This is a genomic window from Deltaproteobacteria bacterium, assembly GCA_026712905.1.
Lineage (GTDB): Bacteria > Desulfobacterota > Binatia > UBA9968 > JAJDTQ01 > JAJDTQ01.
The window spans coordinates 1-56,765 of the sequence record JAPOPM010000098.1 but is presented as its reverse complement, the minus strand read 5'-3'; the positions used below and the strand labels follow the sequence as shown (position 1 = coordinate 56,765).

Genomic DNA, 56,765 nt, shown 5'->3' with positions numbered 1-56,765 from the left:
GTCCTTCTCGATGGAGACGCCCTGCTTCCTCATCATGAAGTCGAACAGGTTATAAGCCGACGTGACTTCCCGTGGCACCGCGATGGACTTCCCCTTGAGGTCGTTGATGGACTTGTACGGGGAATCCTTGCGCACCAGGATGTAGTTGTGCATCGTCCTCATGTAGGGCTGCACCAGCTTGAGGGGGATGCCCTTCATGTTCGCGCGCAGCGCGGACTCCACGGTGGCCAGACCCACCGGGATGGCGCCGATGGCGATGAGACGCTCGACGTTGGCCACTCCGCCCCAACGGGGCTTGGCGATGAAGCCGTGCTTGCGGTCCAGCTTCTTGTCGATCATGTACTGGCCCCCCAAGCCGAACACGCCGCCGGAGGGCAGACCGAAATCCACCTCGGGCAGGTCCGCGCCGAGGGCCGGAACCGACAGACCCGGAGCGAACAGGAACAACCCCGCGGCCAAGACCAGTAGACGAAACCGCTTCATTCTTGCAATCATCATGCTCCCTCCTTGACTAGATTGAGTATGGTTTCCAGCACTTCCTTCTTGAACTCGATGAACCGCATGTCGTCGGTGTCCCGCTCCGCGGAGCGGAGGGGGTTCTCGTAAACCGCGGCGATGCGCGCAGGTCGGGCGGAGAAAATCACGATCCGGTCCCCCATGTAGGCGGATTCCTCCACGTCGTGGGTGACCAGCAAGGCGGTCTGCTTCAACCGGGAACAGATCTGGAGGGTGTCCTCCCGCAACTGCCGCGCCGTGAGCTGGTCGAGCTTGCTGTAGGGCTCGTCCATCAACAGCACCTGCGGCTCGATCACGAGCCCGCGGGCAAGACCCACCCGTTGCCGCATACCGCCGGACAGGTAGAGGGGATACTGCTTACGAAAGTCCGTAAGGCCCACCAGCGACAGGTACTTGTCGAGCCGCTCGTCCCACTCCTTGTTCGGCACCTCCATGCCCTTGAGGGCGAACCGCAGATTGTCGTCCACGCGTTTCCAGTTGAGCAGCCTCGGATCCTGGAACACGTAGCCCAACTGCGGGTGTGCCCGCTTTTCGTCCTCGCCGCTGGAGATGATCTCCACCTGGCCGTGGTCGAGGCGCTCAAGGCCGGTGATGATGTTCAACAGCGTCGACTTGCCGCAGCCCGATGGCCCGAGAAGCGCCGTGATGCCGTACTCTTTGGTGTCGAAGGAGATACCGTCCAGCACCTTCAGCGGCGAGCCGTCCTCGCGGGAGAAGAATTTGACAGCTTGGTCAATCCGTACGTACGCCAACCTACCGCCTCCAAGCCTCGACGCGCGGCCGCCAGCGGGTGACGCTGCGCTCCAGCACACCCACCACACCGAACTCAAGGAAGATCATCACGATCAGGAACGTGATGGCCCAGGCCAGCACCCCCTTCACCGAGAAGAGGTCGAATTGGTGCATGACCTGATAGCCGACACCGTTGCTGAAGCCGAACCCTTCGACCAGCACGATCACCTTCCACGCCAGCCCCAGACCGTACCGGATGGCGGCGAGGATATGCGACACCAACTGCGGCAGGATCACGTCCACCAGCTTGGAATACACGCTGGCGCGGAACGCCGTGCTCATGTCGATCAAATCCTTGTCGATGGACTTGGTCCCCTGCCAGATGCTGATGGTGAGCATGGGAGAGATGGTCACGGCCACCGCGAGGTAGGCGCTGATCTCCTTGATGCCGAAGACCATGAGCATCAGCAGCGCCCAGATAAGGCCCGGCATGGTGAGGCCGAGGATCACCGGAGGCTCGAAGAAGCTCTCCTGATTGCGAAAGCTCCCCATGATGATCCCGAGGGGCGTGCTCACCACCATGGCAAGGCCGAAGCCGACGAACACGCGCCAAAGCGTGTTGCCCATGTGGTGATAGAACTCGCCCGTCTTGATGATGACGCCTACCTCGCCGAAGGTTTCCCACGGCCTCGGTATCAGCGCGGGCGGGAAGAAGAGGCCCATCGCCCACCATGCAATGATGAGCGCGAAGATGGAGCCTACGCGGAGAGCGACGTCCCAACCCGCCTCGCTAAAGACGGAGGAGGTTTTCCGCGGCCCCTGGGACGGGTCCGCGTCTGGTGTGGCCACCCCCCCTGTCCCCAGCGCCAAATCCTCCTGTTTCGCCATAAATGAGAATCTCCGGGTTCGATCCGTTTCTCCGCGGCTTCATGAAACCGCGTATGGAGCATCGCATCAGCGATGAAAACTCCGCCAGCCTGACAATTCGAGACAGGCGAGCCGATATTAGTCCGATTACGCCATCCCTGTCAAACAAGGCGAAGTACCCTTGGTCTTCTCCTGGTCCGCCGCGGATTTCGTCCCTCGCCCGCTTTACTCACCCCGCGGCTGTTGATATATCCGCTGCCAAACCGCCTTCCGGAGCCGGCGTGATAGCTCACGTGCCGACGACGAAAAATCCTGCGCAACTTATGCCAGGAATTTACGGGACACGACACTAGCCGGATGCCAGGCCGCCCACACGGGCCAGGAGGAACGTCATGCGCAGCGCCTACGGTCTCAAGATTCCCGACATAGACCCCGAACTCACCCGCGTGGGACCGGGTACGCCCTGCGGCGAGTTGATGCGACGTTACTGGCAACCGGTGTGCCAGTCCGCCGACCTCGGCGACCTGCCCAAACGCATCCGCATCCTGGGCGAAGACCTGGTGGCGTTCCGGGACGGACAAGGGCGCCCGGGGCTGCTCTTCTTCCGCTGCAGCCACAGGGGCACCTCGCTGGAGTACGGGCGGGTGGAACGGGACGGGCTGCGCTGCTGCTACCACGGCTGGCTCTACGACGTGGAGGGCCGCATCCTTGACATGCCGCTGGAGCCGCCCGACAGCACGGTCAAGGACCACATCTGGCACCCCGCCTACCCGGTGCAGGAGTACGGCGGGCTGCTGTTCGCCTATATGGGGCCGCTGGAGAAGATGCCGCTGCTGCCCCGCTACGACGTGCTGGAGGCGGAGGGAGGCACGCTGAAGGCGCGCTTCGGCCCCCGGGTGGGCGGAGCCCAGGACTGCAACTGGCTCCAAAGCGAGGAGAACCTCATGGACGCGCTCCATGCGGTGTGGCTGCACACGGTGCACAGCGGCGCCCAGTTCCCCACCCAGGCCCATTCCACCTTGCCGGAGCGGCTGGTTTACGAGGAGACCGACCTGGGCATCCGCTTCGTCATGACCCGCAGGATGGAAGACGGACGCTGGGCCGACGTCATCTGGGAAAACATCATGCCGCTCAACGTTCACCTGACCTACACGGACGAGCCGGTGACGGAGAAGGTGGACCGGGTGTCCTTCTGCGTCCCCGTGGACGACACCCATCAACTCGGCGCCAGCATCCGCTGGGTGCCGGACGGGACCGACACCTGGGAGCTGTCCGGCCGCGAGAAGCTCGCCCCGGCGGGCCGCGGTCCCCGTAACTACGAGTACAGCCAGCGCTATCCCGACGACAAGGAGGCCCAGGAGAGCCAGGGCGAGATCGTGTTGCACGCCATGGAACGCCACGTCAGCTCGGACGAAGGGGTGCTGCTGTTCCGGAAGATCCTCAAGACCGCCATCGACGACGTCAAGGCCGGGAAGGATCCCAAGGGGATCATCCGCGATCACGAGAAAGCCGCGTGCGTTGCCACCACGTCCGGCGCCATCGTGTACGCGGAGCGGCCCGCGCACGTGGCGTGACCAAACGGGAGGAGACCCTTGAGCCATTCCACTATCGACCCCTCGATTTTGCAGGCTTTGCTCGCTTCGGATGAACCCTACGCCTGCATCGACGTACGCGAACGCGGCGAGTTCGCCCGCGCGCAGATCGCCGGGACCAGTCCCGTAAACCGGGGTACACTGGAGCTGCGGCTGCCCGTGATGGTGCCGGACACACGTGTTCCGGTGGTGGTGTTGTGCGACGACGGGAACCGTAGCGCGCTAGCCGCCGAGACCCTGGAACGCATGGGCTACGGCGACGTCAGGGTACTGGCCGGCGGGGTCGAGGCGTGGCAACGGCAAGGGCTGCCGGTGCGTTCGGGATGGGGCGTGCACGGCAAGGAGTACGGCGAGCGCGTGGCGCACGGCGGCGACGTCACCCACATGAACGCGCCGGAACTGGCCCGCCGGCGCGCGGCCGGGGACGACTTGGTGGTGGTGGACGTGCGCTCGCGCGAAGAGTACCTGCGCGGCCACGTTCCCGACACCTACCACATTCCCGGCGGCAATCTGCTGGTGGACGCGCCGCGTCTGCCGCTCAGGGACGGCACCACGCTGGTGGTGAGTTGCGCCGGCCGCACCCGCGGCATCCTCGGTGCCAAACTGCTGCACGACAACGGCTTCGACAATGTCTACGCCTTGGAGAACGGCGTCATGGGCTGGTTCCTGTCCGGGCACGACATCGCCGAGGGTCCGGGCCGGGAGGTGCCCGCGCCGGCCTCGGCAACACGTGTCGCGCGCATCCAACGGGCAACCGACGCCCTCGCCTCGACCGCGGCGGTGCGCCGGAGCACGCTGGAAACGTTTCGCGGCGTCTACGACTCCGACCAAGCCTTCTATCTCCTGGACGTGCGCTTGCCGGAAGAGTTCCAGGCCGGCCACGTTCCCCGCGCCATCTCGCTCCCGCTGGGGCAGATGGCCCTGGCCCATGAGAACTTCCTCGCCGTGCGCGCCGCCCCGGTGTTCCTGATCTCCGACGACGACCTGCGGCCGGTGTGGGCGGCGTCGCTGCTGCAGCAGCTCGGCTTCCGCGACGTGTCGGTCCTGGAGGGCGGCCTGCAGCGGTGGCGGGACGCCGGCCTGCCCCTTGAACAGGGCGTGCCGGAGCTTGCCGTCTTCGGACTCGATGAAGCGCACGCCCGGACCCGCTTCACCGACGCCGCCGGTCTCCAGGCGCACCTGGACGCATCCGGTCTCGCCCTCGACGTACGCAGCATCGGCGAATACGGATTCGCCCATATTCCCGGAACGCGCTGGCTTCCCCGCGGACGCCTGGAACTCGACATCGAGGCCACCGCGCCGGACAAGGACGCGGCGCTGGTGATGGTGTGCGACAACGCGATCCGTTCCACGCTGGCGGCGGGGACTCTGCGGGAACTCGGGTATGCCAGGGTCCAGGTGCTCGAAGGCGGGACTCGGGCGTGGGAGAGCACGGGCCGCAACCTCGAAGACGGTCTGGAAGGCACGGGCGTGTCCACCGAGGACGCGCAGGCCGACTTCGGTCACAGCGTGTGGACCGGTGCCCTGGGCAAGTCCCGTGAGGACATGGAACGCTACCTGTCGTGGGAGATCGATCTCGTCAAGGACGATCCGGCGGATTCGCCTTCGTAACGCGCGGGTCGGTCACGGTCCGGGAAGCCGGGTCGGCAGGCTGTGGAAGAGATACGATCCCACGAAACCCACCAGCGGCGGCAGCGCCAGGCTCGCCACGAAACGCACCGCCGATATCTCGAAGCCCAGGATGGGTATCTCCCATATCACGACGCGATGGAGCCCGAGCAGGGACCACGCGGTCAGGTAGGCGATGATGGGACCGGAGCCGGCGCCGGAGTGCAGCAGCGACGCGACGATGGGAAAGTGCATCATCGGCCCGCCGGGGGTGAGGGTGCCCGCCACCGTGCCGATCAGGAGCCCTTTGAGTCCGGAGCCCTCGCCGATCCACTCCGAGATCAGGTCGGTAGGGAGGATGACCTGGATCAGGCCCGCCACGGTGAAGGCGAAGATCATCTTGGGAAGCGTGGCCATGAGAAGCTGGCCCCCGCTCGACAGGCCTTCCAGCGCCCTGTGCGCGCCGTAGGAATAGAGCACGAACACGCCGACGACGATGCTGGCCCCGAACATGAACCAAAAGCCGCCGTCCATACCGAGCCTCCCTGCCAAACCGCGCTTTCTTCTGCGAACGCGTTGCATGTCTTCCGGACCTCGAAACCGCCGATCAGCTCAACCGACCTGCCCCCAATAAGCCCCCTATTGGACCCCCATGAACCCCTAATAAAACCCCAAGGGTCGCAAGGAGCCTATTCGCTTTCTCCAGACCGAATTCGCCTCCACCGGGCCGCCAGTCCACGCCCATTTGACCTCGCCAAACCACGATCACGCAACCCCGCCAAGGCTCGCTTAACCTGCCGTTCGGTGGCATCAGATACCAAACCGGCAGCAATGTCGCGCAACGCCAAGCCATCCTCCGCGTCATCCAGCAGTGCCAAAATCGCCTCTCGCCGCCTGATCAGGTCGTCCCCGCTGCGTCTGAGCGGCACATAGCCGGAACGCCGGAAGCGCACCGTCACGCAATCGCCATGTTCCTCGATCTCGGGTCGGGGCAAGCCAGCGGCCGTAGCCAAATCAGCCATCCTGAGCGTACCGCGGCCCCACTCCTCGATGATACCGCGCCGATAGAACGTGCGAGCGATGAGCGGATTCCAAGGCCTCGACTCGTGCGGCCCGAACAGATTATCGGGAGTCAGCCCGAAGTGCAGCGGACCCGTCGACGTCACCTCCAGGCGGTCGTCGTACACTGCGAGACCAAGGGAGCCGCCGCCCATCGCGTAGTCGCAATGACACAGCGCGTTCGCGAGCGCTTCCCGTGTAGCCAAAGGCGGGTAAAGAGGTTCGTCGATGCGCTGGATGCGGCCTGACTCGAACCGGCTAGCGATGGGGAGGGTATCACGCAGAAAGCGTTCCGCGCTTGCCAGGAGCGTGAAGGCGTTGCCATTGAACTGGCGATTGTCCAGGAACTCCGATCGATCGAGCCCTCGGAAACGAGCCACACGGAGCAGGCACTGCGGCATCTCGCTTTCCAGCCGCTCGGCATTCCCGAAGAGCGCTGCTGCCGCCCGAAAGAGGACGCCTTCGCGAATCAGACCCAAACCGCGCAGCAACTCCTCGGGTTCCCGACTGCCGGGTTCGTTCAACCGACCAATCCGCACTGCCTCCGCCACAGTATTGCGGATTTCCACCGTGTCCAGGTCGTCGACAGTCCATCCGGTGGCGGGCTGGTTTTCCCAGCGTCGCTCGTTGTGCATGCGCTCGAAGAGCATCCGGTTGTATTCGTCGACCGACATGGTCCGTGTCGTGTTCCCCACGCGCCGATAGGAGGCTCCACGGTATTGATACGGCGGCGAAGCGCCCCGACTCACGCGGATCGCGACCACCTCCAAGTTCCTGGACACTCGGACTCTCTCGATCTCTGGAAACGCCGGCGGATCTATCCGTTGGATCTCGGCGCTTACCTCCTCCAGCGTCCGTTCGCTCACCTGCTGGCCCACGATGCTGCCTTCTGGCGTGACGCCGAACAACACGTATCCACCGCGCCGATTGAGCATGGCGCACACGGTCGCTGCCGCCTCGCGTCGCGTTCTCGTCGTGGCCTTCAACTCCAGCGTCTCGGATTCGCCGGATGCAACGAGCGCCGAAATCTGCTCAGGGGTCATGCGCGCATCCCTGCCGTTGGCCCGGCCGCCGCCGTCAGGCTTGAAGCACAGCAATCACCCCGCCTGGTGCACTGACAAGCCTCTCCTATTAAAACCACAGGTGGATGATAACGGGATTTCGTGGCCGATGAAACGACTTGATTTTCCTTGCGTAGGAGATTCTCCCCAGCCGAAACGTCCTCGATGTTGAACCGACCCCGTCCCCAGAATGACCAAGCGCCCCGGCATGAACGATATCGCCAAGCTCGCGCTCCACTCGGACGGTCCCGGTCGATCTCGGATGCTACGCGTCGCCTGGTTCGACCTGGGACAATTGCATTACTGCCTCGACCGTGGGCGCTCGGTCGTCGACGGTGTATTCGCCTTGATGCACATCACCTTCAGCACCCGAGTTTTCTGGACCGAGGTAGCGTTCACCGAACGCAGGGGGCTCAGCAAGCGCCTCCGACCCAAGATCTCGACACCCGATTGACCGTTACGCCACCCTTTGTCGTGCCCTATCAGCGCGACGAACGGCAGACTTGACACAAACGTAATACCGATTGTAGTTCTTTAGGCTCCGCGCACTACACTGGCATCGAGGACGAGCATGCTGACCAGAGAAGACAACGACATCCTGACACAAGTCGGCCCAGGCACCCCCATGGGCGCGCTGATGCGGCGCTATTGGGTGCCGGTGGTCCTTTCGAGCGAGCTGGAGGCCGGCGGCCGGACCAAGAGGGTCCGCATACTGGGCGAGAGCATGGTGGCGTTTCGCACCACTCGCGGCGAGGCCGGATTGCTGGGCGAGACGTGCTCGCACCGGCGCGTGTCGCTCTACTACGGGCGCGTGGAGCCGGACGGGTTGCGCTGCTGCTACCACGGCTGGAAGTACGGGCTCGACGGGCGCTGTCTGGAGATGCCCAACGAGTCCCCGGAAACGGACTTCAAGCACGCCGTGCGGCATCCCGCCTATCCCTGCCGCGAGCGCGGCGGCGTGGTGTGGGCGTTCATGGGCGATCCCGCGCACATGACGGACCTGCCGGACTTCGAGTGGCTGGGGCTGGCGGACAACCAGCGCTTCATCTCGAAGTACTACCAGAGCAACAACTACTTTCAGGCGCTGGAAGGCGGCATCGACTCCAGCCACATCTCGTTCCTGCACGCGCCGCTGGATGCCACCGACCGCACATCCCTGGAGAGCCTCGAGAAGGCCGGCTTCGGCGTGGACACCGCCGTGGGGACCACGGACCGGAGCCCGCGCTTCGAGGTCGTGGACACGGACTACGGGGTCATGATCGGAGCCCGGCGGAATGCACCCGACGACCATTACTACTGGCGCATCACGCAGTTCCTCATGCCCTTCTACACCATGCCGCCGCCCCAGGACGAGGATCCGATCCTGCACTCGCACGCGTGGGTGCCGGCGGACGACGAGCACCTCATCAACTGGACCATCACCTGGCACCCCACGCGCCCGCTGCGGGAAGAAGAGCTGGCGTCCCTGGCCGACGGCTTCAGCTCCCACATCACGCGCTTCGGGCCGCCCATCAACGGCCCCTACGGCGACGTCCGCCCCGAGGCGACCCCCGACGACGACTACGGCATGGACTGGGAGGCACACCGCACGCGCATGTTCTGCGGCATTCCCGGTTTCGGCATGCAGGACCGCGCCATGACCGAGAGCCAGGGCCCCATCTTCGACCGCACCCGGGAACGCCTGGGCACCAGCGACACCGCCATCATCAAGGTGCGCAAGTGTCTCATCGACTCCGCCAGGATGCTGCGGGAGGGACAGGCCGACCCGCCGGGACTGGACCCGAAGCTGCACCACGTCCGCGCCACCTCGGTGCGGCTGCCCAACGATGCCGCGTGGGTCGAGGCGGTGCAGGACCGCGTGAACATCGCCTCGTAGGCCGCCGCATTCGTTGCCAAGGTTGCCACGGAGCCAGTCGGCCGCCGGGAAACAGTGACGACAGGAACGTTCGACCGTGACGTTTGAAGAGTACATGGCCGTGCCCTACGTGTTGCGCGTGGCCGCGGTTCGGGGACCCGACGGCCGGTGGCTGCGCCGGGCCGAGTATCCGGAGTTCCCGGGTTGCTTCGGCGAGGGGCTTTCGCCCGAAGAAGCCCTGGACGACCTCGACCGCAACCGCGAGCGCATCGTGCGGGAGCTTCTCGCCGCGGGCGCGGACATCCCGGTGCCTCGCCGCCCGCTGGAGAGGCTCATGAGGGCCGGGAAACAGAGTGTGTGATGACGCCACTTGGCCACGAAACGCCACCGCCAATTCTTGTCCGGGCTTCGTTTTGACACAGCCTGGAAAGCGGGAATGACTTACTCATTACGTCTCCGCGCGGCGAATCTTGACGCACCCTGTTCCGCGGTAACGACGTTGCGAGACGTTGACAAGATGGAGAGAGGAGACTTGCTTTGAGCTTTGGAATGAAACAGGCGCGGGCGCTGGTGGATGCCGGCATCCGCGCGGCAGAGGAAAAGGGCTACCTGGTAACGGTGACCGTGGTGGATGCCAGCGGCAACTTCATGTGGGCCGGGCGCATGGACGGGACCAAATTCGTGGCGCCGGACATCGCCCGGGGCAAGGCCTTCGCGGCCGCGGCCTTCCGGCAGAGCACCGGCGGTCTGGAAGAGAAGGCCAACCCCAAACCGGTGTTCTACGCCGGCGTCCAGATCATACACGACGGCCGCATGGCCATCGGCCAGGGCGGCTTGCCCGTCTGGATGGGCGACGAGCTGGTGGGCGGCATCGGCGTGAGCGGCGCCGCGCCCCACGAAGACGAGGAAGTGGCCGCCGCTGCGCTCGAGGCGGAAGGCTTCTCGTTCCCGGCGGCGGACGTGGCCATGCGCTCGGCGCTGGGCCATTCACGGTAGGCGGCGCGTGGGCCGTCTCCAGGACAAGGTCGCGTTCATCACCGGCGGCGGCGGGGGCATCGGCGGCGCCACCGCCATGCTGTTCGCCGAGGAAGGCGCCGGATTGACCGTCGTCGACCGCGACGGCGCCGCCGCCGAGGCCAAGGCCGCGGAGATCCGCGAGCGGGTGCCTTCGGCGGACGTCCTTCCTCTGGCGGCCGACCTGAGCGACGAGGCCGAGGCGCGCAGGACGATGGCCGCCGCGAGCGCGCACTTCAGCGGCCTGGACGTTCTCGTGAACGTCGCCGGCATCCGGGTATACGGGCCCTTGGCCGACGCCGAGGAGGACTCTTGGGATTCCATCCTGGCGGTCAACCTCATGGCCACGGTCCACTGCTGCAAGACGGCCGTGCCCCTGCTGCGCGCCCGGAGCGGCGGCAGCATCGTCAACGTCTCTTCGGTATTCGGGGTGACCGGGCGCGCGGGAATGGGACAGTACGACGTCACCAAGGCCGCGGTGGTGAGCCTCGGCCGCACCCTGGCCATCGAGGAGGTGGGACACGGCATTCGCGTGAACACCGTCTGTCCCGGCCCAACCATCACACCTTTTCACATCGCGCGCGCCGAGGCACGCGGGATCAGCGAGGAGGAGTTGCGCCGAACGGGCGCGCAGCACACGCTCATGAAGCGCTGGGGTGAGCCGCGGGAGGTGGCCAGCACGATCCTGTTCCTGGCCTCCGACGAATCGTCATTCGTCACCGGCACGACCCTGGTGGTGGACGGCGGCGCGTCCGCCGCCAGCGCGTAAGGAATCCCCTTCTCTTGCTCGGCGCAAGAGTCGGCGCCCTTCGACTTCGTTCGTTCCAACCCGTGAACCGAAGTCGAAGGACGCTGCGAGAACTTCTCCGCTTACTCTCAGTCGGCCAACGGCACCACCGCGAACACGTGCGGCTCATCGCCGACAACGCGGCTCCGATGGCCGCGGCCGGTGAGGTCGTCCGCAAGCATGATATCGCCGGCCTGGAAACGCCGCACCTCTCCCCCGCCGCACTCGATGTCCCACGCTCCCGAGAGAGTGAACAGGTACTGCCGCCGGGGGGCCGGGTGCCAGTCGAGCAGCACGCCCGGCGGAACCCGGCGGACGTTGACGCTCTTGGCCGCGCCCAGGACGACGCTTTCCATCTGCCGGTCCGGCTCGAACTTCAGGTCGATGTCCTCGAAATGGGATTCGCCGTCGTCTCCGGTGTAGAGTCTCAAAGTCTGCATGCGACTTTCCCTTTCCCGTCTGGCGCGGGCGCGCGGCAGCGCGCTAGTTCTTCAATGACTTCTTGACGATCTCGGCGTTGTCCTGGATCAGGCCGTAGAAGCCGTTGAGCATATCCACCCAATCCTGGCCTACCACCGGCTCGATCTTGGCCTTCATCTGGGCGAATCGTGCCAGGACGTCGGGGTCCTTGGTGGCCGCGTTGAACGCGTTCTGGAGGATTTCCAGCCGGTCCTTGGGCATGTTCGGAGGCGCCGTGACCACCCGGTGCGATGCCAGCACCGTGAGTTCCGGGTGCCCCAGCTCGCCCACGGTGGGCACGTTGGGGAATTCCGGAGAACGCTCGTCCAGGTACACCCACAAGGCCCTCATGTCGCCTTCGCGGACGAAGCGCATCTGACCCGGAGAATCCAGGCCCAGCGCACGGCCGTCGCCCTCGCCGCGCACGATCCCCATGTTGGACGCGGGCGCGCTGGGGTAGCCCAGGACGAAACGGTGGTTGAATTTCATGACCGCGGCGGTGAGCACCTCCGTCACCCATGCCGTCCCGCCGACTCCCGTGCCGGTCACCAGCACCTCCTTGGCGTTGCGCAGGTCCTCCGGTTTGTGGAACGGGGTCTTGGCGCCCACGGCGAAGACGTAAGGTCCTGCCGAGATCTGGCCGATCCAGGAGAACTTCTTCAGGCTGTAGTGCGGCTTCGGCTCGTTGAACAATTCGGAGACGATGGCTCCGGGGATGTTGACCGTGGAGATGGTGTAGCCGTCGGGCTTGGATGCCCAGGTGAGGTTCCAGGCGATGTTGCCGCCCGCGCCCGGCTGGTTGCGGATGATGATGTTGACGCCCAGGGCCTTCCTCAGGCCCGGGACCATGGCGCGGCTGTGAAGATCGAAACCGCCGCCCGGACCATACGGGATCAACCAGGTGATGGTCTTGTTCGGGTACTTGTCCTGCGCCAGCACCACGTCCGCCGGCGCGGCAATCCACAAAACAGCCGACAGCAGAGCCCATCCGATCAGTTTACGCAACATGAGTGTCCTCCTTGGGTAATGCGTTGCCTTCGTGTCCGCTGCCGCCGGGGTCCACTCCGGATTTCGTCCGGTAGGGATCAGGCGGCATTGGGGCGGATGCCTAACACAAGCCTCTTTTGCCTGTCAATGCGATGGCCGGAAACAAGAGTGTCCGGGGAACACGGCGCGCCGCGGTGCTCAACCGGCGGCCAACTCGTTCTTGAAGTAGCTCAGGTCCCCCTGCCCTTCACGCAGGATGGCGATGCGGTCATCCACCAGCGAGATCACGCTGGACGCCAGCACCGGAAGAGTGCCGCATTCCATGATGAGATCCACCCGATGCCCGAAGATGGCCTCCAGGTCGGCGGGATTCGTCACCACCTCCTCGTTGCTCTCGTTGGCGCTGGTGCTCACCACGGGGTTGCCGAGCTGTTCCACCAGCGCCAGGGGTACGGGGTGGTCGGGGATGCGGATGCCCACGGTCTTCTGCTTGGACTGGAGCACCTTGGGGGTCTCCTTGGTGGCGGTGAGCACGAAGGTATAGGGCCCCGGGAGGAACCGCTTCAGAATCCGGTGCACGAAGTTGGACACGTGGCCGTAGCGGCTCACCTGCACCAGGTCGGAGCACACGAACGACATCGGCTTGTCGGCGTCGCGGCCCTTGATGCGGCGGATGCGCTCGACCGCAGCCTTGCTGGTGACGTCGCAGCCCAGGCCGTAGATCGTGTCCGTGGGATAGACGATGACGCCGTCGCGCTTGAGGACCTCGACGGCGCGGTCCACGTGCCGTCCCTTGAGGTGTTGGGGATCGATGCCGAGAGTCGTCGCCATGAAACAGTCTCCGGTTTCAATTGCCTTCAGGGTTCAGGGAGAGGACACGTCGGTGCGCCGGGTCATGAACAGGTCCGCCGGCAGCCGCGTGCCGAGGTTGCGCTTCTTCGCCTCTTCCAGCACCAGGTGGCCGATGGCGGCGAACTGAACGCCCATGCCGCAGTTGTTGTTGTGATGGGTGATCTCGGAGGCTGTGGTCCGGCCGGCGATGGTGCCGATGACGAGGTCGCCCAGCTCGTGGATCTGCTCCCAGCCGATGATGCCCTTGCGGATGGGCGACATCAGCTCCGGCTGCTCGTCGATCTCCACCTGCTCCTTGGAGTTCACCACGATGAGGTCGCAGTTCTCGATGGCCGCGTCGTCCAGCTCCCGGCGCTTGTCGAACCAGTCCGGGCCGATCATGGACACCAGATGGGTGCCCGGCTCCAGCAAGTCACCGTCGAACACCGGATCGCCGGAGTTGGTGGCCGTGACCACGATGTCCGAGTCGTGCACCACGTCCTCCGCTCGCCGCACCGCCCGCGCCTTCACGCCGTAGCGCTCGGTCACTTCCTTGGCGAAGCGTTTGCGGTTCTCTTCGCGGAGGGAGAACACCTTGACCTCCTGGATGTCCCGCACGGCGCACAGCGCCGACACCTGCCCATGGGCCTGGGTGCCGCTGCCGAAGATGCCCAGCACGGACGCATCGGGCCGCGCCAGGTACTTCGCCGCCACGCCCGTGGTGGCGCCCACGCGCAGCGCCGACAGGTAGTGGTCGTGGACGATGCCCTTGAGCGCGCGCTCCTTGATGCTGAAGAGCAGGACGAAGCCCGAGAAATCACCGGGGAACTCCATGCGGCTGCCGCCGCCGACGTTGCGGAAGCGGATCTGCGACGAGTCCAGACGCACCGCCGCCGTATCGAACGCAGGCACGGCGCCGGGAATGACGTTCAGCCAGTACCAGGTTCGTTCCAGCCCCTCCAGCGGCATGTGCAGCCGGCGCCGCGGCATCCCCTCCGCGATCTTCCGGCCCAGCTCGACGTAGGCCGTTTCCACGGCCTCGACGATCTCCCCCATTTCGAGGAGACCCTCCATGTCGTCGTTGGTCAGGACCCTTACGTCGTCGTCCGGCATGATGCGGTTCCCCAGGGACAGCCGGTTGCCGTCCCTCGATTCGGTTCTTCCATTGCGCGGTCCGCGCCCCCTTGCGACGGCCGCGCGCCATCGTGCTCAACGTAGACCGGCCGGCGACGAACCGTCAACCTGCGCCGGCCATGCAACACCCGCCGGATCGGCATGAATGCGTCAAGACTCATTACGAACCGAACATTCCCGGCATCGAGAACAAAGGACATTCCGGCTAGTGCGGTGTCGGGTGATTTCGCATTATAATACGCGAGGGTTCATCCGACACCACGGGTTCATGACCTGAAAGGACAAGGATCTTGAAACATACGGGTCTTCGCGCAACGATCGCCGCCATTCTCTGGGTTCTCTGCACCCTTCTCTTCCCCGCCGGTAACGCGGCGGCCCAGAACAACGCCCCGCGGGACGCTGACCTGATCGCGCAACTCAAGGAGAACGCCGCCCGGTTCGAGTACTCCTCAGGCAAACCTGGTGGGACCTTGACCCTGTCGACGATCTCCGGGCCGAAGACGTTCAATCTCGCCATCTCGACCGAGACGTCCTCGACCCAGATCCTCGAATACCTGTTCGAGGGACTCGTCGAGACCTCCTGGCTCACCGCCGAGGTGGAGCCGGCCCTGGCCGAACGCTGGGAATCATCGGAAGACGGGCTCGTGTGGACCTTTTTCCTGCGCAGGGACGTGCAATGGGCCGACGGGAACCCCTTTTCCGCGGACGACGTGGTCTTCACGTTCTCCAGGATCATCTACAACGACGCCATCCCCGCGTCGGCTCGGCCGGGCCTCACCATCCGCTACCGCGATGACACCACGCAGGCGTGGAGAAAAAGCCAGGCCAAGGTCGAGAAGGTCGACGCGCACACGGTGCGCTTCACCCTGCCGGCGCCGTTCGCGCCCTTCCTGCGGGCCATGGCTACGTCCATCTATCCCCGACACATCCTGGCGAAGCACGTGGACGACGGAACGTTCACGTCCACATGGGACGTCGGCACGGAGCCGGGCGACATCGTCGGCACCGGACCCTTCGTCATCGAGCGCTACGACGCCGGGGAGCGCATCGTCCTCAAGAGGAACCCACGGTACCGGCAGCGGGACGCGGCGGGAAACGCCTTGCCGTACCTGGACCGCATCGTTTACCTGGTGGTGCCCAACCTGGCCACCGCGCTGTTGAAGTTTCAGGCCGGTGAAACCGACTTCCTGGAGGTAGCCGGCGAGCATTTCCCGATCCTGAAACCCCAGGAAGCGGCGAAGAACTTCACCCTGTACAAGCGCGGACCGAACTTCGGCACGACCTTTCTGGCCCTGAACATGAACGCCGGCAAGAATCCCAACAACGACGCTCCATTCGTCGATCCCGTCAAGCTCAAGTGGTTCCGGACGCTGGCCTTCCGCAAGGCGTTGGCACACAGCATCGACAAGGACAGTATCATCGACAACGTCATGAACGGACTCGGCTATCCGCAGTGGGCGGCGGTGAGCCCCGCGGCCGGCGACTTCCACAATCCCAGCGTGACCCGCTACCCGTACGACATCCCCACGGCCAATGCGCTGCTCGACGGCCTGGGTTGGTTCGACGTGGACGGCGACGGCATCCGCGAAGACGCCGAAGGCAACAGCCTTGTCTTCAACCTCGCCACCAACTCCGGAAACACCGTGCGGGAACGGGTATGCACGCTCATGAAGCAGGACCTGGAGAGAATCGGCATACGGGTCAATCTCAGGTTCCTGGAATTCAACAAGCTGGTGTCCCAGCTCACCAGCACCTACGATTGGGAAGCCATCGTCATCGGCTTCACGGGGGGCGTGGAGCCTCACCACGGCATCAACTTCTGGCATTCCAGCGAACGGCTGCACCTGTGGTTCCCGAACCAGGAAGAACCGGCCACGGAATGGGAGAAACAGATCGACGAACTCTTCGTCCAGGGCAGCCGCGAGCTGGAGCATCACAAGCGGGTCGCGCTCTACAGGGAGTTCCAGCAGATCGCTTCCGATCACGTCCCCGTGGTCTATACGGCGCTCGCCGAGCGCATCACGGCACTCCGGAACCGCTTCGGCAATGTGACGCCGACCCTCTTCGACCTGTTCGACCCACGCAGACTTCACCTGCAATGACGGGTGTCCCGCCTCCGGTTCGGGACAGCGTCACGGAGAACCCGGCGATCCCAACATGACCGCATACATCGCACGGCGGCTGCTGATCACGATTCCGTCACTGTTCGCCCTGACCTTCGTGATCTTCATGATCATCCAGATCGCTCCCGGGGATTACTTCCACCAGTGGGCCCTCCAACCCGACCTCGACCAGCGGCAACTGCGCCAGTGGAAACGCGAGTTCGGCGCGGACAAGGGCTGGGGCACTCAGTACCTGCGTTGGCTGCGCGGCGTGTTGTTCGACATTCGTTTCGCGAGCGAACGCGTGCGCATCGCCGACTTCGAATACGCCGACCTCCCCGCCAACCGGAGGGCCTACGAAATTTCGGGCAACGCCACGCCCATCCTGGTCCCGCTGTCCGAAGACGGCACCTTCGGCCTCGGCTTCAACTTCGACGCGCCCGGAGAGATCGGCGTGCTGGGAAAGACGGACAACCCCAACGCGGCCAGTCAACGGCCCGGCAATCACTGGTCCGGCGATGACTTCCAGTCCGTCGAGATGGAACTCCGCAACGACCGGGTGGGCGGCGCGGACGTTTTCCTGCGCATCCAGGACGGCAACGGGAAGGCCTTTCAGGAGCGCCGCTCCATCGATGCGGACGAGCCCGCGTCCATCACGCTGACCGACGCCGATTACGCCCGTTTCGGCGTGGACCGGAGCAAGCTCAAGGGACTGTTCCTGTTCGCGCGGCAGCGCGGCGGCCGGCCCGCGATGCTGGAGGTCTCCTGCCGGGCGGGAGACACGGCGTTGGCCGCAATGGGCCATGCGCTGGACCCGATGCGCCGCCTGGCGCTGATCCGCAACACCCTGCCGGTGGGGCTCGGGGACCTGAGCCGCTGTGACGGCTTGGGCTTCAGGATCATCGCGGCACCGGCGCCGCCCATGACGGCGACCGTGACGTTCCGGGACCTGGACGCCAACACCTACGCGACGGACGTGCGCCTGCCCCCCGGCGTCACCACGTCACTCTCGGTGGACTTCACGGAACTTCACGCGGCGGGTCTGGAAACCACGCGCATGGGGCCGATCTCGTTCCAGGGCGACGTCGCCGGTTCGCTCTTCGTAGACGAGATCCGCCTCGAGAAGGCCGGCAGCGGTTTCCATGTCGGCGCGCCGGACTTCGGCAAGTCCATCGCCAACCGCCAGCCCGTCTGGACCACCATGTGGCCGTTCCTCAAGAACACCATGCTGTTGAACGTGCTGGCCATTCTCTTCACCTGGCTGCTGTCGCTGCCCATCGGCATCTACTCCGCCACCCATCCCTACTCCTGGAGCGACAAGGCCTTCGGCTTCATGGCCTACATGGGCATGGCCGTCCCTTCGTTCTTCCTGGCGCTGTTGCTGCTCTACGGCGCATCCTTGACCTATGATCTCGACCCGGCCAATCCGTTCTACGAACTTCTTCCCATCGGCGGGCTCACCTCCGCGAACTATCACGACCTCGGCACGTGGGGCCGAATGACGGACCTGGCGCGTCACTTGGTTCTGCCGGTGCTCGTTCTGGGAACCGGCGCCATGGCGGCGCTGGTGCGGGTGCTGCGGGCGGAGTTCCTCGACAAGAGCCACATGCAGTTCGTGGTCACGGCACGAGCCAAGGGCCTGTCCAACACCATGGTGAACTACAAGCACATCCTGAGAAACGCCGTGACCCCGTTCGTGGCGGGCTTCGGCTCCCTGCTGCCCACCCTCATCGGCGGCTCGGCCCTGGTGGAGATCGTTTTCGGCTACCCGGGGATCGGGCAGTTGATGCTGACCGCCGTGCGCTCCTACGACATCTACGTGGTCATGGCCAGCTCGCTTGCGGGAGGATTGCTGCTGATCATCGGCAACCTTCTCGCCGACATCCTGCTGGCATGGGTCGACCCCCGCATCAGCTACCGATAGCGTCCATGCCGCCCGAACCCGACAACACGAGCCGCGAACCGCGCGGCGTACCCGGTTCCCGCTCTCCGGTCCGCCGCGCCCTGTCACGCCTGCGGCACAACCGCCTGGCCATGCTGGGATTCTGGATCCTCGTGCTTCTCTACGGCAGCGCCATCTTCGCGGATTTCCTCTCGCCCCATCACTATGCCGCCAGCGCTCGCAAGAAAGCCTACCATCCGCCCATGATTACCTGGGTCCATATCTTCGACGAGAACGGACTGACGTGGCCGTACGTGCGCAACAGCACGTTCGAGTTCGACGAGAACCAGCGCAAGGTCTATCGCGAGGTGCCGGGCACCGCCTACCCCATCGGGATTTTCGTCACCGGGGACCCCTACCGTTTCCTGGGACTGATCGAAACGCGAATCCACCTGTTCGGTCTGCGCGGCGTGGAGGACATTTCCCACACCGACCCCAACCGCCCCATGCTGTTCCTGCTCGGCTCCGACAATTTCGGCCGTGACGTCCTTTCCCGCCTGCTGCACGGCGGCCGCATCTCACTGTCGGTGGGACTGGTGGGGGTGACCATCACGTTCGTCCTGGGAATGCTCATCGGCGGCGCCTCCGGTTATTTCGGCGGCCGCACGGACATGCTGATTCAGCGGCTGTGCGAGATGCTGATGATGGTGCCGGGCTTTTATCTGCTGCTGGCCCTGCGCGCGGCGATTCCCGCGGACTGGACGTCGTTCCAGACCTACATGGCCATCGTCGTCATCCTGAGCTTCATCGGTTGGGCCAGCCTTGCGCGCATCATCCGCGGCCTCGTGTTGTCCATCAAGGAAATGGACTACGTCACCAGCGCACGGGCCATGGGCTTGCCCCACGCGCGCATCATCGTCCGCCACGTGCTCCCCAACACGTTCTCCTACGCCATCGTCGCCGCCACCATGTCCATCCCGGGTTACATCCTCGGGGAATCCGGCCTGAGCCTCATCGGCCTGGGCATCCAGGACCCTGAGGCGTCCTGGGGCAACATGCTGGCCCTGGCCATGGACATCGCGCAGATCCGTTTCCACCCGTGGGTGCTGATCCCCGGCGTCCTGATATTCGTCACGGTGATGGCGTTCAACTACATCGGCGATGGACTTCGAGACGCGCTCGACCCCCACGGGGTCCAGCAATGAGACGCTGGTGCCGCGTCCGGCAAATACCTCTGATCGGTTGCGCAGGATTACTTGTCGTCGCCAAGGTGCGATGAGGCGGCGCTACCGCCCGGTCAACGGCGGCCCCGGCGCCGCAGCGCCCGCGGCGTGAACTGGTTCGGGTTCAGCTCCAGGTCGAAACGCGGCGGCTCGTATTCGTTAGTCAGACCCTTGACGAGATAGCGTCCGTTCTGGAGGTCGTAGATCGACATGCCGGTGCTCCACAGCACCGGCACCTGGTAGTGGTTGATGATATAGGCCTGGCTCAGCCGCCACATCTCGCCGCGGGCATCGTACTGGTCCACCACCGCGATCTGCCAACTGTCCTCGTCGAGATAGAACGTGCGCCGGGGAAAGATGTGCCGGGTGCCTTGCTTCAACCGCGCCTCCACCACCCACACCCGGTGGCGCTCGTAGCGGGTCAGGTCCGGGTTGATGTGGCCCGGCTTCAGGACGTCGTCGAAGCCATGGCCACCGCTCGCGAGCTTGTAGCTGTTGTAAGGGATGTAGATCTCCCGTTTCCCCACCAGCGTCCAGTCGTAACGGTCCGGCGCGCCGTTGTACATGTCGGCCTGATCGTTGGTGCGCTGGCCGTCGGAGCCCGTGCCGGGATTGTCATAGCCGACGTTGGCCGCGCGCCGGACGCGACGCTGCCCGGGATTGTAGACCCACGCCTTGCGCGGCTCCGCCGCCTGGTTCAGGGTGTCGTGGACCAGGATCAGCGAACCCGCCAACCTTGCCGGGGACAGCACCTCCTGGAGGAAGTAGGCGAGCTTGTTGTCGATGTTCTCCGTGGTTGCGCCGGGCTGCTGGTAACCCCACAACACCTGCTCGCGGATTTGCACCACCACGTAGGAGCCGTCGGCCGTGGGCGCGGCCTGACCGCTGGTGACGCGCACGGACTTGCCGCGGTAGCGCAGCAAGTGGTTCCAGATGGCCTCAAGCCCGTTCTTGGGGATCGGGAACGGGATGCCCTCGGCGGCGTTCACCACGCCGTTGCCATCGTCAGTGAGCATCGCGGTGACGGCGTTGCCGATGGTGCGCTCGTAGATGCGCGGTGGCAGCGACGCCGTGCGCCGCGCCCGGTACACCGGCATCCGGTAGGTCTCGGGGTAGCGCCGGAGCACCGCGATCTGACCCGGCGTAAGGTTCGCCTCGTATCGTTTGTAATTCTCCGCGGTGATGGTGAAGAGCGGCTTGTCGTCCGGGAACGGATCGACGAGGCGCTTTCCCGCACGATAGCCGGCCGGCGGTTTCGTGATGCCGCCCTCCCATGCGGGAATGGTGCCGGCCTCGTTGCCCGCCTTTTCGGCGCCCAAGGGCGTCAACTCCGCTCCCAGCCGGCCCGCTTCTTCGGCCGTGACCTTCGCCGCCGCCGGTACCGCCGCGATCAGCGCCCATACCAACGCGGCCGCCCAGATGCTCCGTCGCGTATTCATGTGATCCAAACCCGCTTCATGTGATCCAATCCCGCTCCGTCAGAAGGAATAGCTCACCGTGAACGACACGAAGTCACGATCGGCCAGCATGTTGTGCTGGCCCGCGCCGAAGAACTGCGTGTACGCCAGTTGCGCCCGCCAAGACAGCAGGTAGCTTGCCCCCACCGACAGCGTCACCGTCTGGCGTCCTTCCACGAAGTTGCCGATGGGCCTCGGTGTCGTGCCGTTGACGTCGTGGGCGAAGGCGACCTGCGGCGCAAGGTTCACCGGTCCGAGGGCGTTGCTGTAGGCGCCCCGCAGCACGGCCCGGTAACCCCATGAGAACGGATCGGCGAAGCCGGTCACTTGGGTTACCGGCTGGACTCCGCCGGCCGTGAAGGCGGGATTGCCACTGGTCCATGTGCCCGTGCCGTCGTAACGGAGCTCCGACTTGTCCTCCATGTCCTGGATCTGGGTAAATCCGGCCTCGGCCAGCACGATCCATCCGTCGGCCCCCAGCATGGGCGCCAACGCCTTGGACACGGCTACAGAACCCTGCACCACGTCCTTGCGGCGAAAGCCCGGAATCTCCTGCCCCGGGTCCGCCGGACCGGTCTGGCTCATGCTGAACAACTGCCCGGCGCGCGCGAGGCCCGCCAACAGTTGTCGCGCGGGGCCTTGCGCCATGGCCGCCTGCGCGGCGAGCCTCCGCAGCGGACTCAACGCGGAGTATATGAGCTCTGCGTTGTCGACCTGGAGCGGCTGGTTCCGGCGATAGGCGACCTCGGCCTGCAAGGTGACTCCGCTGCCACCCAGTTCGCCGTTGAAACTCGCGCCCATGAGGTCGATGTCCTCCGGGAACTCCCGGAGATACCGGATGGAGCCGACAAAGCCCCCGGGAGCCGTCCGTCTCGCCAGGTCGCCCGCGGTAACGGACACCAGCGGCAGACGGCTGTGGATGCGCGCGTAATACAGTCCGAACTCCGAATCGTTCAACGCCGCCGCGAAGTAGCGCAGCGCCACACCGAACTGGCCCTCATGGCCGGCATCGCGGTCGGCGGCGCGGGCCACGCGAGAGCAGAGCCCCGCGGGATTGGCGCGGCTGGGACAAGCCGGGTCGGGTGCGCCGTCTCGGTCGTCCCCTCGTCCGGGCCGGCCGAGCCCGAGATGGACCGTATCCCCCCCGGGGCCCACGATGTCGCTGGCGGAGAAGAACGTACCCTTAGCCTCGATTTCGGAGTGCTCCCAACGGAACTGGTAGAAGCCTTCCAGGGAGAAGCTGTCGCCGATGCCCACCTTGACGTTGGCCGCGGGGACCGGCACGAGCACGTCCCGCAACTCGGCACCGGCGACTCGGAGCTTCGCGACATCGGCCGGGTTGATGGAGTTGATGCCGCCGCGAAGGAAGACGCTTTCGCCCCAGCTCATGACCTGGTTGCCCAATCGAAGCGAGACCGGCACGGCGCCGGCATCGAAGTCGCCGGCCACATAGGCGTCGAGCAACTGGAAGTCTCGTCCGGCGTGCCCCTTGGCGGCGGCGGACAAGGCCGTGCGCTCGGTGTCGCCATCCGCCACCGCGTGATCGTAGAAATACAGCACTCGCCCGAACAGGCTCAACTCCGCGCCCGGATTCTCCATGTTGAGCTGCAACTCGTGATTGACCTTGGTGTTGAGGGAGACGAGATCCCCGCGGTCGAAGTTGAGGTTGCCGTCATCACCGTTGAAGGTGTATGCCTTGCCGCCGCTGGCCAGGCTGAACAGGCGGTCATCGCGCCCGGACGCCCGCATGGCCGCGCCCATGGAAACGGTGGTGTCGAAGTACCCGGTGACGCCGCTCTCGTTGGCCGGCAGCGCCAGCGCGGCGGCGAACCGAGGGTTGGACAACCCCGCCGCGACCATCAGGCCAGCCAGCACCCACGCCGTCGAAGCCGAGGGCAGCGTGCGCCGCCGATGGGAACCCATGAGAGACGCCAATACCGTTATCATCTCGCCATCCCCTCCTCTGGTGTCGGGTCGCTACAGCTCCGCCGCCCGCTGCAGTGCCGCATAGAAGTCCTGGTACGGAGTCCCTGCGATCTCTTGCGGCAGGTCGCGGACGATCTCCACGGTATAGGCAACGGGCAGCGCGATCCCGACCACCGTGCGCACCGTGAGCGGGTCGCCCGGACCGCCATTCTCATGAACGACGCCCAGCACGTGCCTCAGCCCGTACTTTGCCCGCCCCGGCGTCAGGTCCCTGAGAACCAGCGGCGTCTCCACGCCGCAGCGCACGTCTCCCGGCCGGCGCACGAAGGTGTCCCACGCCGGCGCCTCACTGCTTGAAGCCATAGTCGCTCCAGTTCTTCAGCACCTTCTCCCGCACCTCTTCCGAGAAGATCGAATCCAGGGTGGCCTTCACCGGCGTCTCCCACTCCCGCGACCACTCGCCGGGCCAGGTGCAGTCGTAAAGTACCGTGGCCCCCTTCTGGGCCGCCCGCTCCGCCTGGCTGTAGCACGGCGTCAGCGTGTTGGCCCGGCCTTCGTAGTGGATCACGTGGATGCCGTTGGCCGGGTGGCACTTGGTGGAGAAGGCATGCAGCACCTTGCCGATATCGTACACGTCGGTGTCGGTGTCCACCAGGAAGAGTTTCGACAGCAGCGCCCGGCGCGAAGTCAGCACCTGGAGCACCTTCCGGGCCACCTCCTGGCCGCCGTAGTCCACGCTCATCACCGCCAGATGCACGGCCCCCTCCGGCGGCACGTAAACGTCCCGCACCGGCACGCCGTGGCGCTCCAGCCGGCGCTTGATGGCCAGGGCGCCGGACAAGGCGGTCACCGTGGAGCTGTCGTCCTTGTAGCCGGTGGCGTCCACCGTGAGCACGGGCTTCTCCCGGTGGGTGATGGCGGTGGTGCGAAACAGGATGCCGTTGCCCATCTCGCCGGTGCGGTAGCCCGGGTACTCGCCATAGGGACCTTCCAACCCCACCCGGTCGGGCAGCACCTCACCCTCGATGACGATCTCGGAATGGGCCGGCACCAGCAAGTCACTGGTTTCGCAGCGGATCATCTCCACCGGACGCCCGCGCAAGCCGCCTGCCAGGCTGGCCTCGTCGCCCCCCAGGGCATAGGTGGCGGCCGCGGCGAAGTGCGACAAAGGGTCGGTGCCGATGGCGATGGCCAAGGGCATGGGCTTTCCCTTGGCCGCGTAGTGTTCCTGGAACACCTTGCCCAGGTGGCTCGTGGGGCGCGGGAAGCCGGTCAGATGGTGTGCGTCGTAGACCATGAACCGGTACATGCCCCAGTTGACCCAGCCGCTGTCCACGTCCTTGGAGATGACCAGATCCCAGGTGCCCAGGTAACGCCCGCCGTCGCCCTCGTGCAGCATGGGAGTGGGCAGATCGAACAGGTTGGCGTCCGGCCCCTTGCGGACCACCTGCTTGCACGGGGCTTCCTCGACCTCCACCGGATCGATGGGGTTGCCCTCCCCCTTCTCGTAGGCTTCGTAGATTTCCCGGACCGTGGCGGTGGGCGGGAGCCCCAGGGCGATGGCGATGCGCCGCCACGTGGCCACCGGATTGACGAAAACCGAGACGTCGTCCACGTAGTCCGTGACGCGCTTGAACCAAACCGCCGGGCCGTCCTTCTCACACGCCAGGCGGCTGATGGCGCCGAGTTCCAGGTCCCAGCTCACTTCCTTCTCCACTTCCACCAGGTCGCCGGACCGCCGCAGTGCCTCCACGAAGGCGCGATTGTCGTCGAAAATCATGCGCTCAAACGTAAGGGGCCGAAGTGATGATTGCAAGTGAATGAAACGCCTTCGCAAGTGAATGAAACGCTTCCGGTTTCGGGCCAACGCATGTCCCAGGGACGGCCGTGGCCGTGAGCAAACACTCCCGCGCGCTTCATGCTAACGGCGACTTTCGTTGAGCGCGATCAGGGTGAAGACCTTCTTCATCTCCTGCTTCTTGAACCGGGTTGACAGGCGGCGCATGACGTCCCCCTTGTTCTCGGACAACTTGATCCCCAACTGCCGGTATTCGTCCATCACCCGGCTCTTGAACTCCATCTCCTCGCGCACCGTGGTAATGCACTCGTCGATGCAGGTTCTGAAACCTTCGATCTGGTCGTCCCCATACTCCTCCGCCAAGAGCGGATACAGCGTCTCATAGGTCAGCACGTCCTGGCTCTCGAACAGGTTCCAGCAGGTGGCGATGACCGCGGGCTTGTTGATACCGCCTACCCAGTGCACCTCCTCGACGGACTCGGGCTTGCACTTGAACAGCACGGTGGCGCCGGCGCGCGTGCGCACGTACCACACCGCGCCCTCGACCCCGGCGATCTTGCCGTCTTCCACCGGGCGGTTGCCGCGCTCCAGCCGTTCGCGGATCGCGCCGTACTCCGCCACCGGCTCGTTGCCCGCCGCCAGCGTGCCGTGGAGGGTTGCCAGCGGAACGCCCCGGCTATCCAGCCCGGAAGGCGACCGGGGAGTGCCATCCTCGCTGACGCCGAAGAGCAATACGCAGTCCAAGGGCTCCTGGTAGAGTATGAGATGCGTGTTGCGGCTGCCGTAGAGCTCGAAACTCAGAGAGCAGCCATTGATGTCCACCAACTCGGGAATGACCGGATAGCGCGCCAGCATCTCCCGCCACAGGTCCAGGAAGTCACCGAAGCGGCCGTTGCGCAGGACCGGGGACAGGCGCAGCTTGTAGGTGCGGTAACGGCGCCCTTGCGAGTCGCGGTAGCCATAGGCCAGCACGTTGGTGCCATCGTACTTTTCGAAGATCTCGATCTCCCGGATCGGCGGAAAGTTGAACTTGCCCTGGCGGTCGAACGGGTAGTGCAGCTTGGGCGTGGCGAAGACCACCTGCGGCGCGGGCGCCTCGTTCACGTGAGTGACGGCCAGCGCCCCGTAGCGGTGGTCCGGCCTGCGGGAGAGGAAGCCGCGCAAGGCGACGTCGTTAAAGGGATCGACGACGTCGAACTCCTGGAGCCATTTGGCGTCCAGGGATAGAGCTGCGGCGGCGGTTTCGATGTCTTCCACAACTAGAAACGTACCGGAAAACATCAGGCCCGCAACACTTCACGCCGCCCACGGGCGTCAGGCCGGTCTCCGGTCCCGAATCCGGCGCACCTTGATGCGGTTCTCGACCCCGAGGGAACGGCCAAGCTCGCCCGGCGACAGGAGCATGGCTTCCATGCTGAGGTTCGTCGCCACCTTGAGCTCCCGCTCCAGTTGCCGCTTGATCCCGTCGCCGGCCTCCGCGCCGGGACGCATCTCCACTTCCACCGTCAGCGTGTCCCGCTGTCCCACCCGGTCCACGGTGACCCGGTACTCGCGGGTGAGCTGCGGCAGCCGCTCCAGGGCGGTCTCCACCGAGGTGGGATAGAACGGGATGCCGCTCACCTTGACCATGTCGCTCAGCCGGCCCTGAAGCTTCGAGATGCGCCGGAAGGTGCGCCCGCAGCCGCAGTCGTCCTCGATGAAGGTGCACAGGTCCTCGATGTTGTAGCGGATCACCGGCGCCGCCTCCTTGAAGAGGCAGGTGACCACCAGCACGCCCTCCCGGCCCGGCGGCACCGGCTCGTGGGTGGCCGGGTCCAGCACCTCGAAGATGTAGGCGTCCTCGTTGACGTGGTAACCGTTCCGTTCCTCGCACTCGAAGGTGGGGGAGCCGGTCTCCACGCTGCCGAAGTTGTCGTAGGCGGACACGCCCCAGCGGCTCTCGATGGCCCGCCGCGCGGCCTCGGTCATGGTCTCGGAGGTATGGATCGTGCGCCGCAGGTTGAAGTCCTTCCGGAGGTCGAAGCCCTGCCCTTCGGCCACGTCGGCCAGATGGAGCACGTAGGACGGGGTTCCCGCGAGCACGGTGACGCCCCAGTCCCGGGCGATCTTCACCTGCCGCTCGCTCGGGGTGACGCTGCCGCTGCCCGTGGGCACCACCAGCGCGCCCAGGTGCATGGCGCCCTCGGAGGCGGTGAACCCCACGATGAAGAGCGTATAGGCAAACACGATCTGGAGGATGTCCCCTTCCCTCACCCCCTGGGCATGGAAGCGCCGGCTCCACAGCCGGGCGATGATGTCCCAGTCGTTGCGCGTGAAGAAGAAAGGTTTGGGATTGCCCGAGGTGCCGGAGCTGGCCTGGACCCGCACGGCGGGGAAGTCGCCCTGGTAGTCGCCGAACGGCGGATGGAATCTGAGGCTGTCCTCGAAGTCGCTCTTGCGGATGACCGGGAGCTTGTGAATGTCGCCGGCCGTGCGGATGTCGCCGGGCTCGATGCCCGCCGCCTTCCAGCGCTCGCGGTAGAACGGGATGTGGTCCCAGGAGCGCTGTACCAGGGCGGCCAGGCGCTCTCCCTGGAGTTTCCGGATGAGTTCCGGCGGCGCGTTCTCGATCTCCCGGCTTTCGGGTGCGCCGGGATACGGTGAACTCGCGGCCGTCATGCACAGCCCCGTGAAAACGCCGACTTGGTCCGGTACGACGCGAACGACTGAAAAGGAGATTGCGCCTTCACGAGAACCCTGACGATTCGCTACTTGCTTTGTGAAACGACCTCGTTCAGCGTTGCCTCGGCCGCGTTGAACATGTCGGCCAGAATCTCCTGGCGCCGCGCCTTCAACCGCTCAACCCGGTCACACAGCACATCCGTGATCTCGGCCAAGGCTTGCTCGCGGGTCTCACGGGCAAGGCTTGTATCGTTCCTGTACTCGTACTTCTCCACCGTGTACTCGGCGATGTCGGCGATGTTGTCGCCGATCACGTTGAAATCCGCGGAGCCGCGGATCTTGTTGAGCCTGGCTTCAATGTCTTTTCCGGCCTGAGCCATCGTAGTCTCCCTGCGGGTTGCCACCCCTGTCGGAGTCAGGCGCTTTCGAACGCCTCCACCGCCGAAACCTGCGAATCGTAGACCGGGATGACCTTGTCGAAGCCGCTGACTTCGACAATGCCGCGAACCCCTTCCCGGAGCGCGCATATGCCGAACTTCTTCCCCGGCCCGTTGAACTTCTTGGCGATGGTCAGAGCGACTCTCAGTCCGGCGCTGCTGAGGAAGGTCACGTTCTCGAAGTCCAGGATAAGGGCGTCGTCGGACGAATCGACACCGTTCTCCAACAGGCGCTCGAACAGCGCGGCGTTGGCGCTGCTGAAACGACCGACCAGCATGGCGATCACGATCTCGCCCTTCCTGCCCCACTTGACATCGACGTCCATGCGTTCCAACTCCTTCCGGCTCGGACGGAGACCCGGCCTGCGATTTTACGCGTGGATCAGTGCCACGTTCCTCGTGGCCGCCGAGCGCGTCCCGCGGCCGCGAGGGCTGGATTCGGACCGAAAACCGCTTAGGGCTGCGGCTCGATGAGCGACACCTCGCCGCTCTCCAGGTTGTAGCGCCGGCGCAGGATCTTGGTCAGATCCGCGCTCAGGAACCGGAAGACCACCGCGGGCGTCTCCGCCGCATGCGTCGAATGGATTTGCCCCGTCAAATAGGGGTAGACGACGCCGGGTCCCAGCTTGTGCACTTCCTTGGTGTGCATATCCGCCTTCTCCGCGTTCTTGCCGTCGTCGACGCGCTCGTAGAGGCTGATCTCCGTGAGTCCCTGGTAGGCGCCGTAGACCACCCAGCACGGGCCGTGGTCATGGGGCAGGTTACCGTGTCCCTGGGGATGCACGTGACCCATCTGGACGAAGCCGTACTCCGGATCCCGGTAAAGCTCCCGCGACGGCTGCGCGTCACGGATGATCTCCGCAATCCAGGGATCGTCGGGACTGGTGGATGCGAGCATCCGTTCCATGGCGGCCTGCACCTTGAAGGGGAGATTCGCGTCGTTGCTGTCCTTCCACAGCGCGCGGAGTTCCTCGATGTAACGGTCGAACGTGCTGCTGGTGGTTGCCGGATCAAGTGCCATTTCACACCTCCTCTTGTGAGTGCCTACGACACCTCTTGCCAGCCACAACGGCATTGGCGGAGCGATTATACATAAAGGCACCCGAGAATCATAGAGGAAACGCGGGCAAGAAGGCAATCATGAATATCGTTTCGGCTATGTGTCATTGAGTTTTTAGCATGATTAGGGAACGCTTCCCGACGCATGAGCCCGCGCGACGCACGACGGCCTTGACAACGCCGGACCATTCCGGGATCATCGGCGCGTTTCGGGGCCCGGCCGGACATACCGGGCATTCCGTCAGAGGAGTGGCAATGATACTCGCAATCGACCATCACGACGCCGAACGGCTTCTCGACATGCCCACGAGTCTGGCGGTGCTCGAGGAAGTCTATCGGGACCTGGGCACGGGAGCCGCCATCACGAGTCCCCGCATCGACCTGCTCACCCCCGACTCCTACGTGGACGGCAACGGCAACACGTTGCCCGGCGCCCACAGCCTGAAGACCATGTCCGCGGCCACGCAGAAGTACGCCGCCATCCGCTTCCTCACCGACAAACTCTTCTGGCAGGAGCGCGACGGCAGCTTTCGCCGCGACCGGACCCCGGGCACCCGGCGGTCCCACAGCGTCACGCGCGGCTTGCTCTTCCTCTTCAGCCTGGAGAACGGCGACTTGCTGGCCATGGTCAGCGAAGGGCACATCCGCAATCTCCGGGTAGGTGCCGCGGCGGGTCTCGCGGCTCGGTATCTTGCCAAACCCGACGCCGCCACCGTGGGCGTGTTGGGGACCGGTTTCATGGCTGGGGCGCACGTGGACGCCATGCTGAACGTTACCGACGGGATCAAGTCGATACGGGTTTTCAGTCCCAACCCGGAGCACCGGAAGCGTTTTGTCGAGGACCCGCGGTGGGAGAATTGCCCGGACGTATCGGCCGTCCACAGCGCCGAGGAAGCCATGCGCGGCAGCGACATCGTCATCATCGCCACGAACGCCCTGACGCCGGTGATCCAGACCGCATGGCTGGAACCCGGCATGTACGTGTGCTCGGTGCGCCACTGCGAGATCGCGCCGGACACCTTCGGCCGCTTCGACGTGCTCGCGGTCAACTCCAGGGACAACCTCGGGCCGACGGTCTTCGTCGCCAAGAACGACAAGGGCCCCCTGCCCCAGCAGGTTCTGCTGGACATCGACAAAGGCTACCCGCCCGGCGACGCCGTGGACATCGACTGGGCCCACACCCCGGACCTGCCCGACCTCCTCCTCAATCGCCACCCCGGCCGCACCGACTCCGAGCAGATCACCTGCTTCAACAACAGCGTCGGCTTCGGCCTGCAGTTCGCCGCCCTCGCCGGCAAGGTTTACGAGGCCGCCGTCAGCCAGGGAATAGGGCGAGAGATACCGGAGGATTTGTTCCCGGACCTCTTTTAGTGTGGTGTCTGGTTAATTGGAGGAAGTCGGCGGCGGCACGAGGGGTGTCGCGATGGGTTCGCTCCACAGGCGGGGTTGGTTCCCTGCCTTCTCGATCAGGATCCACTTGAGCCAAGACTCGTCGTCGCGGTCGGGAAAGTCCTCGCGCAGGTGGCTCATGCGGCTCTCGCGCCGCAGCAGCGACGCTTCCAGCATCAGCCGGGCGGTCTCGACCATGCATCGGGTCTCGCGCAGGCGCACGAATCCGTGGACGTGGGCGGCGCGGCTTTGGGCGCCGCGTTCGGCGATGGCGTCCAGCTCTTCCAGTGCCTGCCGCATGCGGGTTTCGTGCTTCAGAATGGAGACCTCGTACGGGAAGATGAGGGACTGGAGCGCGCGCAGCAGGTCGTCGTCGCTCTTCTCGTCGCCGCCGCGCCAACCCGCCAGGACTTCCGCCTTGACCGAACGGGCCTGTCCCTCGGACACCCGCGGCCCATCGAATCGGCGGGCGTCGTCCGCGGCGCTCCTGCCGGCGATCCAGCCGGTGCCGTTGCAGGCGCCGATGTGGAAGCCGGCGAAGTGGCTCGCGCAGCTTGCCTGTGCCAGTCCGGCGGCCAGGAGGCCCGGGACCGAGGAGCGGCACGAGGCGTCGGTCTTGATTCCCATCTTGGTCATCTGGAACAGCGGGTAGTACTCCGTCCTGCCGAACATGTCGATGCGCGCGCGGTCGCCGAGCTTGCGGAAGAAATAGTCCATCCACGCCACCGAGCTTTGCAGGTATTGGCCGCGCTCCTCTTCCGGGATGAGTGACATGTCCAGGTAGAGAGGGCTTCTCCCCTCTTTCTTCTCCTGCACCATGGCTTTGCTCAGCGCCTGCACGTCGGCCCGGTCCGCCCAGTCGGGTTCGTAGTGTTCCATGAACGGCTCGCCCTGGGCGTTGACGAAGCGGGCGCCGTCCTGGATGGCGAAGGTGATGCCCTCGAAATAGAACTTGGGGGTGCCCGGCCGGAGATAACCGAACTCGGCGTTGGTGAGCACCGCGCCCGCGGCGTAGGCCAGGTGGGTGCCGGTGCCGGTGAGGTCCCGGACAAAGCCGGCGCGGAACGTGACGCTGTTGGTGGCCAGCACGGTGGCCCCGGCGCGCACGATGACGAACTCGCCCGTGCGCCCGTCGATGCCGTAGGCGCCGGTCACGCGCCCGTCGTCATCCCGGGCGAGATCCGTGACGAAGACTCGCTCCAGCAGGTCCACGCCCTCGGCCTCCAGCGCCTTGCGCAGACGCCAGCAGTATTCCAGCCCGCCGCCGTCGGGCTTGAGTACCTTGGTGATCTTGAGGCCGCGCGTGGGCCGGCGCACAAACTCGCCGTCCTCCTTGGGGAACACGAGCCCCATCTTCTCCATCTCGAGCAACTGGAAGTGAGAGACGGACAGGACCTCGTGGATCAGTTCCTGCTCGGCGATCCACTCGTTTCCCTCCACGATGTCGCGCACGCAGGCGTCGAGATCGTCCTCGGGGGTCACCACCACCATCCACGCGTTGGAGAAGGCGGTGTGTCCGGTGCGTCCCACCATGTGGGCGTCGAGCAGGGTGACGCGGCCGTCGGGAAGGTGCCGCTTGGCGCTCAGCGCGGCCCAGAGCCCGCCGGCGCCCGCGCCGACGACGAGCACGTCCGTGTCGATGAGTCTGCCGATCGTGTCAAGCATCTTCAAGTGCGGGAGCGAAGCGGCGCATCGTGGTGGGCTTCGAGATTCGTCCGGCCAGCGCGGTGAGCCCAAGTTACCACGGAAGCGGCCGGCGCCTCACGATGGGATGGACGTCGATACACTGCACCGGGCAGAAGATCTCGCAGTTGAAGCAGGTCACGCAGTGCTCCACGTGCTTGAGCACGGGCACGAGCCGTCCGCCCTGCTCTTCCATGTGGATGATGTCCGCGGGGCAGACCGGGTCACAGTCTCCGCAACTCGTGCACTTCTCGAGGTCGATGTCGACGATCATGATACCGTGGTCCGTGCGCCGGAGCGTTGCCCCCCGGCCGTCACGAATCCAGCTTCAACAGCTTCGCCGCCGTGCCGCCCATGATCGCGTCCTTCTCGGCGTCGGTCAACGGCAGGCCCCGGATGGCGTCGATGTATTCCCTGAGCGCGGTCATGCCCTTGCCCGTATCCGTACTGACACCGGTAAAGTCCTGGGGATAGTCGGTGGCGAACACCATCCGGTCGGAACGGATCCCCTGGAAAGCGCAGCCCAACGCCACGGTGCCCCCTTCGAAGCCCGCCATGTCGAAGTAGAGCATGTCGAAGTAATGCTCGAAGGGCTTGTCCAGCGTGCCGAAGCGATAGGCCTTGGCCACCAGCCGGTCCTTCACGCCGGCGATGCCGCCGCCGAAGTGGCCGATGACGAACTTGAGGTCGGGAAAGCGCTCCAGCACGCCACCGGCGACGATGCGCGTGGCGGCCACCGCCAGGTCCACCTCCCGGCCCAGGATGCGCGCCAGGTCGTAGTCCAGCAGCAGCCCGTAGCCCTCGGGCACCATGGCGGGATGGACGAAGACGGGCACGTCCAGGGCGCTGACCTTCTCGTAGAACGGAAATAGCTGCTCGGAGTCCAGCGGCAGGCCGCGGAACTGGGAGGTTGTGGCGACGCCGTGGAGCCCCAGTTCGCCGACGGCCCGGTCGAACTCGGCCATGGCGGGCGCGCCGCCCAGGAGCGGCGCCTGCGCCAAGCCGACGAAGCGGTCCGGATAGCGACGCTGCAACTCCGCCAGGCTGTCGTTGATGGCGCGGTTGTCCTCCAGGGTGGCGTCCCAACCCAGGAGACAGGAGAGCACCGACACGTCCACCCCGGCGTCGTCCATGTCCCGGAGCTGCATCTCGGCGTCGTAGAGCCGCGCGTGCATGGTCAGCCGCGGCACGCCGGTGTCGAGCTTGGCGAAGGACGGCGTCTCGGAATAGAGCCCGTGCTTCTGGGCGATCTCCTTGGGTACGTAGTGATGTTGGAAATCGACGATCATACGAATCCTCCTGCCAATCCCGCCTACGGCGACGGCGAGTAGCCCTTGTCCAGCCACTCGCCCAGGTCCGCGCCGAACCACTCGGTGGGCAGCTCGCGGCCGAGCCCCCTCTTCTTGCACTCCTCGTAGATCACCGCGCCCGCGGCGGCGAACTGTATGCCGACCCCGGTGTTGCTCTTGTAATAAATGATGTCGTCCGCGCTCTTGCGGCCGGGGTTCTCGCCGATGAGAACCTGCCCCAGCTCGCAGATCTTGTCCCAGCCGATCTTGCCCTCGTCGATGAGGTCGAGCATCTCGCGCTGCTGGTTGTGCAGGGAGGTCTCCTTGTTGTTGAGCACGACGAGATCCGCCCGCGTGAAGGTGGTGGCATCCGCCTCGGTGCGGCGATGCACTCCGTCGGTGTTGACGATGGTTGTGACCAACTGGCCGGGCACCAGCCAATCGCCATCGAACACCGGCGTGCTGGCGTTGGTGGCGCACATGACGATGTCCGCGCCTTCCACCACCGCCCGGGCGTTGTCCACCGGGCGCACCTGGATATCGAGCCGGCCCGTCATCTCCATGGCGAACCGTTCCCGGTGCTCCTTGGTGACGCTGTATACGCGCACCTCGCGCACGTCCCGCACCGCGCAGATCGCCGCCAGATTCTGCACCGCCTCGTTGCCCGAGCCGAACAACCCCACCACCCGGCTGTCCTCCCGCGACAGCGCCCGGGTCGCCACGCCGGTGGTGGCGCCCACCCGGATCGCGGACAGGCTGAAGTCGTGAATGATAGCGAGTGGTTCCGCGTCCTCCAGGTTGAACAACAAAACGAAGCCCCAGCTCCGGCGCGCCGGATACGGATAGTCCATGCGCTTGAGCCCCTCCACCATCCGCTCCCGCACCACCATGGAGTCGTAGCGCAGCGCCGCCACCCCGGAACTCGGCACCGCACCCGGAATGATGTTTGCCATGTAACCGTCGGAATCGGGGTCTGGCGGCACCTTGTAGCGCGTACGCGGCTTGTTGACCGCGATCCCCCGCGCCTCCTCGGCAAAGGCCCGCTCCATGTCGTCGATGATGTCCTCCACCCGAAGGACCTGTTGCACGTCAGGGTCGGCGATCAAAAGCATTAGGATATCTCCTCTCGGCTCGGCGGTCCCATCTTCTTCCGTTGTTCACTACCAGAACGCAACACTTGTGACGAGGATGGCCCGCCATACCCGCCTTGCCCGTCGCGGCGCCCCTCTGGTACATTAAAACCAAGGCATCGGCCGGAGTCCCGTCCGGCACCGCCGCATCGCCCACCACGAGCCGTTAGCTCAGCAGGTAGAGCATCTGCCTTTTAAGCAGAGGGTCGTCGGTTCGAGCCCGACACGGCTCACCAACAAAATCAAGGGGTTAGGCGGGATCGGCGGGAACGGAGAAAGCGATAAGTCACCAATAGGTCACCACAGATACAATGGCCGAACTTATCCACGACTGTCCCCATTGCGCGGCCTCAAGGACCGCCTTCACATGCCACGGTTCACAATACTTCTCTGATGAAGAAGAGGCGATCCCCCAGTGGAACACCCTTTTCGTGTGCCGCCACTGTCACGGGGGCATGGTCGTAAGATTCTTTGCAGTTATCGGCGGCGACTTAGACCCCATAAATTGCATCGGCGACCCACGAACTGATGGTTTCCGGATTAACGCTGTTTACCCTTCTCCAGCCAGACTGGAGGCACCTGCCCATGTCCCGTGCAAACTCGCCAAGGACTATGTAGAGGGATTAGAAAATCTCCGCGACGCGAAACTCACAAGCGCGGGGATAATGTTCAGACGAGTCCTCGACATAGCGACAAAGCGCCTCGCCCCGGACAAGAAAGACATGACGCTTTATGACCGCATCGTCTACCTGGAGAAGGCGGGGAAGATCACTCCAGAACTACGGGGCTTGGCAGATCGTATTCGTTTAGATGGCAATGAGGCAGTTCACGGGGAAAACTTTGACAAAACCAAGGTGGCTCAACTAAGCGACTTTACAAATTTGTTTCTCGTTTACACATTCTCGCTTCCCAAACGTGTCCAACTGGCCAAGGACGCATCCACCACAAACAAGAAATCCTCCAACCCTTGAATCCGTTCGCCGACGGGTCACTCACGGATCGGCTGTTTCGTTTTCCAGACGGCAACGCCGTCGGGGTTCCGGTGTTCCCATAGGTGGACGGTGCGCCCGTGGACGGTGCGAACTCGGCCCGTGACCTTGAAGTCGCGCGGGCAGTCATTCGCCGGTCTCGTGTGCCAGCCGGTCTCCGGGCTTGGCAGGCCGCGCGGCTTCACTTCGCCGGGCGGGGTTGCGTGCAGTTCAGACACACGCCGGACGGGGGCAGCGGTCTACAGCAGTCCGCGCAGAGCGAAATCATAAGTCACCTCCCAGGCCGACGGCTTCCAGCGCCACGGGCAGGGCCACGCCGGCCGCCGTCAACTTGCTGACCACCTGCGCCCGGCTCACCATGTCCATAGCGTAGGTGTCGAACTGGAGCTGGACCGGCTCCGCCAGCTTCTCGGTCAACTCGTGCTCGACCAGCCGGGCCAGCGGCAACACCGTGTTCAAGTGCCAGCGCCGGACGGTTTCTCGCTGACTTGTGCCGTCGCTGTCCAGGAACAGGGACGGGGGCATACCGCAGGCAGCCAGGACGCGCGAGAACGCGCTGTCAGCCGCCTTGACCATGCTGTCCGGGGGCATCGGCCCCAACCTGGACGCCTGCCAGTCGCGAGCCGGCGCCGCGCCCCGACCTTCGCCCCAACCGGCCGCCGAAGTCTCCACGAGAAGCGCCTTGCCGCGAGCCGTGCGAATGTCGGCTTTCAGCGCCGCCAGCGGGTCGCTTTCGTCGCCGTCGCCGCCATCCTGTGGAACCGCAAGAAGGTTCGCCAGCGGCCCGCCCGCTTCGTCCGCCAGGGACCGCTCGGCTTCGGCCATCAAGCGCGTTGACGTGTGTGCCCACGACGTTGGCCCGGTGCCGACGTATGGTTGCCCCGGCGTGCCGCCCCAGCGGACGAACACCACGGCCGCCGCCGGGAGATTCCATGTCGTGCTGGTGCTCGGCCCGTAAACCGTCGCCCGGACCGTCCAGCTTGCCGGATCGTGCGAGCCCTCCCAGTGCCCGCTTGACGCGGGAATCAGCCGGACGCGGCCCGTGCCGTCCAGCCGAATGACGTGCATATCCACCAAGGCTGTCACGACGGGCAAGAGCCGATCCGCAAGCGCCTGATTCACGGCCAAGGCTTCGGCCAAGGCGGCCCCGGTCAACGTCACAGCCATACGCGCCGCCTCCGTGCCCGGTCCCGGCGTCGCACTTCCGCGAGACTGCCCGCGTAGCTGGGCGAGTCCACCAGGCCCACGCCCATCAGGGCCGCTTCCTGAATGCGCCGAACGCCGTTCGTGAAGGTCTGCTTGACGGCCTTGAACTCCACCATCCCCTCACCCAGGAGCGGATCCAACCGGAGGGCGTCTGTCCCGCACCACCCCCCTCATCAGAAGTGGGACCTTTTCGATTGACACAAATGGGACATTTTCAGCTGACTTTGACATCGGCGTCTGACTGCATCGGCGCGAGCCTCGAAGGTGAGAGTCCCGTAGCGGCAATGCTCTCGGGACCTCCCTCCAACCCGGCAGCGCCATTTCCAGCAACATGCCTTGTACCGTGCGGTGCGGATGTCTTTCTTCAGTTCGATCAGCTGTGTCATTCTCACCAGCTTGTGGGATGGCGACGAATCGGTCGCGCCCACTATGGCGGAGAGACACCGGCTTGGCTTGACAGGTCGCGTCGATGACGGTTATCGGTTTGGCGTCTGGAGGTGAAACTGATGAGAGTTGCCTTGCTCGTCTTGGCCATGCTTCTGACAGGATGCGTCCGTGTTAGCACTGTCCCACTGGCAACGGATGCCGTGCAAATCACAGCCCGAGCCGCTCCGGCTTGCGGCCAAGAGGGCGCCGAACGGGTGGCCTTGCATCAAGCCTCGATAGAAACAATCAAACGGGAATTCGATCGTTTCATGATCGTAGGTAGTGGTTCTTCCAGTACCAACCGGCAGGTCGGGCATACGCCCATTACGGCACAGGTCACGCCATCCGGCAACGTGAACGTTTACGGGGGCCAACCCATCATGGCCGGAACCCATAATCAGGTTTTCACTGTCAAGATGTTTCGCGAAGGGGATCCCGCTGGGGATAAGGCCCTGTCCGCTAGAGAGTTGTTGGGCATCGACTGGAAGGAACTCGTAGCTAAGGACACACCCGTTACCTGTGTGACTGAACCCTAGTCCGTTGCCGTCCCGGGCAGTCTTCACCGCCGGAACCAACAACCTCTCACAAACCTGAGCGATAAATTTGACAAATTGTAAATGTCATTTACAATTTGCATATGAAGATCCAACGGCAAGTCCACCATACGGTCCTCACGGATCTGGAACAGTTTCCGGCGGTGGCCATCCTCGGACCGCGGCAGGCAGGGAAGACCACTCTTGCCAAGGCGGTGATATCGTCACGCCCGAATACTCTGTACCTGGACCTCGAACGCCCATCCCACCTGTCCCGTTTACAGGACCCGGAGACCTTTCTCTCCCTGCACCGTGACAAGTTGGTGTGCATCGACGAGGTGCAACTGCGGCCCGACCTGTTCCCGCTGTTGCGTTCGTTGGTCGACGAGGACCGTCGTGCCGGGCGGTTCCTGATCCTCGGTTCGTCTTCTCCCGAGCTTCTTCGGCAGTCTTCCGAGACTCTCGCGGGGCGGCTGTCCTATGTCTACATCACCCCGTTCCATCAGAAAGAGTTGGAACGGCCGGAGAAGGGACCCACGGACTGGCGTAGGTTGTTGTGGCGCGGCGGGTTCCCTTCCAGTTACCTGGCAACCACGGACGGCCGCAGCTTTCGCTGGCGCGAGAGCTACATACAGACCTTCGTCGAGCGCGACTTGCGTCAGTTCGGAATCGATCTGACACCGCAATACATGCGGCGGCTCTGGCTCATGTGCTGCCACCTGCACGGCCAGATCGTGAACTACTCGGCCCTCGGGCAATCCCTGGACCGAACGCACCCCACCCTGAAGAGGCACATCGACATCCTCGAAGCCACGTTCATGATGCGCCGGCTACCGCCCTTCGCCGTCAACACAAAGAAGCGGTTGGTCAAATCGCCCAAGCTCTATGTACGGGATTCCGGGCTGCTGACCTGCCTGCTGGAACTGGACAGCTTCGACAAGTTGTACGGCCATCCGGTCTACGGTGCGTGCTGGGAAGGGTTTGCGCTGGAGAACGTTCTTTCTCTGCTTCAGCCGCGAGGGATGTACGGCTTTTTCAGGACGCGCACCGGAGAGGAAATCGATTTGGTTGTGGAGCGCGACGGGAAACGGATCGGGTTCGAGTTCAAGACTTCATCGAACCCCAGCCTCACCAAGGGAAGCCGGACGGCCGTCGATCTGCTGGACCTGGACAGGCTGTTCGTCGTGGTGCCGCAGGGAAGCGCCTACCCCATCGACACGGACCGCGTTTGGGTGACGCCGCTGGACGAGATCGAAAATCACATCTGATGCGCGCGGCAGGCTGCGTTAGACTGCCACTTGAATTGAAACCGGCACCGCCCCCCGAATCGTCATTCCCGCGGAAGCGGGAATCCAGGGGTGGTGGTGGGGCACTGCAGGGGCGTTTCCCCGCCCGGCCACCCCTGGATTCCCGCTTCCGCGGGAATGACGATTCGGGGGGTGGTGCCTCACCAGTTTTGACACAGCCGCTTCCGCGGCAATGACGATTCAGGGGGTCGTTGCCTCTCCCGGACGGAGTTTCGACACAGCCTGCTTCCGCGGGACCGACGATTCGGGGTGGCGGTGCCGTGTCGTGGTTTGGCGGTGTATTGCCACACCCCAATTCACGGGAATGACGTTTCGAGGGTTCCCTGGCTCGCCAGTGTCACCCCAGCGTCCACTCCTCCCCCTCGACGACTTCGCCATCGACGCAGACGTAGTCCATCTCGTCCTCGGTCCGGGCGTTCTCCCCTGTCGCGTCGACTCGCCGGATGTCTTTTCGGTCCGATTTGTAGGCGGCGAAGCGCAGCAGCGCGAGCGCGGTGTCGCCGGTGCTCTCGAACTGGTAGTAGACCCCTTCGGGAAGAAGGATGCCCTCGCCCTTTCCCAGGACCGTAGCCTTCTGGTCCTTGTCGAAGAAGGTGGCCTCGCCGTCGAGCACGACGAACATGTGGTCCTCGCCGGGGTGGGTGTGGAGCTTGTTCTTGCGGCCGGGGGCATAGTAGTTGAGGCCGCTCATCAGGACGTCGGTCCGAACCAGCGGCATGTGGCTGCGGCCGCCGGTGATGCAGGGGGTCTTTACTGAAAAGGTCTGAGCTTCCATGGTTCTCCTCCTTGGGGATGTCTGGTGATGTCTCCGCGATGGGTTCCGTAGTGGCCTATCCCGCATTCCGATAGAAATTTCAAGGTCCATTGGCTAGGATGTCCGGCATGGAGGCGACCTACGTCATCGCCGTGCGGCACGGCGAGACCGAGTGGAACACGGAGGGGCGGCGCCAGGGGCACCTCGACAGCACGCTCACGGCCAAGGGGCGCGCGCAGGCGGAAGCGCTGGCGCAGCGGTTCACTCCGGACAGTTGCAACGCCATCTACAGCAGCGACCTGGGGCGCGCCTACGAGACCGCCAGGACCATCGCGGAAAAGACCGGACATGAGGTCGTGTCCGACCCGCGCCTGCGCGAGCGCAACCTCGGCATCTTTCAGGGGCTCGACGGCGACGAGATCCGTAAACGTTACCCGACGGAGTACGAGGAGCACCGCAAGGGCGGAGCGGACCACGCGGTGCCGTCGGGAGAGAGTTTCCGGCAACAGTCCGCGCGCAACATGGAGTGCCTGGAAGTGTTGGCCCGGCGCCACGAGGGCAAGAGCATCATGGTGGTCACCCACGGCGGCGTCCTGAGCGCTCTGTTCCGGCACACCCTGTCCATCCCGCTGGACGCACCCCGGCGCTTTTCGTTCAAGAACGCCAGCGTCAACCTTTTCAAGTTCCAGGACGGCACCTGGGGGTTGGAGACCTGGGGCGACATCACCCATCTCCAGCGGGTGGGCGCCCTGGACCTGTCCTATTTCTGAGCCACGCCGGGACAAGCGGGGACAAGGCAGACATGGAACACGAGAAATCACCCGGAGCCAGGTTCCGGCGCGCCGTGCGGGAAGAACGCCCGCTGCAGGTGGTGGGCGCCATCAACGCCTACTGCGCGCTGCTGGCCGAGCGCCAGGGCTTTCGCGCGCTCTATCTTTCCGGTGCGGGAGTGGCCAACGCCTCCTTCGCCCAGCCGGACCTGGGCATCACCACCCTGAACGACGTGCTCGAGGATGTGCGCCGGATCACCGCGGCGAGCCCCTTGCCGCTGCTGGTGGACATCGACACCGGCTGGGGCACGGCTTTCAACATCTCCCGCACCATACGCGAAATGATCCGGGCCGGGGCGGCCGCGGTCCATATGGAGGACCAGGTCGCGGCCAAGCGCTGCGGCCACCGGCCCAACAAGCAAATCGTCTCCACCGACGAGATGGTGGACCGCATCAAGGCGGCGGCCGACGGACGCACCGACGAACCGTTCGTGATCATGGCGCGCACCGACGCGTTCGCCAGCGAAGGGCTGGACGCGGCGCTGGAGCGGGTGCGGCGGTACGTCGAGGCGGGCGCGGACATGATCTTCCCCGAGGCAGTGTACACGCTGGGGCACTACCGCGCCTTCTGCGAAAACGTGGAGGTGCCGGTGCTCGCCAACCTGACCGAGTTCGGCAAGACGCCCCTGTTCGGCGTCGACGAGCTCAGGGAGGCCGGGGTCGGGCTCGTGCTCTATCCCCTGTCCGCGTTCCGCGCCATGAGCCAGACCGCCATGGACGTCTACCGCACCATCCGCCAGGACGGCACCCAGAGCAGCCTGACCGAGCGGATGCAGACCCGCGAGCAGCTCTACGACGTGCTCGGCTACCACGCCTACGAGCAGAAGCTGGACGCGCTGTTCAGCAAGGAATAGCCCCGAACCCTTTTTCACCATGACTGACGTTTCCGTGCGCGACGCCCAACGGCCCCGGCCCGACGCGGTCCTTTCCGACATGGCCGCCTACGCCCTCTCCGCCGGGCCGTTCTCCGATGAGGCGCGGGAGACCGCGCGTCTGTGTCTCATGGACAGCCTGGGCTGCGCCCTGGCGGCGCTCGAGTTTCCAGCATGCACCAAGCTCCTGGGACCGGTGGTGCCCGGCGCGGTCATGCCCGGGGGCGTGCGCGTGCCGGGCACGGCCTGGGAGCTGGACCCGGTCCAGGCCGCCTTCAACATCGGCGCCATGATCCGCTGGCTCGACTTCAACGACACCTTCCTGGCAGCGGAATGGGGCCACCCCTCGGACAACCTGGGCGCGATCATCGCGGTGGCGGACTACCTCGACCGCCGCGCGGGCGACGGGGCCGGCGCCGTCACCATGGGCGACGTGCTGACAGGCATGATCAAGGCGCACGAGATCCAGGGCGTCATGGCGCTGGAGAACAGCTTCAACCGCGTGGGGCTGGACCACGTGCTCTTGGTGCGGGTAGCCAGCACCGCGGTGGCGGCGGCCATGCTCGGCGGCGACGAAGAACAGGTGGTGAACGCGCTGTCCAACGCCTGGATCGACGGCGGCGCGCTGCGCACCTACCGGCACGCGCCCAACACCGGCTCGCGCAAGAGTTGGGCCGCCGGCGACGCCGCCGGCAGGGCGGTGCGGCTGGCGCTCATGGCGCGCCAGGGCGAGATGGGCTATCCGTCGGCGCTTTCGGCCAAGGGCTGGGGCTACTACGACGTGCTGTTCAACGGCCGGCCGTTCACGTTCAGCCAGCCCTACGGCAGCTACGTCATGGAAAACGTGCTGTTCAAGATCTCCTTCCCCGCGGAGTTCCACGCCCAGACCGCGGTGGAGGCGGCGCTGGAACTGCACGGCGCGGTCAAGGACCGCCTCGACGACGTCGAGCGCGTAGTCCTCGAGACCCAGGAAGCGGGTTCGCGCATCATCGACAAGACCGGACCGCTGGACAACCCCGCGGACCGGGACCACTGCCTGCAGTACATGGTGGCGGTGCCGCTGATCCATGGCGAGCTCACCGCGCGGCACTACGAGGACGAAGTGGCCCGGGACCCGCGCATCGACGCGCTGCGCGACAAGATGGAGGTGCGGGAGAACCCGCAATTCACGGTCGACTACATGGACCCCGACAAGCGCGCCATCGGCAACGCGGTTCAGGTGCACTTCAAGGACGGCAGCGCCACGGCGCGGGTGGAAGTGCCCTACCCCATCGGCCACCGCAGGCGCCGGGGCGAAGCCGTGCCGCTACTGGAAGAGAAGTTCGAGCGCCATTTGACCGCGCACCTTCCCGCGGCCCAGTGCGACGCGATACTCCGGACGTGCGCGTCACGCGACGTCCTGGCAACGATGCGGGTGCGTGACTTCATGGACCATTGGGTGGTGACAGACCGATAGAAGGAGACGTTCGAATGAGGTGGTGCAGATTCCACAACGACAACAAGACGGTGTTCGGCTTCATCGACGACACGGACACCGTCAACGTCATCGGGGGCAGCCCCTTCGAAAACTACACCGTCACCGGCGAGACTCATGCTCTGAGCGAGATCAAGTTGCTGGCGCCGGTGGTGCCGCCGACCTTCTACGCCGCCGGCGTCAACTACCGCGAGCACGTCACCTTCGCCGCACAGGTCCGCGACGAGGAGCCGGTGTTTCCGCCCAAGCCCGACGTGGGCTACCGGGCGGTCAACGCGCTGGCGGCTGACGGAGACGCCATCGTCATTCCCCATGACGCCTCGGAGAAGGTGCAGTACGAGGGCGAGCTGGTGGCGGTCATCGGCCGTGCCTGCCGCAACGTTTCCGAGGACGAGGCGCTGGACTACGTGTTCGGCTACACCATCGGCAACGACGTGAGCGAACGCACCTGGCAACGGTCCGACCGGACCCTGTGGCGCGCCAAGAACACCGACACGTTCAAGCCCATGGGTCCGTGGATCGTTACCGACCTCGACCCCGACGACCTGCACGTCACCATCACCCTGAACGACCGGGTGGTGGGTGAGTACGACGTGAAGGACGCCATCTTCAGCGTGGCCAGCTACATCAGCGCCATGAGCCGCTACCTGACCCTGGTGCCCGGAGACATTCTGTGGATGGGCACGGACGGGGCCACCGAGAACATGAAGGACGGCGACGCGGTGGCCGTCGACATCAGCCACATCGGCACGCTGCGCAATCCGGTGGTGCGGGAGAAAGGCCCGGCGGCCTCCTGAAACGCCACCTGAACCAGGGGCGCGGCCCTCGACCGCCCGGCGTGACGCGCCCCTGAAGCCATGCCCGAGCTCTTCCTCATCCTCGTGACCTTCGTCGCCTCCACCACCGCCGCGGTGGTGGGCCTCGGCGGCGGCATCCTGCTCATCTCGGTCATGCCCGGGCTGATCCCGACGTTCGCCATCATCCCGGTGCACGGGATGGTGCAGATCTTCAGCAACCTCACGCGCACGCTGTTCGGCTTGCGCCACGTGGTGTGGACGCTGTTCGCGCCCTTTGTGGTGGGCGCGGTGCTGGGGGCGTCCCTGGGCTCGCTGCTGCTGGTGGACATCAGCTCCGACTACCTGCCGCTGATCATCGGCTGCTTCATTCTCCTGATTACGTGGGCCCCGGCGGTCCGAACCGTGCCGCGGATACCCGGCAAGTTCGGCATCGTCGGCGCGGTACAGACCTTTCTGTCGCTGTTCGTGGGCGTCGTCGGCCCCCTGAACATGCCCTTCCTGATCCGCGAGGGGCTGTCCCGGGACCGTCTGGTCATCACGCACTCCACCCAGATGACGGCGGTGCACATCATCAAGGTGTCGACTTTCTTCTTGCTTGGATTCACCTTTGCGCCGTACCTTTACCTGATCGGCGGCATGATCCTGAGCGCGACCCTGGGTTCCTGGGTCGGCACCCGCTGGCGCGCCCGGGTCCCCGAGGCCCTGTTCCGCAAGATCCTCAAGTGGGTCGTCACGCTGCTGGCGCTACGGATGATCGTGGGCGTAGGGCTATAGGACAGGACCAACGCGGCCGCACTCGGAAAGGAGACGCTGAACAGCCATGGCAAAGGAACGTATCAAAGACCTGCTCGACCACCGCTCCGCGGGCTCGGACGTGACCGTGGAGGGGTGGCTGCGCACCGTGCGCCACAGCAAGAACGTGTCGTTCCTCGACGTCTCGGACGGCTCGTGCATGGCCGGCATCCAGGCCGTGGCCGCGCCGGAGCTGGACAACTACGAGTCCGAGATCGGCAAACTCACCACCGGTAGCTGCGTGCGCGTCGCCGGACGGCTGGTGGAATCGCCGGGCAAGGGGCAGCGCTACGAGATCCAGGCGACAGGGGTGGAGGTGGTGGGCCACGCGGACGAGGACTATCCGCTTCAGAAGAAGCGCCACAGCTTCGAGTTCCTGCGCACCCTGGGCCACCTGCGCATGCGCACCAACACCTTCGGCGCGGTGATGCGGGTGCGGAACGCCGCCGCCCAGGCGATCCACCGGGCCTTTCAGGATCGCGGCTTCATCCACCTCCATGCCCCCATCATCACGCTTTCGGACTGCGAGGGCGCCGGCGAGATGTTCCGGGTCTCGGCGTTGGATCCGGACAAGGCGCCGCGAACCGAGTCGGGCGGCGTGGACTACTCCCAGGACTTCTTCGGCAAGGAGGCGCGGCTCACGGTGTCGGGCCAGCTCGAAGCGGAGATCGCCGCCCTGGCCCTGACCAACGTCTACACCTTCGGACCCACCTTCCGCTCCGAGAATTCCAACACCAGCCGGCACTTGGCGGAGTTCTGGATGGTGGAGCCGGAGATGGCCTTCTGCGACATCCAGGGAAACATGGATTTGGCCGAGGCGTTCCTCAAGGACGTCACCAGGGACGTGCTGGAAAGCTGCCCGGAGGACATGGCCTTCTTCAACCAGCGCATCGACGACACGGTGCTGGAGACCCTCACGAACATCGTGGAACAGCCCTTCGAGCGCATGACCTACAGCGAGGCGGTGGACATCCTCCAGGGCTCCGACCGCGATTTCGAGTACCCGGTGTCGTGGGGCGTCAACCTGCAGAGCGAGCACGAACGCTACCTCGTCGAAGAGCACGTGGGCCGGCCGGTCATCGTCATCGACTATCCCAAGGAAATCAAGGCGTTCTACATGTACCTCAACGACGACGAGCGCACCGTGGCGGCCATGGACGTGCTCGTGCCCAAGATCGGCGAGATCATCGGCGGCTCGCAGCGGGAGCACCGCCTGGCGCAGCTCCAGCAGCGGATCCGGGAGTGCGGCCTGCCCGAAGAGGAGTACTGGTGGTACCTGGAGCTGCGGCGCTACGGCTCGGCGCCCCACGCGGGTTTCGGACTGGGATTCGAGCGCCTGGTGCAGTTCATGACCGGCATGGGGAACATCCGCGACGTCATCCCCTTCCCCCGTGTCCCCGGATTCGCCGAGTTCTGAGCCGTCGGTACAACCCCTGGATTCCCGCTTCCCAGGCTGTGTCAAAACTGCGCTCGGCCACGTAGCGGCACCAACACCTCGGAACGTCATTCCCGCGAAGGCGGGAATCCAGGGGTGGCGAGGCGGAGAAACGCTGCTGTAGTGCCCCACCACCGCCCCTGGATTCCCGCTTTCGCGGGAATGACTCTTCGGGGGACCGTTGCCTCACGAGTTCCGACGCAGCCGCTTTCTCGGGAATGACGCTTCGTAGATTTGCGGCGCTCACGGCCCCTTGGTATGCTCGCTGCTTTCCACCACAACCTCGAACCGGAGGCTCCCGTATGATCGAAGCACCGTTTCCCCAGGAGGAGTACGAAACACGGCACCAAGAGCTGCAGCGGCTCATGGAGCGCGACGAGCTGGACCTCATCGTGGCCTCGGGCCGCGACAACTTCTGGTACTTCACCGGACTCGTCAGCTATCAGTTCGACCACCTGATGCGGCCCGAGATCTGCTTCATCCCCAGAGAGGGCAAGCCCTTCGCGCTGGTGTACGGCAACAACAAGACCAAGGCCGAGGCGCTGCCCTGGTTCGGCGAGGTGCGGAGCTACGTGGACGTGCCCTTTCCGCGGGAGATGCTGAGCGAGCTCCTGAACGACATGGGCTACGGCTCCGCCAAGCTGGGTTTCGAGCTGGACGACGACCAGCGGCTGGGCTTCCCGGTCAACTATCTCACCCAGCTCACCGAGGCGTTGCCCAAGGCCAAGATAGAGGACGGTTCCGCGGCCCTCACCGACCAGCGCCTCTACAAGAGCCCGCGGGAGATGGACAACATGCGCAAGGCCTGCGACATCTCGGTAAGCGCCTTCGACCGCATCCTGCCGGACCTGAAGGCCGGAGTCACCCGCCGGGAGGTGGCCGAGCGCCTCTACATCGCCATGACCCAGGAAGGCGCCCATCCGCGCCATCCCGGCTTCCTCATGCTGAATGCCTCCACCAAGTACGACGACCGCCGCTACGAGAAGGGCGACCGCCTGATCGCGGACTTCGGCGCCTGCTACGAGGGCTACTACGGCGACATCACCCGCCAGGCGGTCTTCGGCGCGCCGAGCGCGGATCAGATCAAGGAGCACGCGCTCGCGCTGCACCTGATCCGAGAGTGCGTCAAGGTCATGAAGCCGGGGACGCCCATCGCGGAGATCCCGCGGGTCGCCAACGTCGAGCTCGAGCGGAACGGCTACCCCGAGGTGGAAAGCCCCAAGCGCATCGGACACGGCATCGGCATGGCAAGGGCCGAACCCCCGTCCATCAGCGAAGCCGAGGTGCGGAACGTGGAGGTGGGCATGGTGCTCGCCATCGAGCCGAAGGTGCGCATCCCCGGGGCCTCCATCCACCTGGAAGAGGACGTGTTCATCACGGCGGACGGGGCCGAGCCCCTGACCGCCGGGGCCGAACGGCTTTACATCATCGAACAATGAAGCGGCCGGGCCGCGGAGCCCGACCCAAGCGGCGATAGCCGGAGAACGCCATGGCCAACGGAATCCTCTATCTGTCCAACGACGACGTCAAGCGGCTGCTCGACCTGGGCGCGGCCATCGACATCGTCAAGTCGGCGCTCCAGGACCACAGCGCCGGACGCGTGGGCTGGTCCGTGCCCGAGGACTTGGCGGTGAAGCCCGAGCAAGGCTGGCAGTACTGGGTCACCGGCTGCTCGCTGGACGTCGCGGCCGGCTTTCGTTTCCGCGCCATCAAGGCCGCGGGCGGCAGCCGCGACCCGTCGCGGCAGCCTCAGGGCCCCCGGCGCATCCTCATCCTGAGCGACCGCGAGGGGGGCGAGGTCAGCGCCATCATGGACGAGGACTGGTGCCATTCGGTCAGGACCGGCGCCGCCGCCACCGTGGCCTGCCAGAGCCTCTCGCGCCAGGGCGCGTCGGTGATGGCCATGCTCGGCGTCGGCGACACCGCCAGCGCCACCGTGCCGGTCATGGCGCGCGCCTTCGATCTCTCCGAGGTGCGGGTGCTGTCCCGCCGCCCCGAGACTCGCGAGGCCTTTGCACGGGAGGTGGGCGAAGCGCTGGATCTGAACGTCATCCCCTGCGACACCGCGCCGCAGGCGCTGGACGGCGCGGACCTGGTGGTTTCCGCCACCACCACATCCGAGCCCTTCGTCAAGCAGGAATGGATCAGCCCCGGGGCCTTCGTCTACTCCATCGGCAAGCACCAGGAACTGGAGAACGCCGCCTACAAAGGTATGGGCAAGTTCGTGGTGGACAGTTGGGCCCAGTGCAAGAAGAAGTCGGATATCGACCGGATGCTCAAGGAAGGCTTCCTCACGCGAGACGACGTCTACGCTGAGATCCCGGACGTCCTGTCGGGCGCGGTCGCCGGCCGGGAAGATGACCGGGAACGAATCTTCATGCGCGCCATCGGTCTGGTGAACCAGGACATCTCGCTGGCCGCGTGGCTCTACAAGAAGGCGCTGGAGGAAGGCGTCGGCACCCGGCTGCCGTATTGAAGCATGGACATCTTTCTCTTAATGGGGCAGTCGAACATGGCCGGCCGCGGGCTCCTGGAAGACGTGGAGCCCATCCGCGACGAGCGCATCCGCGTTTTTCAGGACGGCACCTGGGCCATCGCGGAAGAGCCCCTGCACCACGACCGCCCCACCGCCGGCATCGGCCTGGCCATGAGCTTCGCCCGCACGGTGCTCGACGCCCCCCCCGGCACGGCCATCGGCCTCGTGCCGCGGGCCGTGGGCTCCACTCCGCTCGAACGGTGGATGCCCGGCGCCGACCTCTATGAAGGTGCCATGGCCGCCGCCCGCGAGGTCGCCCGGGACGGCACCATCAAGGCCGTGCTGTGGCACCAGGGAGAGCACGACTCCAAGGCCGAAGCCGACGCTTCCAGCTACCTCCGGCGGTTCAGCGTCATGGTAGCCACGTTACGAGAACAACTCGACGCCCCTTTCCTGCCGGTAATCGTGGGTGAGCTGGGCGGCTATCTTTCGAAACGTCCCGATTTCCCGCACTACCGGATCGTGAACGCGGAACTGCGCAGGGTCCCGGACGCCGTCCCCCACAGCGCCTTCGTCAACGCCGAGGGCCTCACCGACAAGGGCGACAGCCTGCACTACGACGCCCGATCGTTAAGAGTTTTCGGAGAGCGGTACGCTGACGCCTACCGGCGGCTGCAAGATGATCCGTGACTCCCTGTGCCGCGTGGGACAATCCCGGAACGGCGAACGAGCCGGGGGGCGCACGCACGACGGGTGGAAGGCCATGGGATGGATGATCCGACTGGCCGCCGGCCTGGTGTTGGTCGTCGGCGCGGCACAGGTGGCGCACGCGGGCGAGCGCTGGAACATGCCGACGGCCTATGCGGAAACCAACTACCACACCGAGACCGCCAAACTCTTCGCCGAGGCGGTGGGCATCTGCACCGGCGGAACGCTGGAGATCACGGTTCACGCCAACGGGTCGCTCTACCAGGGCGACGAGATCAAACGCGCGGTCGAGACCGGCCGGGCGGCCATCGGCGAGCGCTTTCTAAGCGCACACCAGGGCGAGAACGCCGTGTTCGGCTTCGACTCGGTACCCTTCCTGGCGACGTCCTTCGAGGCATCCGAACGGCTCTGGCACGCGGCGAAAGACCGGCTCGCCCAGGTTCTGGCCGGCCAGAACCTGGTGCTGCTGTACTCGGTGCCCTGGCCGCCGCAGGGGATGTACTTCAAAGGCGCGATCGAGAGCGTCGCGGACATGGAAGGAATCAGGTTCCGCGCCAACAACGAGGCCACCGCGAGGCTCGCCGCCCACGCCGGGATGCCGGCGGTGCAGGTCGAGGCGGCGATGCTGCGGGCGGCGCTGGCGGACGGCACGGCGGAGGCCTTCATCTCATCAGGCGCCACCGGGTACGACCGCCAGGTCTGGGACTACGTCAGCCACTTCTACGACGCCCGTGCCTGGATGCCGCGCAACTACGTGTTCGCGAACAAGGACGCCTTCGCGGCGCTCGCCGCAGGCGCCCGGAACTGCCTGCGGGCGACGGCGCTGCTGGCGGAGGCGGCGGGAACGACGCGTGCCCGCGAGCTTACCGACTGGTATCTGGCGCAACTCACGGCCAACGGCATGAGCGTAAAGGCACCGGGCAAGCGGCTCGCCGCCGACCTCGCGGCCATTGGCGCCACCATGGCGGCCGAGTGGGCGAAAGCCGCCGGCAGCGAGGGCGCCGCGATCATCGCCGCCTTCGAACCCGAGTAGGGGTTTCCCTTTAGGAACCGTGGGTCTAGTGGCTTTCTCACGACGGTGACTCATCTGCACTCCTCGACGACCAAACCCGGTACCCGGTCGAACTCGCGGACATCGGCCGTGACCATCGTCAGGCCGTGCGCCAGCGCCGTAGCAGCTATCCAAAGATCATTCGGGCCGATCATCTTCCCTGCTCCGGCCAGATCTGCCCAAACCTGGGCGTGTGTTCGTGCGATCGCCAGATCTACAGGCAGCAACGGAAACCGCTCCAGCAACGCTTCGACAAACACAGACCGTTTCATGCGAATCTGTGAATCTACGGCGCGATGGACGCCGTGGAGAAGCTCGCTGGCCGTGATCATTGAGAGGAAGAACTCTTCCTGTCCGCGCCCGCTAAGGTAGGGTTCCAGGTTGAGACGGCCCCGCTCGAATTCGATCAGGACGCTCGTATCGATCAAGACTCCCACGGGTCACGGACCTTGACATGGGCCAATTCCTCGCGGGCTGCCGCGAGGTCATCAGACAGTTGCGCGGCTTCAGCCGGCGAAAGATGCGGTAGCGACGCCAACAGCGAGGGAAGTTCCGCGAGTCTTTTACCAGCGGGCACCGGACGCAGTTCGGCCACCGGCTTGTTGCCGCGTACAAGTACGAAATTTTCGCCCCGATAAGAAACGCGGTTAATGTACTCTGCAAAGTTACGAGCAACCTCGGTCACAGTGAGTGTTTGTGCCATGATACCTCCGATACCTCCGCAGACAATCAGATAATCTTATTAGCTGATTTTCCGGTCAAGGTCCAGCCCTTTTGTCTGAGCCATCCGGTTCAAGCCGAGCACCAACAGAAACCCAAGGACACACAGACCCGCCGCCAGCCAGAAGGCACCGTCCACCGCCGGCAGCACGTTGATTTCCCGGAAGGCCGATCCCTCGCCCTGCCCCGGCACCGCCCCCTTGAAGGGCCAGATCTTCCGCAGCGAGCCGGCCATGAAGCCGATGAGGAGCGCGATGGTGATCTGGTAGTGGCGGCGCAGGAGCCAGCTCAGGATACGCACGAACGGCAGGATGCCGCAGATGGCGCCCTTGACCAGCGGCAGGATGGCGAGAAAGTCCCGGTCACGGACGGCGTCGATGGTGAACTCGTACTGGCCCAGGATCAGGAGGATGAAGGAGCCGGAGATTCCGGGCAGCATCATCGCGGTGATGGCGGCGGCCCCGCTCAGGAAGAGGGTCACGGCGTCGTGGGGCATCTCCCTGGGGACAAGCCCCACCAGCCACCAGGCGGCCGCGGTGCCCAGCAGCAGGCACAGCACGGCGGTCGCGGACCAGCGCAACCGCGCGGCCACGGTCGCCATGCTGGCCAGGACCATTCCCAGGAAGAAGGCGAACAGCGGCACCGGATGGTGGTCCAGCAGCCAGCCCACGGGCCCGGCCAGGACCAGGACGGCGGCGGCGATGCCGGCGCCGAGCACCGCCAGGAAACGCCAGGGAACGGCGGCCACCGCCTCGCGGAAGCGCAGGCGCACCAGCATGAGCAGCAGCCGCCAGTTGAACGTCTTGAGGGCGTCCACGAGTTCCTCGTAGACGCCCATGATGAACGCCATGGTGCCGCCGGAGACGCCGGGGACGACGTCGGCGGCGCCCATGGTCAGGCCGGAGAAGGCAACGTAGAGATAATGTTTCAGCCCGCGGGCCGGGCGGTTGGTGGCGGCCACGCTGCCGCTACAGCCCCAGCGCCGCCTGCTTCTCGTTCCATGCCGCCATCAACTCGTCCTTCTCCTCCTCCATGTGGTCGATGGCCTGAGCGACGATGTCCACGCCCACGAGATTGGACCACCCCTTGAGGAGGCGCACGGTCACGGGGCCGGGGGCGTCATACGGAAAGCCGACGCCGTTGATGCTCTTGATGGGCACGATGGTGGGGCTGGTGCTGGTCAGAAACGCCTCATCGGCGTTCAGACAATCATAGGGAGTCAGGTTGGCCTCCTCCACCTCCAGGTCCAGCGGTCCCGCCAACTCCCCGAGCACGGCCCGGGTGATGCCGCCCAGGACGTTCTTGGAGCCGGGGGTGTAGACCTTCCCGCCGATGACCGCGAAGAAGTTGTGGGCGTTGCTCTCGGCGATGTTGCCGTCGAGGTCCAGCATCAGCGGGATGGCCTTGGGGTCCGCCTGCCGGGCCTCGAAGGTGGCGATGATGTGGTTCATCTTGTTGGTGATCTTGGCCTTGGACTCCAGGCACTGGGGCGGAATGCGCCGGGTGGCGGGCACGATGATGGGGACGCCCTCGACGTAGTGGCGGCAGAACCCGGTGAAGTCCACATCGTGGCAGTAGATCGCAACGGTGGCATTCCCCTTGGCCCGTCCACCCTTCGAAGACCGCTCTCCCCTGCTCACCACCTGCCACACGGCATAGTCGTCGTCCGGACCCAGGAGGTCCTTGTTGCGCTCGATCACTTCCAGCGCCGCGGCTTCCATCTCGTCCTGGGTCATGCCGCAGTCGATGCGCGTGTACTTCAACGAGCGGAACAGCCGGTCGTTGTGCTCCTTCAGCTTGAACGGCTGGTGCCGGAACGTGCGGGTCACGTCGTAGACGCCGTCGCCGGCGTGGAACCCCATGTCGAGCACCGACACCTTGGCCTCGCTTTCGGGCACGAAGCTGCCGTTCAGATAGACGATCTTCTCATGCATCACGTTGCCTCCATCCAAAATCAAAGGGAATGAGGGAATCTACTACGAAACGGCCGCACGGTCCATTTCCGCCCCTCCCCACCCCTGGATTCCCGCTTCCGCGGGAATGACGAATCGGAAGTCGGTGCGGGAATGACGAATCGGAAGTCGGTGCGGGAATGACGAATCGGAAGTCAGTGCGGGAATGACGATCTTTGAGCATTGTCGGTTTGACATGTGACGTGCTCGTGCCACATTGAAGTAAATGTTACACCACACCACTCACCGTGCTTGACGAGGAAAGGAAGCACTCATGCTGATCAAGAGGCCCGCGGACATCAAGAGCAGTGAGATCACGGACAAGGAGCTGTATCTCAACCGCCGCCAGTTCATTCGAACCGCGTCGTTGGGAGCGGCGGGCCTGGGCACGGGGCTTCTGGCTCCCGGCCTGCTCGGTTCCGTGGGCACGGCCTGGGGCGCCACCAAGCTCGAGAACGTCACCAAGGGCAACTACGCCACCGACGAGCCGCAGACGCCGCTCAAGGACATCACGAGCTACAACAACTTCTACGAGTTCGGCACGGACAAGGGGGACCCGAAGCGGCATTCCGGGAGCCTCAAGACCCGGCCGTGGACGGTGGAAGTCGAAGGCGAAGTGCACAAGCCCGGGACCTTCGACATCGAGGAACTGCTGAAGATGCCGCTGGAGGAGCGCGTCTACCGGATGCGCTGCGTGGAGGCGTGGTCCATGGTGATCCCGTGGATCGGGTTCGAGCTGAGCCACCTGATCAAGGCGGTGGAGCCCACCAACAACGCCAAGTACATCCAGTTCGTCACCCTTTACGATGCCGAGCAGATGCCCGGTCAGCGCCGGGGCATCCTCGACTGGCCGTACACCGAGGGGTTGCGCATGGACGAGGCCATGAATCCGCTGACGATCATGGGCGTGGGACTCTACGGCGAGGTGATGCCCAACCAGAACGGCGCGCCCATCCGCCTGGTGGTGCCGTGGAAATACGGGTTCAAGAGCGGCAAGTCCATCGTCAAGATCCGCTTCGTGGAGGAGGAGCCGCCCACGTCATGGAACATGGCCGCCCCCCAGGAGTACGGCTTCTACTCCAATGTGAATCCCACGGTGAACCACCCGCGCTGGAGCCAGGCGAGCGAGCGCCGCATCGGCGATTTCTTCCGGCGCAAGACACTCATGTTCAACGGCTACGAGGAGCAGGTGGCGCATCTCTACAAGGGGATGGACCTGAAGAAACTCTACTGAGCCGCGAGCCGTTCCGCGGACCGGCCCGGCCGGAAGGTCGCGGCCGGGTCCGGGGAAAGGGACATCGCCGCCTGACGCACAATCCATGAAGGCTTCCACCTGGGGCAAACCCTTCACCTGGTTCAAGGTTCTGGTCTTCGCGGCCTCGCTGATTCCGGCGGCGCGGCTGGTGATCGGGCTCTTCAGCGGCGGGCTCGGCGCCAACCCGGTGGAGTACATCACGCACACCACCGGCACGTTCGCCCTGGTGTTCCTGATGCTCACGCTGGCGGTGACGCCGCTCCGGCGCCTCACCGGGTACGCCAGCCTCATCCGGCTGCGGCGCATGCTGGGGCTATTCGCCTTCTTCTACACCTGCGTGCACCTGTCCACGTTCGTGGTGCTGGACCACTTCTTCGACCCCGCCGCGATCCTTCAGGACGTGTTCAAGCGGCCGTACATCACCGCCGGTTCCGTGGGCTTCCTGCTGATGGTCCCGCTGGCCGCCACCTCCACCGCGGGAATGATCCGCAGGCTCGGCGGGCGCCGCTGGCAACAGCTCCACCGCCTGGTCTACTTTTCCGCCGCGGCCGGGGTCATCCACTTCCTGTGGCTCGTGAAGGCCGACCTGCGGGAACCGCTCATCTACGCCGGCGTTCTCGCCGTGTTGCTGGGCTACCGCCTCGCGATTTGGCGCAACGCGCCGTGGGCGAAGAAGCGCGCGTCCCGGCCGTAATTTGACAGGCCCGCGGGCGCCCCGTTATAAACCCTCCTTTGTGCGATTCCAGGGCGCGGCCGGCGCTTCGGCCGCGCCTTCGATTATGGACGGCGAGCAGCATCCCGGAACGCGCCGGGAACTCGATCCGAACAGATTAGGAGCCACGATCACGCCATGAAACAGACGGTTCGGGTGACTGTCAACGGACGGTTGTACGAAGAGGACGTGGAGCCGCGCCAGCTCCTCTCCTACTTTCTGCGGGAGACCATCGGCCTCACCGGCACGCACATCGGCTGCATCATCGGCGAGTGCGGCGCGTGCACGGTGCAGGTGAACGGGACTCTGGTGAAGTCTTGCCTGATGTTCGCGGTGCAGGCCAACGGCAAGGAGATCACCACCATCGAAGGGTTGGCGGAAGGCGACGTGCTGCACCCGGTGCAGGAGGCCTTCATCAACAACTACGGCTTCCAGTGCGGGTACTGCACGCCGGGTATGATCCTGGCGGCGGACTCTCTGTTGAAGAAGAACCCGAATCCCAGCGAAGAGGAGATTCGCGAAGGTCTGGCGGGCAATCTGTGCATGTGCACGGGATACGTCCAGATCGTAGCGGCGGTGAAGGAAGCCGCGGGGCAGGTGAACAATGGCTAGCGCGAATCCGAACCAATACGTGGGCCTTGCCGCGCGCAGCAAGGAAGGGCCGCGGCTCGTCAGCGGGAAGGGTCGGTACACCGACGACTTCACCGAGCCCGGCATGTTGCAGGCGGTGTTCCTGCGGAGCCCCCACGCGCACGCGCGCATCGTCGGGGTGGACGCCCAGGCGGCCCTGAGCCGCTCGGACGTGTTCGCGGTGGTCACCCCCGAGGACATCAAGCGGGACACCAAGCCCTTCCGCCCCGGCCGCTACGCCGCGGGCCTCAAGAAGCCCATCGCGGAATACGCCGGCGCGGTGGACAAGGTGCGCTACGTGGGCGAGCCCGTGGGGGCGGTGGCGGCCAAGGACCGGAGCATCGCGGAGGACGTTCTCGAATCCATCGCCGTGGATTACGAGATCCTCCCGGCCAACACCGACGTCCACAAGGCCATGGCCGGCGAGGACGCCTCGGTCATCTACGAAGAGCTGGGTGCCAACCTGGCCTGGCAGGGTACCCTGGAATACGGCGACACCGAGAAGGCGTTCCGGGAGGCGGACCGGGTGGTGCGGGAGGACCTCAAGATCCACCGCTACAGCTCGACACCGCTGGAGCCGCTGGCGTGCATCGCCTCTTACGACCGCTTCAGCCGCAAACTCACGGTGCGCACCAACACCCAGGTGCCGGAAAACATCTACGACGCGCTCCGGGACGCCCTCGAGATCGACGACATCCGGGTCATCATCCCGGACATCGGCGGCGGCTTCGGCCAGAAGATCCACCTGATCCGCAAGTACGTGGTCATCGTGGCGCTGCTGGCCATCAAGTCGGGCCGGCCCGTCAAGTGGATCGAGGACCGCAACGAGCACATGATGGCCGCGGGCCACGCGTGCGAGCAGCACTTCGACGTCGAAGCCGCGGTGAAGAACGACGGCACGGTGGACGGGCTGCGCTTCAAGGAGATCGACGACGTGGGCGGCTCCATCAGCACGCTCACCATCCACTTCACCAACAAGCTCAACAACCTGAGCAACACCTACAAGGTGCAGAACATCCGCGCCGACGGCTACTCGGTGGTCACCAACCGCTGTCCGGTGATCCCCAACCGCGGCATCGGCAAGCCGGGCATGTGCTACATCTGGGAGCGCATCATCGACCGGGTGGCCCAGGACCTGGACATGGACCCCTCCGAGGTGCGCTTCAGGAACCTGGTGCAGCCGGAGCAGATGCCCTACACCACCCCCAACGGCAACGTCTACGACAGCGGCGACTATCCCGGCCTGCTGAAGCGGGCGCTGGAAAAGGTGGACTACCCGGCACTCAAGGAAGAGCAGGCGCGGGAGCG

Annotated in this window: 57 protein-coding genes and 1 tRNA gene (1 of these 58 running past the window's edge); 29 read left to right on the top strand and 29 right to left on the bottom strand. The window is 65.2% G+C overall.

Going from position 1 to position 56,765, the window contains the following annotated elements:
- The 3 genes in view from OXF11_07495 to OXF11_07485 are tightly spaced (at most 1 nt apart) and all read right to left on the bottom strand, a layout consistent with a single transcriptional unit that may run on beyond the window.
- On the bottom strand, window positions 1-498 hold the start of the coding sequence (locus tag OXF11_07495; protein ID MCY4486947.1) for an ABC transporter substrate-binding protein. 507 nt of this gene lie to the left of the window's left edge; 498 of the gene's 1,005 nt are visible here — the first part of the coding sequence; its start codon is at window positions 496-498; its stop codon lies off the left edge, out of view.
- Window positions 495-1,268 (bottom strand): ABC transporter ATP-binding protein, encoded by a 774-nt coding sequence (locus tag OXF11_07490; GenBank protein ID MCY4486946.1) that lies wholly within the window; start codon window positions 1,266-1,268, stop codon window positions 495-497. The genes OXF11_07495 and OXF11_07490 overlap by 4 nt, the downstream gene beginning before the upstream one ends.
- Window position 1,269: 1 nt before the next feature.
- Window positions 1,270-2,136 (bottom strand): ABC transporter permease, encoded by an 867-nt coding sequence (locus OXF11_07485; protein ID MCY4486945.1) that lies wholly within the window; start codon window positions 2,134-2,136, stop codon window positions 1,270-1,272.
- Between the two features lie 371 nt (window positions 2,137-2,507).
- On the opposite strand from OXF11_07485, the gene OXF11_07480 reads away from it, so the two are divergent.
- Window positions 2,508-3,689, top strand: a complete 1,182-nt coding sequence (locus OXF11_07480) for a Rieske 2Fe-2S domain-containing protein (GenBank protein MCY4486944.1) — start codon at window positions 2,508-2,510, stop codon at window positions 3,687-3,689.
- Between the two features lie 18 nt (window positions 3,690-3,707).
- On the top strand, window positions 3,708-5,318 hold the full coding sequence (locus OXF11_07475; protein ID MCY4486943.1) for a rhodanese-like domain-containing protein: 1,611 nt from the start codon (window positions 3,708-3,710) through the stop codon (window positions 5,316-5,318).
- A gap of 12 nt (window positions 5,319-5,330) precedes the next feature.
- Here the strand turns inward: OXF11_07475 and OXF11_07470 are convergent, their stop codons facing one another.
- Window positions 5,331-5,849 (bottom strand): permease, encoded by a 519-nt coding sequence (locus tag OXF11_07470; GenBank protein ID MCY4486942.1) that lies wholly within the window; start codon window positions 5,847-5,849, stop codon window positions 5,331-5,333.
- 155 nt (window positions 5,850-6,004) lie between these two features.
- Entirely contained in the window at window positions 6,005-7,471 is a 1,467-nt protein-coding gene (locus OXF11_07465; protein ID MCY4486941.1) for a putative DNA binding domain-containing protein, read from the bottom strand.
- Between the two features lie 154 nt (window positions 7,472-7,625).
- Between OXF11_07465 and OXF11_07460 the strand changes: the two genes are divergently transcribed.
- The 5 genes from OXF11_07460 (at window position 7,626) to OXF11_07440 (ending at window position 11,073) form a co-directional block, all read left to right on the top strand.
- Entirely contained in the window at window positions 7,626-7,889 is a 264-nt protein-coding gene (locus OXF11_07460) for a hypothetical protein (GenBank protein MCY4486940.1), read from the top strand.
- 117 nt (window positions 7,890-8,006) lie between these two features.
- Window positions 8,007-9,311: a Rieske 2Fe-2S domain-containing protein gene (locus OXF11_07455; GenBank protein MCY4486939.1), complete on the top strand. Its 1,305-nt coding sequence runs from the start codon at window positions 8,007-8,009 to the stop codon at window positions 9,309-9,311.
- A 76-nt stretch (window positions 9,312-9,387) separates the two neighbouring features.
- On the top strand, window positions 9,388-9,651 hold the full coding sequence (locus tag OXF11_07450) for a hypothetical protein (GenBank protein ID MCY4486938.1): 264 nt from the start codon (window positions 9,388-9,390) through the stop codon (window positions 9,649-9,651).
- A gap of 188 nt (window positions 9,652-9,839) precedes the next feature.
- Window positions 9,840-10,286: a heme-binding protein gene (locus OXF11_07445; GenBank protein ID MCY4486937.1), complete on the top strand. Its 447-nt coding sequence runs from the start codon at window positions 9,840-9,842 to the stop codon at window positions 10,284-10,286.
- A gap of 7 nt (window positions 10,287-10,293) precedes the next feature.
- Complete coding sequence (locus OXF11_07440) at window positions 10,294-11,073, top strand: SDR family NAD(P)-dependent oxidoreductase (GenBank protein ID MCY4486936.1); 780 nt, start codon at window positions 10,294-10,296, stop codon at window positions 11,071-11,073.
- Between the two features lie 107 nt (window positions 11,074-11,180).
- Here the strand turns inward: OXF11_07440 and OXF11_07435 are convergent, their stop codons facing one another.
- The 4 genes from OXF11_07435 to OXF11_07420 form a co-directional block, all read right to left on the bottom strand.
- Window positions 11,181-11,531, bottom strand: a complete 351-nt coding sequence (locus OXF11_07435; protein MCY4486935.1) for a hypothetical protein — start codon at window positions 11,529-11,531, stop codon at window positions 11,181-11,183.
- Between the two features lie 43 nt (window positions 11,532-11,574).
- The gene (locus OXF11_07430; protein ID MCY4486934.1) at window positions 11,575-12,558 is read right to left on the bottom strand and encodes a tripartite tricarboxylate transporter substrate binding protein; all 984 of its coding nucleotides are present in this window, start codon (window positions 12,556-12,558) and stop codon (window positions 11,575-11,577) included.
- A 177-nt stretch (window positions 12,559-12,735) separates the two neighbouring features.
- On the bottom strand, window positions 12,736-13,368 hold the full coding sequence (locus OXF11_07425; GenBank protein ID MCY4486933.1) for an L-threonylcarbamoyladenylate synthase: 633 nt from the start codon (window positions 13,366-13,368) through the stop codon (window positions 12,736-12,738).
- Between the two features lie 33 nt (window positions 13,369-13,401).
- Entirely contained in the window at window positions 13,402-14,481 is a 1,080-nt protein-coding gene (locus OXF11_07420; protein ID MCY4486932.1) for an ornithine cyclodeaminase family protein, read from the bottom strand.
- A gap of 311 nt (window positions 14,482-14,792) precedes the next feature.
- Between OXF11_07420 and OXF11_07415 the strand changes: the two genes are divergently transcribed.
- The 3 genes from OXF11_07415 to OXF11_07405 are packed head-to-tail and all read left to right on the top strand — an operon-like array spanning window position 14,793 to window position 19,691.
- The gene (locus OXF11_07415) at window positions 14,793-16,604 is read left to right on the top strand and encodes an ABC transporter substrate-binding protein (protein MCY4486931.1); all 1,812 of its coding nucleotides are present in this window, start codon (window positions 14,793-14,795) and stop codon (window positions 16,602-16,604) included.
- Window positions 16,605-16,659: 55 nt separating this feature from the next.
- Entirely contained in the window at window positions 16,660-18,528 is a 1,869-nt protein-coding gene (locus OXF11_07410; protein ID MCY4486930.1) for an ABC transporter permease subunit, read from the top strand.
- Between the two features lie 5 nt (window positions 18,529-18,533).
- Window positions 18,534-19,691, top strand: coding sequence for an ABC transporter permease (locus tag OXF11_07405; GenBank protein MCY4486929.1), 1,158 nt, complete (start codon window positions 18,534-18,536; stop codon window positions 19,689-19,691).
- 92 nt (window positions 19,692-19,783) lie between these two features.
- Here the strand turns inward: OXF11_07405 and OXF11_07400 are convergent, their stop codons facing one another.
- The 9 genes from OXF11_07400 to OXF11_07360 all read right to left on the bottom strand — a co-directional run bounded on the left by OXF11_07400 (window position 19,784) and on the right by OXF11_07360 (window position 29,009).
- The gene (locus OXF11_07400) at window positions 19,784-21,148 is read right to left on the bottom strand and encodes a DUF1329 domain-containing protein (protein MCY4486928.1); all 1,365 of its coding nucleotides are present in this window, start codon (window positions 21,146-21,148) and stop codon (window positions 19,784-19,786) included.
- A gap of 39 nt (window positions 21,149-21,187) precedes the next feature.
- On the bottom strand, window positions 21,188-23,113 hold the full coding sequence (locus OXF11_07395) for a DUF1302 domain-containing protein (GenBank protein ID MCY4486927.1): 1,926 nt from the start codon (window positions 23,111-23,113) through the stop codon (window positions 21,188-21,190).
- Window positions 23,114-23,143: 30 nt separating this feature from the next.
- Window positions 23,144-23,455: a hypothetical protein gene (locus tag OXF11_07390; protein MCY4486926.1), complete on the bottom strand. Its 312-nt coding sequence runs from the start codon at window positions 23,453-23,455 to the stop codon at window positions 23,144-23,146.
- Complete coding sequence (locus OXF11_07385; GenBank protein ID MCY4486925.1) at window positions 23,439-24,872, bottom strand: UbiD family decarboxylase; 1,434 nt, start codon at window positions 24,870-24,872, stop codon at window positions 23,439-23,441. The genes OXF11_07390 and OXF11_07385 overlap by 17 nt, the downstream gene beginning before the upstream one ends.
- Window positions 24,873-25,013: 141 nt before the next feature.
- On the bottom strand, window positions 25,014-26,147 hold the full coding sequence (locus OXF11_07380; GenBank protein MCY4486924.1) for a hypothetical protein: 1,134 nt from the start codon (window positions 26,145-26,147) through the stop codon (window positions 25,014-25,016).
- A 57-nt stretch (window positions 26,148-26,204) separates the two neighbouring features.
- Window positions 26,205-27,548, bottom strand: coding sequence for an AMP-binding protein (locus OXF11_07375; protein ID MCY4486923.1), 1,344 nt, complete (start codon window positions 27,546-27,548; stop codon window positions 26,205-26,207).
- Window positions 27,549-27,637: 89 nt separating this feature from the next.
- Entirely contained in the window at window positions 27,638-27,931 is a 294-nt protein-coding gene (locus tag OXF11_07370; protein MCY4486922.1) for a hypothetical protein, read from the bottom strand.
- Window positions 27,932-27,966: 35 nt separating this feature from the next.
- Window positions 27,967-28,314: an STAS domain-containing protein gene (locus OXF11_07365; protein ID MCY4486921.1), complete on the bottom strand. Its 348-nt coding sequence runs from the start codon at window positions 28,312-28,314 to the stop codon at window positions 27,967-27,969.
- Between the two features lie 128 nt (window positions 28,315-28,442).
- Window positions 28,443-29,009, bottom strand: a complete 567-nt coding sequence (locus tag OXF11_07360) for a hypothetical protein (GenBank protein ID MCY4486920.1) — start codon at window positions 29,007-29,009, stop codon at window positions 28,443-28,445.
- Window positions 29,010-29,302: 293 nt separating this feature from the next.
- On the opposite strand from OXF11_07360, the gene OXF11_07355 reads away from it, so the two are divergent.
- On the top strand, window positions 29,303-30,418 hold the full coding sequence (locus tag OXF11_07355; GenBank protein ID MCY4486919.1) for a Gfo/Idh/MocA family oxidoreductase: 1,116 nt from the start codon (window positions 29,303-29,305) through the stop codon (window positions 30,416-30,418).
- A 12-nt stretch (window positions 30,419-30,430) separates the two neighbouring features.
- Here the strand turns inward: OXF11_07355 and OXF11_07350 are convergent, their stop codons facing one another.
- The 4 genes from OXF11_07350 to OXF11_07335 form a co-directional block, all read right to left on the bottom strand.
- Window positions 30,431-32,101, bottom strand: coding sequence for an FAD-binding protein (locus OXF11_07350; GenBank protein ID MCY4486918.1), 1,671 nt, complete (start codon window positions 32,099-32,101; stop codon window positions 30,431-30,433).
- 73 nt (window positions 32,102-32,174) lie between these two features.
- Window positions 32,175-32,393 (bottom strand): 4Fe-4S dicluster domain-containing protein, encoded by a 219-nt coding sequence (locus OXF11_07345; GenBank protein MCY4486917.1) that lies wholly within the window; start codon window positions 32,391-32,393, stop codon window positions 32,175-32,177.
- A 40-nt stretch (window positions 32,394-32,433) separates the two neighbouring features.
- Complete coding sequence (locus OXF11_07340) at window positions 32,434-33,408, bottom strand: amidohydrolase family protein (GenBank protein MCY4486916.1); 975 nt, start codon at window positions 33,406-33,408, stop codon at window positions 32,434-32,436.
- 23 nt (window positions 33,409-33,431) lie between these two features.
- Window positions 33,432-34,520 carry an ornithine cyclodeaminase family protein gene (locus OXF11_07335; protein ID MCY4486915.1) on the bottom strand — a complete coding sequence of 363 codons (1,089 nt, stop codon included), beginning with the start codon at window positions 34,518-34,520 and terminating at the stop codon, window positions 33,432-33,434.
- Between the two features lie 178 nt (window positions 34,521-34,698).
- Between OXF11_07335 and OXF11_07330 the strand changes: the two genes are divergently transcribed.
- Both OXF11_07330 and OXF11_07325 read left to right on the top strand, forming a co-directional pair.
- Window positions 34,699-34,774 (top strand) — tRNA-Lys (locus OXF11_07330).
- Between the two features lie 75 nt (window positions 34,775-34,849).
- Window positions 34,850-35,509 carry a DUF4145 domain-containing protein gene (locus OXF11_07325; GenBank protein ID MCY4486914.1) on the top strand — a complete coding sequence of 220 codons (660 nt, stop codon included), beginning with the start codon at window positions 34,850-34,852 and terminating at the stop codon, window positions 35,507-35,509.
- Between the two features lie 282 nt (window positions 35,510-35,791).
- Here OXF11_07325 and OXF11_07320 read toward each other — a convergent pair whose 3' ends face one another.
- Together OXF11_07320 and OXF11_07315 are read right to left on the bottom strand one after the other, a co-directional pair.
- Window positions 35,792-36,694: a hypothetical protein gene (locus OXF11_07320; GenBank protein MCY4486913.1), complete on the bottom strand. Its 903-nt coding sequence runs from the start codon at window positions 36,692-36,694 to the stop codon at window positions 35,792-35,794.
- A complete protein-coding gene (locus OXF11_07315) occupies window positions 36,685-36,873 on the bottom strand; it encodes a hypothetical protein (protein MCY4486912.1) in 189 nt (62 codons plus the stop codon). Before OXF11_07315 ends, OXF11_07320 begins: the two co-directional genes overlap by 10 nt.
- 366 nt (window positions 36,874-37,239) lie before the next feature.
- Between OXF11_07315 and OXF11_07310 the strand changes: the two genes are divergently transcribed.
- Entirely contained in the window at window positions 37,240-37,695 is a 456-nt protein-coding gene (locus OXF11_07310) for a hypothetical protein (protein ID MCY4486911.1), read from the top strand.
- Between the two features lie 101 nt (window positions 37,696-37,796).
- Window positions 37,797-38,960 carry an ATP-binding protein gene (locus OXF11_07305; GenBank protein ID MCY4486910.1) on the top strand — a complete coding sequence of 388 codons (1,164 nt, stop codon included), beginning with the start codon at window positions 37,797-37,799 and terminating at the stop codon, window positions 38,958-38,960.
- A 376-nt stretch (window positions 38,961-39,336) separates the two neighbouring features.
- Here OXF11_07305 and OXF11_07300 read toward each other — a convergent pair whose 3' ends face one another.
- Window positions 39,337-39,774 carry a cupin domain-containing protein gene (locus OXF11_07300; protein ID MCY4486909.1) on the bottom strand — a complete coding sequence of 146 codons (438 nt, stop codon included), beginning with the start codon at window positions 39,772-39,774 and terminating at the stop codon, window positions 39,337-39,339.
- A gap of 107 nt (window positions 39,775-39,881) precedes the next feature.
- Here OXF11_07300 and OXF11_07295 point away from each other — a divergent pair, with 107 nt between their 5' ends.
- From OXF11_07295 to OXF11_07250, 10 genes are all read left to right on the top strand, one after another.
- Complete coding sequence (locus OXF11_07295) at window positions 39,882-40,523, top strand: histidine phosphatase family protein (protein MCY4486908.1); 642 nt, start codon at window positions 39,882-39,884, stop codon at window positions 40,521-40,523.
- A gap of 32 nt (window positions 40,524-40,555) precedes the next feature.
- The gene (gene prpB / locus OXF11_07290; GenBank protein MCY4486907.1) at window positions 40,556-41,437 is read left to right on the top strand and encodes a methylisocitrate lyase; all 882 of its coding nucleotides are present in this window, start codon (window positions 40,556-40,558) and stop codon (window positions 41,435-41,437) included.
- A 19-nt stretch (window positions 41,438-41,456) separates the two neighbouring features.
- Window positions 41,457-42,911, top strand: a complete 1,455-nt coding sequence (locus tag OXF11_07285) for a bifunctional 2-methylcitrate dehydratase/aconitate hydratase (protein MCY4486906.1) — start codon at window positions 41,457-41,459, stop codon at window positions 42,909-42,911.
- 14 nt (window positions 42,912-42,925) lie between these two features.
- Entirely contained in the window at window positions 42,926-43,726 is an 801-nt protein-coding gene (locus OXF11_07280; GenBank protein ID MCY4486905.1) for a fumarylacetoacetate hydrolase family protein, read from the top strand.
- 60 nt (window positions 43,727-43,786) lie between these two features.
- Window positions 43,787-44,500 (top strand): sulfite exporter TauE/SafE family protein, encoded by a 714-nt coding sequence (locus tag OXF11_07275; protein ID MCY4486904.1) that lies wholly within the window; start codon window positions 43,787-43,789, stop codon window positions 44,498-44,500.
- A gap of 46 nt (window positions 44,501-44,546) precedes the next feature.
- A complete protein-coding gene (asnS, locus tag OXF11_07270; protein MCY4486903.1) occupies window positions 44,547-45,935 on the top strand; it encodes an asparagine--tRNA ligase in 1,389 nt (462 codons plus the stop codon).
- 320 nt (window positions 45,936-46,255) lie between these two features.
- Window positions 46,256-47,392 (top strand): Xaa-Pro peptidase family protein, encoded by a 1,137-nt coding sequence (locus OXF11_07265; GenBank protein ID MCY4486902.1) that lies wholly within the window; start codon window positions 46,256-46,258, stop codon window positions 47,390-47,392.
- A gap of 50 nt (window positions 47,393-47,442) precedes the next feature.
- Entirely contained in the window at window positions 47,443-48,429 is a 987-nt protein-coding gene (locus OXF11_07260) for an ornithine cyclodeaminase family protein (protein MCY4486901.1), read from the top strand.
- 3 nt (window positions 48,430-48,432) lie between these two features.
- A complete protein-coding gene (locus OXF11_07255; GenBank protein MCY4486900.1) occupies window positions 48,433-49,119 on the top strand; it encodes a sialate O-acetylesterase in 687 nt (228 codons plus the stop codon).
- Window positions 49,109-50,170, top strand: coding sequence for a TRAP transporter substrate-binding protein (locus OXF11_07250; GenBank protein MCY4486899.1), 1,062 nt, complete (start codon window positions 49,109-49,111; stop codon window positions 50,168-50,170). The genes OXF11_07255 and OXF11_07250 overlap by 11 nt, the downstream gene beginning before the upstream one ends.
- A 50-nt stretch (window positions 50,171-50,220) precedes the next feature.
- On the opposite strand, the gene OXF11_07245 is transcribed toward OXF11_07250, so the two are convergent.
- The 4 genes from OXF11_07245 to OXF11_07230 are packed head-to-tail and all read right to left on the bottom strand — an operon-like array spanning window position 50,221 to window position 52,842.
- Complete coding sequence (locus OXF11_07245) at window positions 50,221-50,616, bottom strand: type II toxin-antitoxin system VapC family toxin (protein ID MCY4486898.1); 396 nt, start codon at window positions 50,614-50,616, stop codon at window positions 50,221-50,223.
- The gene (locus OXF11_07240) at window positions 50,613-50,891 is read right to left on the bottom strand and encodes a hypothetical protein (GenBank protein ID MCY4486897.1); all 279 of its coding nucleotides are present in this window, start codon (window positions 50,889-50,891) and stop codon (window positions 50,613-50,615) included. Before OXF11_07240 ends, OXF11_07245 begins: the two co-directional genes overlap by 4 nt.
- A 39-nt stretch (window positions 50,892-50,930) precedes the next feature.
- Window positions 50,931-51,869 (bottom strand): DUF368 domain-containing protein, encoded by a 939-nt coding sequence (locus tag OXF11_07235; protein MCY4486896.1) that lies wholly within the window; start codon window positions 51,867-51,869, stop codon window positions 50,931-50,933.
- A gap of 7 nt (window positions 51,870-51,876) precedes the next feature.
- Complete coding sequence (locus OXF11_07230; protein MCY4486895.1) at window positions 51,877-52,842, bottom strand: aminotransferase class IV; 966 nt, start codon at window positions 52,840-52,842, stop codon at window positions 51,877-51,879.
- Window positions 52,843-53,134: 292 nt separating this feature from the next.
- Between OXF11_07230 and msrP the strand changes: the two genes are divergently transcribed.
- The 4 genes from msrP to OXF11_07210 all read left to right on the top strand — a co-directional run.
- Window positions 53,135-54,094: a protein-methionine-sulfoxide reductase catalytic subunit MsrP gene (gene msrP / locus OXF11_07225; protein MCY4486894.1), complete on the top strand. Its 960-nt coding sequence runs from the start codon at window positions 53,135-53,137 to the stop codon at window positions 54,092-54,094.
- An 85-nt stretch (window positions 54,095-54,179) separates the two neighbouring features.
- Entirely contained in the window at window positions 54,180-54,809 is a 630-nt protein-coding gene (locus OXF11_07220; GenBank protein ID MCY4486893.1) for a sulfoxide reductase heme-binding subunit YedZ, read from the top strand.
- Between the two features lie 156 nt (window positions 54,810-54,965).
- Window positions 54,966-55,439, top strand: a complete 474-nt coding sequence (locus OXF11_07215; GenBank protein MCY4486892.1) for a (2Fe-2S)-binding protein — start codon at window positions 54,966-54,968, stop codon at window positions 55,437-55,439.
- The coding region (locus tag OXF11_07210) for a molybdopterin-dependent oxidoreductase (protein ID MCY4486891.1) at window positions 55,432-56,765 on the top strand (1,334 nt) is incomplete at its 3' end. The genes OXF11_07215 and OXF11_07210, both read left to right, overlap by 8 nt.

Bases quoted from the DNA above. Each gene is read 5' to 3' on its own strand.
- OXF11_07350 (MCY4486918.1), bottom strand. From the start codon at position 32,101: ATGCTTGACACGATCGGCAGACTCATCGACACGGACGTGCTCGTCGTC.
- OXF11_07470 (MCY4486942.1), bottom strand. From the start codon at position 5,849: ATGGACGGCGGCTTTTGGTTCATGTTCGGGGCCAGCATCGTCGTCGGC.
- OXF11_07300 (MCY4486909.1), bottom strand. From the start codon at position 39,774: ATGGAAGCTCAGACCTTTTCAGTAAAGACCCCCTGCATCACCGGCGGC.
- OXF11_07455 (MCY4486939.1), top strand. From the start codon at position 8,007: ATGCTGACCAGAGAAGACAACGACATCCTGACACAAGTCGGCCCAGGC.
- OXF11_07420 (MCY4486932.1), bottom strand. From the start codon at position 14,481: ATGCCGGACGACGACGTAAGGGTCCTGACCAACGACGACATGGAGGGT.
- OXF11_07430 (MCY4486934.1), bottom strand. From the start codon at position 12,558: ATGTTGCGTAAACTGATCGGATGGGCTCTGCTGTCGGCTGTTTTGTGG.
- OXF11_07255 (MCY4486900.1), top strand. From the start codon at position 48,433: ATGGACATCTTTCTCTTAATGGGGCAGTCGAACATGGCCGGCCGCGGG.
- msrP (MCY4486894.1), top strand. From the start codon at position 53,135: ATGCTGATCAAGAGGCCCGCGGACATCAAGAGCAGTGAGATCACGGAC.
- asnS (MCY4486903.1), top strand. From the start codon at position 44,547: ATGGCAAAGGAACGTATCAAAGACCTGCTCGACCACCGCTCCGCGGGC.
- OXF11_07310 (MCY4486911.1), top strand. From the start codon at position 37,240: ATGAGAGTTGCCTTGCTCGTCTTGGCCATGCTTCTGACAGGATGCGTC.
- OXF11_07395 (MCY4486927.1), bottom strand. From the start codon at position 23,113: ATGATAACGGTATTGGCGTCTCTCATGGGTTCCCATCGGCGGCGCACG.
- OXF11_07260 (MCY4486901.1), top strand. From the start codon at position 47,443: ATGGCCAACGGAATCCTCTATCTGTCCAACGACGACGTCAAGCGGCTG.
- OXF11_07305 (MCY4486910.1), top strand. From the start codon at position 37,797: ATGAAGATCCAACGGCAAGTCCACCATACGGTCCTCACGGATCTGGAA.
- OXF11_07280 (MCY4486905.1), top strand. From the start codon at position 42,926: ATGAGGTGGTGCAGATTCCACAACGACAACAAGACGGTGTTCGGCTTC.
- OXF11_07445 (MCY4486937.1), top strand. From the start codon at position 9,840: ATGAAACAGGCGCGGGCGCTGGTGGATGCCGGCATCCGCGCGGCAGAG.
- OXF11_07240 (MCY4486897.1), bottom strand. From the start codon at position 50,891: ATGGCACAAACACTCACTGTGACCGAGGTTGCTCGTAACTTTGCAGAG.
- OXF11_07340 (MCY4486916.1), bottom strand. From the start codon at position 33,408: ATGATCGTCGATTTCCAACATCACTACGTACCCAAGGAGATCGCCCAG.
- OXF11_07275 (MCY4486904.1), top strand. From the start codon at position 43,787: ATGCCCGAGCTCTTCCTCATCCTCGTGACCTTCGTCGCCTCCACCACC.
- OXF11_07250 (MCY4486899.1), top strand. From the start codon at position 49,109: ATGATCCGTGACTCCCTGTGCCGCGTGGGACAATCCCGGAACGGCGAA.
- OXF11_07375 (MCY4486923.1), bottom strand. From the start codon at position 27,548: ATGACGGCCGCGAGTTCACCGTATCCCGGCGCACCCGAAAGCCGGGAG.
- OXF11_07345 (MCY4486917.1), bottom strand. From the start codon at position 32,393: ATGATCGTCGACATCGACCTCGAGAAGTGCACGAGTTGCGGAGACTGT.
- OXF11_07480 (MCY4486944.1), top strand. From the start codon at position 2,508: ATGCGCAGCGCCTACGGTCTCAAGATTCCCGACATAGACCCCGAACTC.
- OXF11_07285 (MCY4486906.1), top strand. From the start codon at position 41,457: ATGACTGACGTTTCCGTGCGCGACGCCCAACGGCCCCGGCCCGACGCG.
- OXF11_07400 (MCY4486928.1), bottom strand. From the start codon at position 21,148: ATGAATACGCGACGGAGCATCTGGGCGGCCGCGTTGGTATGGGCGCTG.
- OXF11_07405 (MCY4486929.1), top strand. From the start codon at position 18,534: ATGCCGCCCGAACCCGACAACACGAGCCGCGAACCGCGCGGCGTACCC.
- OXF11_07320 (MCY4486913.1), bottom strand. From the start codon at position 36,694: ATGGCTGTGACGTTGACCGGGGCCGCCTTGGCCGAAGCCTTGGCCGTG.
- OXF11_07390 (MCY4486926.1), bottom strand. From the start codon at position 23,455: ATGGCTTCAAGCAGTGAGGCGCCGGCGTGGGACACCTTCGTGCGCCGG.
- OXF11_07230 (MCY4486895.1), bottom strand. From the start codon at position 52,842: ATGCATGAGAAGATCGTCTATCTGAACGGCAGCTTCGTGCCCGAAAGC.
- OXF11_07335 (MCY4486915.1), bottom strand. From the start codon at position 34,520: ATGCTTTTGATCGCCGACCCTGACGTGCAACAGGTCCTTCGGGTGGAG.
- OXF11_07215 (MCY4486892.1), top strand. From the start codon at position 54,966: ATGAAACAGACGGTTCGGGTGACTGTCAACGGACGGTTGTACGAAGAG.
- OXF11_07355 (MCY4486919.1), top strand. From the start codon at position 29,303: ATGATACTCGCAATCGACCATCACGACGCCGAACGGCTTCTCGACATG.
- prpB (MCY4486907.1), top strand. From the start codon at position 40,556: ATGGAACACGAGAAATCACCCGGAGCCAGGTTCCGGCGCGCCGTGCGG.
- OXF11_07485 (MCY4486945.1), bottom strand. From the start codon at position 2,136: ATGGCGAAACAGGAGGATTTGGCGCTGGGGACAGGGGGGGTGGCCACA.
- OXF11_07365 (MCY4486921.1), bottom strand. From the start codon at position 28,314: ATGGACGTCGATGTCAAGTGGGGCAGGAAGGGCGAGATCGTGATCGCC.
- OXF11_07220 (MCY4486893.1), top strand. From the start codon at position 54,180: ATGAAGGCTTCCACCTGGGGCAAACCCTTCACCTGGTTCAAGGTTCTG.
- OXF11_07265 (MCY4486902.1), top strand. From the start codon at position 46,256: ATGATCGAAGCACCGTTTCCCCAGGAGGAGTACGAAACACGGCACCAA.
- OXF11_07295 (MCY4486908.1), top strand. From the start codon at position 39,882: ATGGAGGCGACCTACGTCATCGCCGTGCGGCACGGCGAGACCGAGTGG.
- OXF11_07325 (MCY4486914.1), top strand. From the start codon at position 34,850: ATGGCCGAACTTATCCACGACTGTCCCCATTGCGCGGCCTCAAGGACC.
- OXF11_07425 (MCY4486933.1), bottom strand. From the start codon at position 13,368: ATGGCGACGACTCTCGGCATCGATCCCCAACACCTCAAGGGACGGCAC.
- OXF11_07360 (MCY4486920.1), bottom strand. From the start codon at position 29,009: ATGGCACTTGATCCGGCAACCACCAGCAGCACGTTCGACCGTTACATC.
- OXF11_07435 (MCY4486935.1), bottom strand. From the start codon at position 11,531: ATGCAGACTTTGAGACTCTACACCGGAGACGACGGCGAATCCCATTTC.
- OXF11_07410 (MCY4486930.1), top strand. From the start codon at position 16,660: ATGACCGCATACATCGCACGGCGGCTGCTGATCACGATTCCGTCACTG.
- OXF11_07370 (MCY4486922.1), bottom strand. From the start codon at position 27,931: ATGGCTCAGGCCGGAAAAGACATTGAAGCCAGGCTCAACAAGATCCGC.
- OXF11_07385 (MCY4486925.1), bottom strand. From the start codon at position 24,872: ATGATTTTCGACGACAATCGCGCCTTCGTGGAGGCACTGCGGCGGTCC.
- OXF11_07460 (MCY4486940.1), top strand. From the start codon at position 7,626: ATGACCAAGCGCCCCGGCATGAACGATATCGCCAAGCTCGCGCTCCAC.